Source organism: Rhizobium sp. P32RR-XVIII (assembly GCF_012641395.1).
GTDB lineage: Bacteria > Pseudomonadota > Alphaproteobacteria > Rhizobiales > Rhizobiaceae > Rhizobium.
In genome coordinates, this window is the sequence record NZ_JABAIH010000001.1 from 503,061 (window position 1) to 556,496 (window position 53,436).

Sequence of the window (53,436 nt, forward strand, 5' to 3'; positions counted from 1 at the left end):
GATCTTCAGCGGCTCGCTTCCGGCGACGCGCGTTGCGGTCGCGAATTTCGATCCGCTGTTCCTCACCGTCGCCCGCGCCGCCATTGCCGGCATGCTTGCCTTCTGTCTGCTGTTGGCCTTCCGCGAAAAACGTCCCGCGCGTGCCGATCTTCTCTCGCTAGCGGTGGTAGCGCTCGGCGTCGTCATCGGCTTTCCGCTGCTCACCGCATTTGCGCTGAAGCATGTTACCTCAGCTCATTCGACGGTTTTCATCGGTCTGCTGCCGCTGGCGACGGCCATCTTCGGCGTCCTTCGCGGCGGGGAGCGCCCCAAACCGGTCTTCTGGCTGTTCTCCGGTCTCGGCAGCGCCCTGGTCGCGGGCTTCGCGTTGATGCATGCGGAAGCCGCATCCTCAGTCGGCGATCTGCTGATGCTGGCGGCAATCATCGCCTGCGGGCTGGGATATGCCGAAGGCGGCAGGCTGTCGCGCAAGCTGGGCGGCTGGCAGGTGATTTCCTGGGCGCTGGTTCTTTCGCTGCCGATCATGCTCGTGCTGTCGTTCGTTGCCATGCCGCCCACCTTCCCGGATGCCGGAAGCACATCCTGGATCGGCCTCGCTTATGTCTCGCTCTTCAGCATGCTGATCGGCTTCATATTCTGGTATCGCGGCCTGGCGCTCGGCGGCATTGCAGCCGTCGGGCAGCTCCAGCTGCTGCAGCCATTCTTCAGCCTCGCGCTGGCGGCTGTGGTCCTCCATGAGAAGGTCAGCGTGGGCATGTTCGGGGTCACGCTGGCCGTCGTTGCCTGCGTCGCCGGCGCAAAGAAGTTTGCGCGCTAGCGAGGCTCTGACTCTAGGCCGCAACACCCATGAAATTGCCCAGTCCCGCAAACAGCTCGACGGATTTCAGCCGCGCCTCGATGTCGTGGATCGGCATGGAGATGATTAGCTCGTCCGCTCCGGTCTCCTTTAGGAACCCGGTGAGCTTGGCGTCTGCAGTCTCCGGCGAACCGACAACCGCATAACGCAACGTATGCTCGACGTTGAGCTTCTCCATCGGCGACCAGAAGCTTTCCATGTCCTCGACCGGCCGCGGGAATGGACCGCGGACATTGCGGCGCAGGTTGACGAATTGCTGTTGCGCGGACGTGAAGTGGTATTGCGCCTCCTCGTCCGTCGGAGCGACGGAACCCATGACGCCGACCATCACATAAGGCTGGTCGAGCGATGCGGAGGGCTGGAACTTGCTGCGGTAGATATCGATGGCATCGAACAGCATGTCTGGAGCGAAATGCGAGGCGAAGGCATAGGGCAGACCGAGCATCGCCGCGAGCTGCGCGCTATAGAGACTGGAGCCGAGAAGCCAGATCGGCACATGCGAATTGTTGCCGGGAACGGCAAGGATCGCCTGGTTCTCCGCGGGCGGCCCTAGCAACTGCTGCAGTTCGACGACATCGTTCGGAAAGCTGTGAGCGCCGGCTTCCAGATTGCGGCGGAGCGCTTGCGCGGTTCGCATATCCGTGCCCGGCGCGCGTCCGAGGCCGAGATCGACGCGGCCCGGGAAAAGCGCCGCCAACGTGCCGAACTGTTCGGCGATCACCAGCGGCGAGTGGTTCGGCAGCATGATGCCCCCCGAACCGATGCGGATGCGCTTGGTCGCCGCACCGACATGGCCGATGACGACCGCGGTCGCGGCACTCGCTATGCCCGGCATGCCATGATGCTCCGCCAGCCAGAAACGCTTGTAGCCGTACTCCTCCGCCTTTTGCGCCATGCGCGCCGAGCCCGCAAAGGATTGGCTGATGGTCGTGCCGTCGGCTACGGGCGAAAGGTCGAGGATGGAAAAGGGGATCATGTGGAAAACCTGCCGGTCAGGGGATGGAGACAGGTCTATGTAGGTTCTGGTATCGCGCATTCCAAATCATGCGCTCAAGAAAAGGGCCGGTTTCCCGGCCCTTTTCTGCTAGTTTTCAAGCCGTCTGTCGCCGGTGCCGGAGGACGTGGATTTCAGCGCCGTGCTGACGATGATCATCGGGCAGCGTAAAGTTGCCGAGCTGGCGGTCCATCTCCACTGCCTCTGCGGCAAGGCGGTGGATCGCTGCCGTCGTTTCCTCGACCATGGCGGCGTTCTGCTGCGTCATTGAGTCGAGCTCGGAAACCGCCGTGTTGATCTGGCGAAGCGTATCCGCCTCTTCGCGGGTCGATTCCATGATCTCATGGATCTGGCCGTTGATCGCTTCCACATGGCTGCCGATGCCCGTTAGAGCCACACCAGCCCGCTCGACGAGCGACACGCCGGATTCGACTTCGTGAGTCGATTTCTGCAGCAGGCTCGCGATCTCTTTGGCGGCGCTCGATGAGCGTTGTGCCAGCTCGCGGACCTCCATCGCAACAACTGCAAAGCCCTTGCCGGATTCACCGGCGCGCGCCGCTTCGACACCGGCGTTAAGCGCCAGAAGGTTGGTCTGGAAGGCGATGTCGTCGATGACGCTGATGATCGTGTTGATCTGCCGCGAGGAGGACTGGATTGCCTCCATGGCAGCGATCGTCTCACGCATGATCTGGCTCGAACCGGTCGTCTCCTGCTTGGCGGCGCGGGCGATGCGCTCGGCCTGTTCGGCGCGCTCGATCTGAATGCGGACAGACTGGGTGATCGCATCGATCGCGTTCGCCGTTTTGGTGATTGATGCCGCCTGGCGCTCGGTGCGCCCGGCAAGGTCGTCGGCGCCGGTACGCATCTCTTCCGAGCCGGAGCGGACTGCCATGGAGTTGCCGCCGATCGCCGTCATCGTCTGGCTGAGGGTGGCGAGCGCCTCGTTGAAGTTGGCCCGCAAGCCCTCAAGCTCGTTCGGGAAGCGCGTTTCGATCTGATAGGCGAGATCGCCGTTCGCCAGATGATGCAGCCCTTCGTCCAGCGCCCGCACGACATCCTGCAAAGTTTTCGCTTCCGCCTCGCGCAGCGCCAGATTCTCCTGACGCTCGCGTTCCGCATGGGCGCGAGTCTCGGTGCTTGCCGCTTCCAACGCCCGGCTTTCGATCAGCGATTGCTTGAAGCGGGCGAGCGCCTTGGCCATCGTGCCGATTTCGTCGTGACGGTTCTGGCTTCCGATCTCGACATCCAGCTTGCCGTCGGCGACATCCCGGGTATTTCCGGCAAGCCGTTCAAGTGGCGAGAAGAGCAGCCTGGTCACCAGTCCGGTCGCAAGGGCCATGACGATCAGAGCGCCGAGGCCGATCATGGTCAGCAGCGTTGCAATCTCGATCGAGCCGGCATTCAGCTCGCTGAGCAGGACGCTTTCGACGACAAGGAAGCGCTGCCCCTGATAGGTGACTGAGCGGACATAGCCTCGCGCGGTGCCGTCGGCACGGGTGAAGTCGTCGACCGTCATGCCATTGCTGCTGGCAAGCGCATCCTGCACGAAGGTAAACGGCGCCGTATCGAGCGTAGCGAGATGGCTTTCGGCGTTGAGGCCGACGGCGGAACCGTCACTGGAAATGATGGCCGCCTGAGCCGTACTGCCGGAAACGATGCCCTTGGCCAGGATGCTGGTGATGATATCGTCGCGCACCTTGAAGAGAATGATGCCCTTCGGCTGGCCGAGCTTGATGATCGGCACGGCATAGAAGATCGCCGACTTGCCGCTGGCAACATCGACGCGCAGGCCGGAAAACGCGGTCGGCGCGGAATCGTCCTTTGCCTTCGTTGTGTTTTCGACTGCCCTGGCGAAAGCGATACCCGCGCCCGTGACCTTCCAGGCATCGGTTTTCAGGTTCTCGGCGAAGTTGTCATCCTTCTTGTAGGAATAGAGAACCGAGCCGTCGAGATCGGCAATCAGCAGGTCGCTGAAGGCGGTGTTTTCGAGATCGCGGGCAACTTCGCCCTGTGTCTTTTCGTGGTTGGAGTAATAGAAGCCGCTCGGGCCTTCCGGCTTCATCAGCTTTTCACGCTGATCGGCGGGGTTCGGATTATTGGTGATGAACACCTTCTTGAGCTCGCCGCGCACGTCACCTGAGGATTTTTCGATCGTCTTCCAACCGCTCTTCAGGCTGGTGATCGACATTTGCAGCGCCTCGATGCGCGCGATGGAGCTCGCCTGATTTTCAAGCTGCGCCAGTTGATCCTGCAGCATGTCGCCGCGGAAGATGAGCAAACTTTCCTTCGCCTTCAGTGCCTGCGCATCCGAGATGCGGCTGCTGGCGAAATAGCCGAGAACACTGATCGCACTTACCGCAAGTGCGGTGAGCAAAATGAAAGTCGCAATAACCTTGAAGGATAGCGACTGAAATCTCTGAGCCATGGCTACGAACCCCTCGAAGCGCCTTCGCCGGCGGAACGCGCCGGCTGACCAAAAAGCAGAACACGGGGAGCTTTAACCTTTGCGAAAAGGGGCTCCTCTCATATTTGATCGGTTAGATTGCAGGCAATGAATTTAATTCGTGGTAAACAGCGCCCGCAACAGGCGAATGTTTTTGTTTTGTTCACATCTTTCTGGCACTTATTCTGGCATCGCAATAAGGTAAGCCATGCAAAATACGATTCGCATCATCGGCATCGACCCTGGTCTTCGACGCACCGGCTGGGGAATTATCGATACGCTCGGCAATTCATTGCGATTCGTGGCCTCCGGAACGGTGACCTCCGACGGCGACATGGACCTTGCTTCCCGCCTCTGCCAGTTGCACGATGGCCTTGCCGAGATCGTGCACACCTACAAGCCCGACGAAGCAGCCGTCGAACAGACCTTCGTCAATAAGGATGCGGTCGCAACACTGAAGCTCGGTCAGGCCCGTGGCATTGCGATGCTCGTGCCGGCGCGTGCCGGATTGCAGGTATCCGAATATGCCCCCAATGCCGTCAAGAAAGCCGTTATCGGCGTCGGTCACGGCGAGAAGCAGCAGATCCACATGATGCTCAAGATTCTGATGCCGAAGGTGGAGTTCAAAGGCAATGACGCCGCCGATGCACTCGCCATCGCCATCTGCCACGCCCATAACCGCGGCAGCAGCCGAATGCGCCTCGCAGCATTGGCAGGTTAGGATATGTTCTTGACTTGTTCTGGTGGCGCCGATAAGTAATACTCAAGAGGTATTACCATGCGCGTTACCGAAAAGGGCCAGGTCACCATCCCGAAAAACGTTCGGTCCAACTTGGGGATCGAGGCGGGGAGCGAAGTCGAGTTCGTTTTGCGCGAAGGCGAAGCCGTGCTTCGCCTCATCAAGCCCTCTCGGGATCAGGTTGATCGTGACGTTCGCGAACTCATCGACCATCTTCGGAGGCATCAGGGTTCCATGTCTCTCGGCGAGATGAGCGGCGAGGAGTTCTATCGCCTTCTGAGGGATTGATTGGTGGCGACGCTGGTGGACACGAACATCCTGATCGACGTATTCCATACGCGCGGTGCCTTCACCGACTGGTCGACAGAGCAGCTCGCGGTTGCTCGCGCAGAAGGGCCATTGCTCATCAATCCCTTGATCTATGCGGAGATGGCTGCTGGCTACGCCACGAGCGAAGAGCTGGAATCGGCGCTTGCGCTCAGTCTTTTCCGCCGGGAAGAGCTGCCGTGGGAGGCTGCCTTTGCAGCCGGCCATGCCTTTCTGCAATACCGCCGGTCCGGCGGCGACAAACGGTCGCCGCTTCCGGATTTCTACATCGGAGCCCATGCGATGGTCAAAGGCTACAGGTTGCTCAGCCGCGATGTTGCGAAATACCGAACCTATTTTCCGCTGATTTCCACTATCTCCCCCGAAACCCATCCCTGACGGACCTTTTCATGATCGGCAAGCTCAAAGGCACTATCGAGGAAATCGGCGACGACTACGTGCTCGTTGATGTGCACGGAGTCTGCTACGTCGCCTATTGCTCGGGCCGCACCCTGTCGAAGATCGGCTCCGTAGGCGAAGCCTGCGTCCTCTTCATCGAGACCTATGTCCGCGAAGATCAGTTGAAGCTCTTCGGCTTCATGAGCGTGCTCGAGCGCGAATGGTTCAACCTGCTGCAGAGCGTGCAGGGCGTCGGCGCCAAGGTGGCGCTCGCCGTGCTTTCGACGCTTACTCCGAGCGAACTCGCCAACGCTATCGCGCTGCAGGACAAGACATCCGTTTCCCGCGCCCAGGGCGTCGGCCCGAAGGTCGCGGTTCGCATCGTCACCGAACTGAAGAACAAGGCACCCGCTTATGCAGGCGAGGCGATCAATATCGGCCTCAAGCAGGAAATCGGCGAAGGCGTCGCCTCGGCTCCGGTCGCCGATGCCGTCTCGGCGCTGACCAACCTCGGCTATTCTCGCGACCAGGCAGCAAATGCAGTTGCAGCAGCGATGAAGACTGCAGGCGACGGCGCAGACAGCGCTAAGCTGATCCGGCTGGGATTGAAGGAACTGGCGCGGTGATATCCCGCAAGGGTGCCAAGGCCTGCGGCTTGGTGTATGGACTTGAACCAGCTTTAAACGGAAATGCCTTATGAATGATGCCCGCCTGATATCGCCGGAAAAGCGGGGCGAAGACCTCGATGTGACGCTGCGCCCGCAGTCGCTGGACGAATTCACCGGCCAGGCGGAGGCACGTGCCAACCTCAAGGTCTTCATCGAGGCTGCCAAGAACCGCGGCGAAGCGCTGGACCATGTCCTGTTCGTTGGACCGCCGGGCCTCGGCAAGACCACACTGGCGCAGATCATGGCCAAGGAGCTCGGCGTCAATTTCCGCTCCACCTCCGGTCCGGTCATCGCCAAGGCGGGCGATCTTGCCGCCCTGCTGACCAATCTCGAAGAGCGCGATGTGCTCTTCATCGACGAAATTCACCGCTTGAATCCGGCCGTCGAAGAAATCCTCTATCCGGCGATGGAAGATTTCCAGCTCGACCTTATCATCGGCGAAGGTCCGGCCGCCCGCTCGGTGAAGATCGATCTCTCGAAATTCACGCTCGTTGCCGCGACAACGCGCCTCGGCCTGTTGACGACGCCGCTCCGTGATCGCTTCGGTATTCCGGTGCGGCTCAGCTTCTACACCGTCGAGGAACTGGAACTGATCGTGCGGCGCGGCGCCCGGCTGATGAACCTGCCGATGACCGATGACGGCGCCCGCGAAATCGCACGCCGGGCGCGCGGCACGCCGCGCATCGCCGGCCGTCTGCTCCGCCGCGTGCGCGACTTCGCTGAAGTCGCCAGGGCCGAAGCCGTCAGCCGCGAGATCGCCGACGAGGCACTCACCCGCCTGCTCGTCGACAGCGTCGGCCTCGACCAGCTGGACAAGCGCTACCTCAACATGATCGCCGTCAATTTCGGTGGCGGTCCCGTTGGTATCGAGACGATTGCCGCTGGTCTGTCCGAACCGCGCGATGCGATCGAGGACATCATCGAACCCTACATGATCCAGCAGGGTTTCATCCAGCGCACGCCGCGCGGCCGCGTGTTGACGGCCACCGCCTGGAAGCACCTCGGCTTGCAGCCGCCGAAAGACCTCGAGGCTGCGCAGTTTCGGTTATTTCAGGAAGACAACTGATTTAAAGGATGCCCGCGGAGCGGCTTGCCGGTTCATAGCGAGGCCATCTGGTTGCCGGCCGTCCGCAAACATTGACGCTGCACCGACCACGCCTAGCTACGCTAATTCGCAGACGAGGAGGATGCGTCATGCCACGTTTCGATCCGTGCCGGGTTTTCCGCAAGCTTTCCTATAACAACGCGCTCGCGAATTATCGCCTTCTTGCTGCCTGCTTGTCTCTCCGGTCCGGGGAATTCGAGGCCGAACGCGTGAGCTTCTTCCCCTCGATCAAGGCGACGCTCAATCACATCATCACCGTCGACTGGTTCTATGTCGATGCGCTCGAGGGCGGCACGCTCGGCTCGAAAGCCTGGGAGGTCGAAGAGCCGTTCGATGAGGTCGCTGCGCTTGCTACCGAACAGCGCAAGGTCGATCAACGCTTGGTGACGCTCTGCGAAGCCCTCACCCCGGAAAAGCTGATGTCCGTCATTGATCTTCAGCGCACCGGCCGCATCCAGAGGGAGCGCATGGAGGATGTCTTGAGCCATCTTTTCCAGCATCAGACGCATCACCGTGGCCAGGTTCATGCGATGCTCGCCGGAACAAGTGTCGAGCCGCCGCAGCTCGACGAGTTCATCGTCGATGACGACGCAAAGTTCCGCGGCGGCGAAGTTGCGGCCCTTGGATGGAGCGAAGAGAAGCTGATGCTCTAGACGTGCAGCTATTGCCTAGCCGCGAAATGCGGCTTCGAGCTTGGCGATATCGAGCTTTACCATGCCGAGCATGGTTTCGGTGACGCGCTTGGCGCGCTCGCGATCGGGATCGGCAACCATCTCGATCAGCGCCCGCGGAACGATCTGCCAGGAGAGCCCCCAGCGATCCTTCAGCCAGCCGCAGTGCTCCTCCACGCCGCCGTTCGTCAGGAAGGCGTTCCATATCCTGTCGATCTCCTCCTGCGTCTCGCATTGCACCGAGATCGAAAAAGCGTGGTTGAACGCTTCGAACGGACCCGCTTCCATAGCCGTGAAATGCTGATCTGCCAGCTTGAAATCGATGATCTTGACGCTGCCCGGAGGACCGCTTGGCGTTTCAGCCGGAAGGACGGTCATGCGCCCCATGGACGAATTCGGAATCGTCGCCACATAGAATTCGACGGCCTGCTGGACGTCCTTCTCGAACCAGAGACTCGAACTGACCTTGAGCATGGGTTTTCCTCCTCGTTACTGTGTCGACGAAATGTTCGACAGCCCTAGGACGTCTCGATGCTGCCGCCTCCGACACGCCCAACAAATCTTTTCACAAATTCACGCGAATGCGGAATTTGACGTTTACGCAAACGTCAATATTTTGTAAGACACTATGAAATGCCGGGCTCGATCCGGTGGGCGAATTGGAGGAATTCGAACGATGCCAGTCTACAAGGCCCCGGTGAACGACACGCTCTTCGTGCTGAACGATGTGCTGGGTCTGGAGCGCTACAACAACCTCCCGGGTTTTGCCGACGCGACGCCGGATATGCTCGAGGCCATTCTGGGCGAGGCCGCGAAGTTCGCCGAGGAAGTGCTTCTTCCACTCAATGCCTCCGGCGATCGGGAAGGCTGCAAACGCGGGGATGACGGCTCGGTCACCACGCCGAAGGGCTTCAAGGAAGCGTACAGGGCCTATCGCGAAGGCGGCTGGGTGGGCTTGGCGGTCCCCGAGGAATTCGGCGGGCAGGGACTGCCTTACACGCTGCATTGTGCCGTCGGCGAATATACATCTGCCGCCAATATGTCGCTGATGATGTACCCGGGTCTGACGCAAGGTGCGATTGCCGCAATCTTTGTCCACGGCACGCCCGAGCAGAAGCAGACCTACCTGCCGAAGATGGTCTCCGGCGAATGGTCCGGCACCATGAACCTGACCGAGCCGCATTGCGGCACCGATCTCGGCCTTTTGCGGACCAAGGCCGTTCCGCAGGCGGACGGCAGCTACAAGATTTCCGGCCAGAAGATCTTCATCTCCGCCGGCGAGCACGACATGACGGACAATATCGTCCATCTGGTACTGGCGCGGATTGAAGGCGCGCCGGAGGGCACCAAGGGCATCTCGCTCTTCATCGTGCCGAAGGTTCTCGTCAATGAAGACGGCACGCCGGGCGCACGCAACACTGTCTCCTGCGGCGCGATCGAGCACAAGATGGGCATCCACGGCAACGCCACCTGCGTCATGAACTATGACGAGGCGACAGGCTTCCTGATCGGGTCGGAGAATCGCGGATTGAACGCCATGTTCGTGATGATGAACGAGGCGCGCCTCGGCGTCGGGCTTCAGGGCCTGTCGGTCGCCGAGATTGCCTATCAGAATGCCGTCGATTATGCCCGCGAGCGCATCCAGGGCCGTTCGCTCTCCGGCCCGAAGGCGCCTGACAAGAAAGCGGATCCGATCATCGTTCATCCGGATATCCGGCGTACGCTGATGACGATCCGCGCCTTCAACGAGGCGGGCCGCGCCTTCCTGCTCTGGACCGCGCTGAAATCGGATATCGCCCACCGCTCCGCCGACGAGCAGGAGCGCCAGACGGCCGACGATATTCTCGGTCTCGTCACGCCGATCCTAAAGGGCGTGATGACCGACAAGGGCTTCGAGCATGCGGTGATGGCCCAGCAGGTCTTCGGCGGCCACGGCTATATCGAAGAGCACGGCATGAGCCAGTACGTGCGCGACGCCCGTATCGCCATGATCTACGAGGGTGCCAACGGTATCCAGGCGCTCGACCTCGTCGGTCGAAAGCTGGGCCTGAACGGCGGCCGCGCCGTCATGGCGCTCTTCAAGGAGATCGGCGATTTCTGCGAGGAACACCGCAGCGACGAGAAGATGACCTTCTTCACCAAGAACCTGAAGAAGGGCTTGAACGACGTGCAGGCGGCGACCATGTGGTTCATGCAGCACGCGATGGCGAAACCCGACAACGCCGGCGCCGGATCGACCGATTATATGCATCTCTTCGGCATCGTCATCCTGGGCTACATGTGGGCAAGAATGGCGAAAGCTGCCGAGGATGGCCTTGCTTCGGGCGATACGCCGCGCGAAAGCTACCTGCGCAACAAACTCGTGACCGCCCGCTTCTTCATGGAGCGCATCATGCCGGAAACGGCGCTGCGCAAAGCCCGCATCGAGACCGGTGCAGAGACGATGATGACCTTGGCCGCCGAGGCGTTCTGATTGAAATCTCTTCTCCCCGGCGGGGAGAAGATGTCCGAAGGACAGATGAGGGGTGAGCGCTGCAAGCGCGAACGGCCGGGAGGCCGAAGCTTTGGCCCCTCATCCGACCCCTTCGGGGCCACCTTCTCCCCGAGGGGAGAAGGGAACTATATTGACCGGCCGCCATGGCCGCCAGGGAGACGAGACAATGACCGAGGTTTTCATTTACGATCACGTCCGCACGCCACGCGGGCGGGGCAAGAAGGACGGCTCTCTGCACGAAGTTCCCTCCGTCCGCCTCGCCGCCAAGACGCTGGAAGCGATCCGCGACCGCAACGGGCTTGATACGACGACCGTCGATGACATCATCATGGGCTGCGTCGATCCTGTCATGGATGCCGGTGCCGTGATCCCGAAGGCCGCCGCCTTCGAGGCCGGCTATTCCACCCGCGCACCCGGCATGCAGATCTCCCGCTTCTGCGCCTCGGGCCTCGACGCCGTGAATTTCGGCGCGGCCAAGATCGCCCAAGGGGCCGACGATATCGTGATTGCCGGCGGCGTGGAGTCGATGTCGCGCGTTGGCCTCGGCATGGCAGGCGGCGCATGGTTCATGGACCCCTCGGTCAACTTCCCGGCCTATTTCATGCCGCAGGGCGTCTCGGCCGATCTGATCGCAACGAAATACGGCTTTTCCCGCGACGATGTGGACGCCTATGCCGTCGAGAGCCAAAAGCGCGCGGCAAACGCCTGGGAGAAAGGCTACTTCAAGAACTCCGTCATCCCGGTCAAGGACCAGAACGGGCTCACCATCCTCGCCCATGACGAGCACATGCGCCCAGGCACGGACATGCAGGCGCTGGCGGCGCTCAACCCTTCCTTCCAACTGCCCGGCGAGATGGGCGGCTTCGAAGCGGTCGCCATCCAGGCTCATCCGGAGGTCGAACGCATCAACTACGTCCACCACGCCGGCAATTCGTCGGGCATCGTCGATGGCGCTGCTGCCGTGCTGCTCGGCTCCAAGGCCGGTGGCGAAAGCATGGGTCTGAAGCCCCGCGGGCGCATCAAGGCCTTCGCCAATATCGGCTCCGACCCCGCGCTGATGCTGACAGGCCCGGTCGACGTCACCGAAAAGCTTCTGAAGCGAACGGGCATGACGCTTGGCGACATCGATCTCTTCGAGCTCAACGAAGCCTTCGCCGCCGTCGTGCTGCGCTACATGCAGGTCTTCGAGATCCCGCACGACCAGATCAACGTCAACGGCGGCGCAATCGCCATGGGTCACCCGCTCGGTGCCACCGGCGCGATGATCCTCGGCACCGTGCTGGACGAACTGGAACGCCGGGACCTGAATACGGCGCTCGTCACGCTTTGCATCGGCGCCGGCATGGGCACGGCAACGGTGATCGAGAGGGTTTGAGGGGATAGCCCCTCATCCGCCTGCCGGCACCTTCTCCCCGCCGGGGAGAAGAAGTGATGCCGCACCGTCACCGAATCGTCCTCTCCCCTCGGGGAGAGGGTGGCTGAGCGGAGCGGAGGCCGGGTGAGGGGGCGGTTTGGAACGCCACTAAATTCAAGGGAGAGGAAATCCCGATATGAGCACCTACAAGAATTTCACCGTCGCAACCGATGCCGACGGCATCGCGCTTGTCACCTGGGACATGCCCGGCAAGTCCATGAACGTCTTCACCGAGGAGGTGATGGAGGAACTGAACGCCATCGTTGATGCTACGGTCGCCGATAGCGCCGTGAAGGGCGTGGTGATCACGTCGGGCAAGTCGAGCTTCTCCGGCGGCGCTGACTTGTCGATGATCAAGTCGATGTTCTCCCTCTACCAGCATGAGAAGGCAGCCAATCCCGACACCGCCGCGCAAAAACTCTTCGATCTCGTCGGCCGCATGACCGGCCTGTTCCGCAAGATCGAAACATCAGGCAAGCCGTGGGTGTCCGCCATCAACGGCACCTGCATGGGTGGTGCCTTCGAAATGTCGCTCGCCTGCCACGGCCGCGTCGCCTCGAATGCCAAGTCAGTGAAGATCGCGCTGCCCGAGGTCAAGGTCGGCATCTTCCCGGGTGCGGGCGGCACGCAGCGCGTCTCGCGCCTCACCGATGCCCAGTCCGCCCTGCAGATGATGACGACCGGCCAGTCGCTATCGGCCTCCCGCGCCAAGGCGATGAACCTTGTGCATCAGGTGGTGGAACCCGACCAACTCATCCCGGCCGCCAAGCAGATGATCAAGGATGGGCTGAAGCCCGTCGCCCCTTGGGACGAGAAGGGCTTCAAGGCGCCCGGCGGCGGCATCTGGACGCCGGCTTCCGCCCAGCTCTGGCCTGCCGCACCGGCGATTCTCCGCCGCGAGACATCAGGCAACTATCCCGGTGCGCTCGCCATCCTTAAATGCGTCTATGAGGGTCTGCAGGTTCCCTTCGATACGGCGCTGAAGATCGAGCAGCGCTATTTCACACAGGTGCTGCAGACCACCGAAGCATTCTCGATGATCCGCTCGCTCTTCATCTCCATGCAGGAGCTCGGCAAAGGGGCCCGCCGCCCGGCGGGCATGCCAAAAACTGAGCTCAAGAAGGTCGGTATCGTCGGCGCCGGCTTCATGGGCGCCTCGATCGCCTATGTCACCGCCGCCGCCGGCATTCCCGTCACCCTCATAGACCGCGACATGGAAGCGGCTGCCAAGGGTAAAGGTGTCGGCGAAGGCCTGGTGAAGGATTCCGTTGGCAAGGGACGCCTGACGCAAGAAGAGGGTGCCGCCCTTCTCGCGCGTATCACGCCGTCCGCCGACTACGCCGATCTGAAGGATGCCGGTTTCGTCATCGAAGCCGTCTTCGAGGACCGCGAGGTCAAGAAGGCGGTGATCGAAGCCGTCGAAGCGGTACTGCCTGATGGCGCGATCTTCGCCTCCAACACCTCGACCTTGCCGATCACGGGACTTGCCAAAAATTCCAAACGCCCCGCCGATTTCATTGGCGTGCACTTCTTCTCGCCGGTCGAGAAGATGATGCTGACGGAAGTGATCCTCGGCAAGGAGACCGGCGACAAGGCGCTCGCCGTGGCGCTCGATTATGTCGCCGCCATCAAGAAGACGCCCATTGTCGTCAACGACACGCGCGGCTTCTTCGTCAACCGCTGCGTCTTCCGTTACATCCACGAAGCCTATGACATGCTGATCGAGGGCGTGCCGCCCGCAATGATCGAGAATGCCGCCAAGATGGCGGGCATGCCGGTCGGACCGCTGTCCCTGAACGACGAAGTGGCGATCGATCTTTCGCAGAAGATCCTCAAGGCCACCGTCGCCGATCTCGGCGAAGCCGCCGTCGATCCGAAGCACATGGCGCTGATCAACAAGATGGTCGACGAGCTCGACCGCCGCGGCCGCAAGAACGGCAAGGGCTTCTACGACTATCCGGCGAAACCGGCCAAGAAGTCGCTTTGGCCGAAGCTGAAGACCTTCTACCCGCAGAAGAAGGCGGAAGAGGTCGATGTCGACGTGCTGAAGCAGCGCTTCCTCGTCACCATCGCCCTGGAGGCGGCGCGCACCATCGAGGAAGGCATCGTCACCGATCCGCGCGAAGCCGACGTCGGCTCCATCCTCGGCTTTGGCTTTGCACCCTATACCGGCGGCGTGCTCTCCTACATCGACGGCATGGGCGTGAAGGCCTTCGTGGAACTCTGCGAGAAACTTGCGGCAGCTTACGGCGCCCACTTCAAGCCGACGGCGCTGCTGAACGACATGGCGGCAAAAGGCGAGACCTTCTACGGCCGGTTCGATCCCTATCGGGGAGCGAAGGAGGCGGCGTAGGCCGCCTTCCCGCAGCTGCGCATTATGGCAGCTTTGGCAGACTGAAGGCTTTCAATTCCCGCTTATCGCCGAAGATCAGGCCGGAGAACTGCTGCCAATTCATCGAAGCAATCGGAATTTGCCGCAAGGAATGTTGCGGCAGGATCCATCATGGCTACGGCATAATTGATTCGACTTGCGTGCCTCTGCCGTGATTTGCTTGCCATAGAGATATGTCACCTCTCTCTAAGCGTCCAGACCTAAGGAGTTCGACATGAGCAATACTCAGGTGCAAGGCGAAACCGCAAGCAAGACCTCGGGAGGGCGAACGGCCGACATGAAACTCGAGATCGTCGTCATCCCTGTTTCGGATGTCGATCGAGCCAAACGATTTTACGGCGACTTGGGTTGGAGGCTCGACGCCGACTTCGCCGGCGATAACGACTACCGCGTGATTCAGTTCACGCCCCCAGGCTCGGGCGCCTCGGTCATCTTCGGCAGACAAGTGACGGCGGCAGCCCCCGGCTCGGCACAGGGGCTGTACCTGATCGTCTCGGACATCGAAGCTGCGCGTAGCGATCTGATTGCCCGCGGTGTCACGGTCAGCGAGGCGTTCCACCCCGGCGACACGAATGCCGGCCCGGATGAACCCTATTTGTTTGGCACGCTCCGGGCTCGCGGCCCGCATCCCGAGCGCGGCAGCTACCGCTCCTATGCCTCGTTCAGCGACCCGGACGGCAACGGCTGGCTGTTCCAGGAAATCACCACGCGACTCCCCGGCCGGGTGGAGGCTGACACGACATTCACTTCCACGGCTGAGCTCGCGAGCGCACTCCGCCGTGCCGCGGCCGCCCACGGCGAGCATGAGAAGCGGACCGGCGGCGAGCGCGACGAGAATTGGCCGGACTGGTACGCCGAGTACATGATAAACGAGCAGGCCGGCAAGCCGCTGCCGTCATGACGTAGAGTCTCGCCCGTGCAGAGAACGATTGACGGAGGCTGGAAAGCCAAATTGCCGCCCCCGGTGTCGGATTGCCGTCTGGCGGTTCGTCCTATGTCCGAAACAACGGACAAGGAGGACCGTCATGACAGATGAAAAGTTCCGCGTCGAAGAGGAAGCCATCATCGCCATGCTGATGATGCGCGGCAAGGCCATCGAGGAAAAGAATGTCGAGGGCGTCATGTCCTGCACGGCGGATGACGTTGTCGAGTTTTCGCTGGCTCCGCCGCTCGCCATGACCGGCAAGGATCCCGCTGGCCTCGGCGGCTGGTTCGATACCTGGGAAGGGCCTCTCGGTGGCGATGTCCGAAATGCGAAGCTCACGATTGGCGGCGATGTCGCCTTCTGGAGCGGCCTGGTGAATATGACCGGCACCAAGACGGATGGCGAAAAGGTCGACCTGTGGTTCCGCCAGACGCTCGGCCTCGTCAAAAAGGGCGGCCGCTGGCTGGTCGCCCACGAGCATGCCTCCGTGCCCTTCGCAATGGATGGCAGCGGCCGCGCGCTGCTTGACCTCAAGCCGTAACATCACTCCGCCGCGGCGCGCTTCAGTCCGGAAATCTGCGTGATGAAGGCGCGGAGTGCGGCCGGACGCACAGGCTTGTGCTGGATGGTGATGCCGTGGCGCTCCGCCTCCGCGCGTACCTCCGGCGTCCGGTCGGCGGTCACCAGCAGCGCCGGAATCTCGACCCGGAAGCGCTCCCTGAGATCAAGGATCGCCGAAATGCCATTTCCATCGCCGAGGTGGTAGTCGGCGATGATGAGATCGGGTGGCGGCCGATCCGTGCCGAGAGCCGCAACGGCGGCAAGGGAATCCACCGCTTCTACCTCGCAGCCCCAACCTGAAATCAGAAGGCGCATGCCTTCAAGGATCTTCACTTCGTTGTCGACGCAAAGGATGTGCAATCCCCTCAGCGTTTGCGTCGAACGATCGGCCGGTGGTGCTGTAGCGGGTGCATCGCCGGCTTTCGAAACCTCGATCGGCATGACGATCCGGAAATCCGTCCCCCTGCCATGCGTCGAGTGAAGCTCGACCGTATGGTTGAGAACGCGGGCGATGCGGTCGACGATCGACAGGCCAAGCCCGAGGCCGGCGGCCGTCTTTGCCCCTTCCTCAAGCCGCGCGAATTCCTTGAAGACTGTGCGGAATTTCGAAGGCGGGATGCCGATGCCGGAATCGACCACCTGGATCACCACCTGCTTGCCGCGTCGCCGGACCCCAACCAGCACCTTGCCGCTCAGCGTATATTTGATGGCGTTGGAGACGAGGTTCTGCACAAGGCGCCGCAGCAGGTTCGGATCGGAGCGGACCCGCAACGATGTCGGCATGACAACGAGCTTCAGGTTTTTCGCCCGGGCAATCGGCGCGAAATCTGTTTCGATGCGCTCCAGCAAACCGGCAAGCGGAACGGAGGTCAGCCTCGGGCGCATGGCGCCGGTGTCCAGCCGCGAGATGTCAAGAACGGCGCCCAGGATGGTCTCGACGGATTCGAGTGCGGAATCGATGTTCCGCACGATCGGCCCGTTGTCGGAAAGCGCCATACGCTCGACGAGCGCGGAGGAATACAGCCGCGCCGCATTCAGCGGCTGGAGGATGTCGTGGCCGGCAGCAGCAAGGAAGCGGGTCTTGCCGATATTCGCCTCGTCCGCGGCCGCTCTCGCCTCGCCGAGTTCGCGGTTCACCCGTGTCAGCTCCGCGGTACGCTCGGCCACGCGCTGCTCCAGCGTTTCGTTCGCCTGTTTCAAAGCCCGGTCGGCTGCAACTTGCTGGGTAATGTCGGTGAAGGTTGCGACGATCCCCTTGTCCGGCATGGCGTTGGAGCGGACCTCGATAATCCTCTCGCCGCCGCCAAGAACGAGCGAGAAAGGTTTGTCGAGTGTCAGGAAATGCCGCACCGTCTGGCTGAGATCGACCGCCGAAACGTCGCCGCGCCTGCCGAGGATTGCCACGATCTCCGACAGCGGAAAGCCGACGCGGCCGGCATCTTCCGGGAGATCCAGAAGCTGGCGGAAGCGCCGGTTCCAGATCGTCAGCTGGTTGGAGCTGTCAAAGACGGCGATGCCTTGATCCATCTGCGAGAGCGCCGTCTGCAACATGTCCTGGTTATATTGCAGCGCCTCGCTGGCCTGGTCGAGCAGCCATGCGGTGTCGGCCGAAGCATCCTCGGTCTTCTGCAGGATAAGCGAAAGCACCAGCCGCGCCGAAGAGGAGCCGATGGCGCTTCCCAGCAACTGCTCGGTAAAGTGAATGAGCGCCATGTCCGCCGGCTGATCGTCCTCCAGCTTGCGGCCCGACCCCTGCTCGTATGTCGCAAACGAGCGTTGCATCCGCTCCTCGCCGAGATAGCGCGCTATCGCCGTTTTCAGATCGCCGACGCTGATACGCGTCTTCCAGCCGCGGGTTGCAAATTGTGAGCGTGATTGCCCCTTGACGAAGATCCCCGCCTGGATGCGTTCCAGCGGCCGCGCATTGCGCGTCATTGAGCCGACAATGAAGAACGCAGTGTTGACGAGCAGGCTCATCGCCGTGGCGCTGACCAGGGGATCGGCGTTCACGGGTGCAAAAAGTGTCGTCCCGGGAAAGATGAAGTTGAGGAACGCGGTGGCGACATAGGAGTAATCCGGTCCGCCGAGCGAGGGCAGGAAAAGCAGGTAGAACCAGATAACAAAGCCGGAAGTCAGGCCGAGAACGGCGCCGCGTGCGTTGGCTCGTCGCCAGACCAGGCCACCGAAAAGGGCAGGAGCGATCTGCGCGATTGCGGCGAAGGACAGAAGGCCGATCGATGCCAGGCCGGCGGTGCTATCGGTCGATCGGTAGTAGGCATAGCCGAGCAGAAGGACGGCAAAGATTGCGCTGCGTCTGATGTTGAGCAGGTTCTTGGCAAAGTCGTCGCGCTGGGTAACCCGCCCGGCAAGCTTCCGGCGCAGAAAGATCGGCATGATGAGGTCGTTCGACACCATGATCGAAAGCGCGACGGAATCGACGATGACCATCGCGGTCGCTGCTGAAAAGCCGCCGATAAAGGTGATCAGCGAGACCACCGGCATCTGTCCGGCAAGCGGCAGCGACAGCACGTAAAGATCGGCATTGCCTGCCCCGCCGAAGGTCAGCAATCCGGCGATCGCCACCGGCAGCACGAAGAGATTGATGACGATGAGATAGAGCGGGAAGAGATAGCCCGCGAGCCGCAATTGCTTGGCCGAGCGGTTTTCGACGACCGTGACGTGAAACTGGCGCGGCAGCATGATGATGGCGAATGCCGAAAGCAGCGTCAGCGTGATCCAGCGGCTGAGCGGCGTCTCGTAGGTCAATGCGGAGTTTACCAGCGCATTTCCGACGCTCTTCTGCCAAAGGTCGACCGGCCCGTCGAACAGGAACCAGATGACGCAGACGCCGGCGGTGAGAAAGGCGACGAGCTTGACCAGCGACTCCATGGAAACCGCGAGGATCAATCCGTCCTGATGCTCGGTGGCGTCAGTATGCCGTGTGCCGAACATGATGGCGAAACAGGCAAGCACGAGGGTCGCGACCAGCGGGAGATCGAGAAAGTAGAGATTGCCGCTGCCGATCCCGTAGTCGGATGGATTGACCATCGCCGTTACCGCGCTTGAGATCGCCTTCAATTGCAGTGCGATGTATGGAATCGTGCCGACCAGAGAGATCAGCGCTACGATGGTGGCGACCGTGGAATTCTTTCCGTAGCGAGCAGCGAGGAAGTCCGCTACCGACGTAAGCTTTTCCGTCTTTGCCAGCTCGATGATCCGCCGCAGAACCGGCATGCCGAGCGTGAAGACAAGGATCGGGCCGATATAGATGCCGGCAAACTCCAGGCCGCGCTGGGAGGCGAGCCCGACGCCGCCGAAATAGGTCCAGGAGGTGCAGTAGATACCAAGGCTGAGCGCGTAGACAACCGGCCAGCCGCCTTGCGGTATGCCGAGCCTCTGGCTTCTGCGGTCGCCGTAGCTTGCGACGGCAAACAGAAGCAGCAGATAGCCCAAGGCAAATGCAATTATAACCCAGCCTGCAAGCATTGACCCTCCGCCCGATCCTCCATGCGCCGGTTCCCCGGAAGGGTTGAAGATTAAGGGAAATCCTCCCTTTTGGAAATTGCGGTGATCTAGGCATTAAGTCCAAGACGAAAGGAAAAGCCGATTGTTTCAATTCGACAATTGATTAATCAATCAAGAGCTGTAGCTAATGGAAACAACGCACTGTCGAGAGAGCGCATCAGAGGGAGACAGATCGGATGCTTAACGAGTTCAAGGCCTTCATCGCCCGAGGCAACGTCATGGATCTCGCCGTCGGTGTCATCATCGGTGGCGCCTTCGGCGGTATCGTGAAATCACTGGTCGACGACATCATCATGCCGATCGTCGGGGCCATTTTCGGCGGTTTCGATTTTTCCAACTATTTCATCGGCCTTTCGTCTTCGGTCAACGCGCCGACCCTTGCGGCCGCCCGGGCCCAGGGCGCCGTCTTCGCCTATGGCAGTTTCATCACCGTCGTCATCAATTTCCTGATCCTCGCCTGGATCATCTTCCTGCTGATCAAGGGCGTGAACACGCTCCGCAAGCAGGTCGAGCGCAACGAGGAAAAGGCCGCCGAAGAAGCGCCGCCGCCGGCGGATGTCGCGCTGCTGACGGAAATCCGCGATCTATTGGCCAAGCGCCCGGCGGTCTGATCGGCGCCGGGAGCCCGCACATTCCGCGGCGCTCATTCATCACGAAAATCGATATGGCATCACGCATTCTCATGGGATTTGCGTGCGGTTTTGTTTTATGAAGGCCAAAACCGGAGATCTGCATGTCGATTATGAACAGCCTGAGCCCGCGCGCCGTTTCGGCGCCAGAAAGCGGGATTGTAGAAGTCGTCAATTATGCCCGTGGCCGCGATGGCCTGCTGCCGCTGTGGGTCGGAGAAGGCGATCTTCCGACGCCGGACTTCATCAGCAAGGCGGCGATGGATGCGCTCGCCGCAGGGGAAACCTTCTATACATGGCAGCGCGGTATTCCCGAACTGCGTCAGGCTCTATCGGACTACTACGCCCGGCATTTCGGCATCACCCTGCCGGTGGAGCATTTCTACGTGACCGGCTCGGGCATGCAGGCGATCCAGATTGCCGTGCAGGCGCTAACCTCCCCGGGCGACGAATTGGTCTATCTGACACCCGCCTGGCCGAATATCGCTGCAGCGCTTGAAATCGCTGGCGCCCGTTCAATCCCCGTCGAGCTGCAATTCGAAGGCGGCAGATGGGCAGTTGATCTCAACCGCATCGAAGCCGCGATCACGCCGAAGACCAAGGCGTTTTTCATCAACACGCCGTCGAACCCGACAGGGTGGACGGCGACGAAGAAAGACCTCGCCGACATCCTGGAACTTGCCCGCAAGCACGATCTCTGGATCATGGCGGACGAAATTTACGCGCGCTATTTCTACGCTGGCGGCCGTGCGCCTTCTTTCCTGGATGTCATGACACCGGGCGACAGGATCATGTTCGTCAACTCATTCTCGAAGAACTGGTCGATGACCGGCTGGCGCGTCGGCTGGATCGTGGCGCCGCCGGAAACGGGGCAGGTGCTCGAAAACCTGATCCAATATTCGACCTCCGGCGTTGCTCAGTTCATGCAGAAGGGAGCGCTGGCGGCTCTCAACCAGGGCGACGAATTCGTCGCCGCCAACATCCGGAAGGCGGCACTTTCCCGCGACATCTTTTGTGACGCGCTGGTTGCCACAAATCGCGTCGAGACCTTGAAGCCGGACGGGGCGCTCTACGCCTTCCTGAAGATCGACGGCGTCACGGATAGCCGCAAGGCGGCGCTCGATATCGTCGACAAGACCGGTGTCGGCCTGGCGCCCGGCACGGCCTTCGGCCCAGGCGGCGAACTCTTCCTGCGGGCTTGTTTCCTGCGCGATCCGGAACAGGTCAAGGACGCCGCCGGCAGGCTCAGCGAGTACATTCTGAAGCTATGACGATCAAAGCCCGGCTCTCAAAGCCGGGCTTTTTTGTACCGGAACGTCAGTTCGATAAAATTGTAGAATAACCGGCAATCGGGTCCTAACCACCGCATCAAACTTACCGGTTCAAAGCCCCGCAAACGGCTGCCAAATAAGAAAATCGGAAAGGAAAGACGGCGTGAAATGCCCCTGTTCGAATAAGACAGGGAATGCGGGACATGGCAATTTTGGTGACGGGCGGCGCCGGTTATATCGGCAGCCATATGGTCTGGGCGCTGCTCGACGCGGGCGAGGACGTCGTTGTGCTCGATCGCCTTTCTACCGGCTTTCGTTGGGCGGTGGCGCCTGCCGCACGATTCTACCTGGGGGATATCGCCGATGCCGAGGTCCTGAAGAGGATCTTCATCGAGAACGACATAGAAGCGATTGTCCATTTTGCGGGATCCGCGGTCGTCCCGGCTTCGGTTGCCGATCCGCTTTCCTATTACGACAATAACTCGGGCAAGACGCGTGCGCTTTTGAGCGCGGCAATCAAGGCCGGCGTGCGCCATTTCGTCTTTTCCTCGACCGCCGCCGTCTACGGCCCGCAGAAGACCTCTGAGGCGGTCAAGGAAACCGCGCCGCTCAACCCGGAAAATCCCTATGGCCAGTCGAAGCTGATGACCGAGTTCATGTTGCGCGATGCGGCTGCGGCCTACGACTTTGACTATGTGGCGCTCCGCTATTTCAACGTCGCGGGCGCCGATCCGCACGGCCGTGCGGGACAATCCACCAGCAGCGCGACGCATCTCATCAAGGTCGCCTGCGAGGCCGCACTCGGCAAGCGTGACAGCGTGCATGTCTACGGCATCGACTACCCGACGCATGACGGCACCGGCGTGCGCGATTATATCCATGTGACCGACCTGGCAGAGGCCCATCTGAAGGCCTTGCAGCATCTTCGCAAGGGCAACGGGTCGCTGGTGGCGAATTGCGGCTACGGTGCCGGCTATTCGGTGCTCGACGTGCTGAACATGGTGGTGCGGCTGCGCGGCCATTCGTTCAAGGTCCACATGGCGCCGCGTCGCCCGGGCGATGCCGCAAGCGTCGTTGCTGACGCCACCTTGGCGCGGCGCGTGCTGGGCTGGACGCCGAAACATGACTCTCTGGAAACGATCGTTCGCAGTGCCCTGGATTGGGAACTAGCCCTCATGGATCGCCGGGTCCACGATCTGCACGGAATGCATAGTGCGCTTGCGGCGGCTTCGTTCTAAACACCAGCATGTCGGCTTGCACTGTGCTTTGAATCTCACACGGCCCGCGCCTGATGATATAAAGTCCATTGGAGCGATGCCTCCTTCTGTTTATTGATGGGGGATCAGTCGAGGGTGGACAGTGGACATGAAGAACGGACACGAGCGCGAAGTTATTATCGAACGGCGCGGTACGGCGGGCATCATCCGGCTCAATCGGCCGCGGGCGTTGAACAGCCTGACGCTCGACATGGTGCGCATGATCGATACGGCGCTCGACGAATTTGCGGATGACGATGGGATTGCAAGCGTGGTCGTGGCCGGCGAGGGCGAGCGCGGCTTCTGCGCCGGCGGCGATATTCGTGTCCTTCACGAAAGCGGGCGTTCCAATTCCGGTTTGGCAGAGACGTTCTGGCGCGAAGAATTTACACTCAACCATCGCATCGCCAACTACGCAAAGCCCTATATCGCGCTGATGGACGGCATCACCATGGGCGGCGGCGTCGGACTTTCTGCCCATGGGCGGCACCGTATTGCGACCGAGCGGACGAGGCTTGCGATGCCGGAAACCGGGATCGGATATTTCCCGGATGTCGGAGCGACCTGGCTACTGCCGCGTATGCCCGGCGAAACGGGAACATGGGCCGGACTGACGGGCCTGGAGCTGAACGCTGCAGACGCCATCTACGCCGGCCTCGCGGATTTTCAGATCCCGTCTTCGCGGCTGCCGCACGTCATCGATGCATTGGCGCGCATGCCGGCCGGTTCGTCATCAGTGGCCTGCGATGCCTTGCTGAAGCATCTGTCTGAAGAGCCGGGTGAAAGCCGTTTGCGAAGTGCTCAAGAGCTGATCGACCGCGTCTTCCACTTCGACAGCGTGGAAGACATTGCCGAGGCGCTTGGCGCGGAGCAGGACGCGTTTGCTGTCGAGTCGCTTCGCGTCTTGAGGACGCGTTCGCCGACCAGCCTGAAACTGACTCTCCGTCTTGTGAGGGAGGGCCGCAACAGCGCCCGTCTCGCGGAGTGCCTGAACCGCGAACTGGCCGCCGGCATTCATATGCTGAAGTCCGCGGATTTCTACGAAGGCGTGCGGGCGGCGGTGATCGACAAGGACCGAAATCCAAAATGGTCGCCGTCGACCCTTGAGGCAGTGGATGCGGATATGATCGCACCGTTCCTCAAACCTCTGGACCGTCCTCTCGCCATTTAGCGCCACATGCCGCGCATGCGGGCGCCGACATCGATACGAACCTGGCGCGCCGGCTGTGCGCCAGCGCTGCCGCTCTTGACCTGCGGCCAGCCGCAGACTTCGAAGAATTGCAGCAGCGTGGCCGGGATAAAGCGCGTGCGCGATGCATAGACGTGCCGGTCGCCCTGCGCATTCTGCCCGTGCGTGAAGAAGCGCTGCGGCACGACGAGATCGAGATTGTCCTTGGCGCGGGTCATCGCGACATAAAGGAGGCGCCGCTCCTCTTCTATCTCAGCGCTGGTGCCGACGCCTAGGTCGGAGGGTATGCAGCCGTCGACGACGTTCAACATGAAGACTTTGGTCCACTCCTGTCCCTTGGCCGAGTGGATGGTCGAGAGAATCAAATAGTCCTCGTCGAGCAGCGGCACGCCGGCCTGGTCGCTTGTCGCATCCGGCGGATCGAGTGTCAGTTCTGTAAGAAAGCGTTCCCGCGAGGGATAGCCACCCGCGATCTGCTCGAGCTGCAGAAGATCGGCCTGACGCGTCGAGGCATCCTCATGCAGCCGCTCGAGATGCGGCTGGTACCACTCCCGGACAAGGCCGATTTCGGCAGGCCAGCCGGCCTTGCCGGTTTTCAATTCCTGCATGACTGAAACGAAGGATGTCCAATCCTCACCGGCGCGGGGCGGGGCGGGCATGGCCGCAAGCGCCTGCAGCGGGCTTGGGTCTCCCGCCATCTGATCGAGTGCGCGCTGGGCGGTCGAGGGACCGACGCCCGGCAGGATCTGCATCAGCCGGAAGCCGGCAACCCGGTCGCGCGGGTTGAGCGCAAAGCGGAGAGCGGCCAGCATATCCTTGACGTGCGCGCTGTCGAGAAACTTCAAGCCGCCGAATTTTACGAATGGAATGTTGCGGCGGGTGAGCTCGACTTCCAGCGGGCCGCTGTGATGCGAGGCTCGAAAGAGCACCGCCTGGCTTTTCAGCCGCGTGCCTTCCTCGCGGTTCTCCAGCACCTTGTCGGCGACATAGCGCGCCTGGTCGGCCTCGTCGCGCACCGTGACGAGGCGAGGGCGCTCGGCCGATTGCCGCTCCGTCCAGAGGTTCTTGGTAAAGCGCTCCGAGGCAAGATCAATCACGGCATTGGCCGCAGCAAGGATCGGCTGCGTCGAGCGGTAGTTGCGGTCGAGCGTGACGATATTGGCTGCCGGGCTGAACGACGCGGGGAAATCGAGGATGTTGCGGACGGTGGCTGCCCGGAAGGAATAGATCGATTGTGCATCGTCGCCGACGACAGTCAGCCCCTGGCCTTCGGGCTTCAACGCCAGCAGGATAGAAGACTGCAAGCGGTTCGTGTCCTGATACTCGTCAACGAGCACATGGTCGAAGCGGCTGCCGATATCCTCGGCGATCATTGGTTCGGCAACCATCTGTGCCCAGTAAAGCAGCAAGTCGTCGTAATCGAGGACGTTCTGGCTCTGCTTGGCCTCGACGTAGGCGGCGAAGAGTTCGCGAAGTTGCTTTTCCCACGCAGCGCACCAAGGGAACGCGTCCCGCAAAACCAGAGACAGCTCCGTCTCCGAATTCACGGCTCGGGAGTAGATCGCAAGGCAGGTCCCCTTGGTAGGAAAGCGGCTTTCCATCTTCGAAAAGCCGAGCTCGTGACGAACAAGGTTCATCAGATCGGCGCTGTCTTCCCGGTCGTGGATGGTGAAGGCGGGGTCGACCCCGATCTGCTCGGCATAATCGCGAAGCAGCCGCGCGCCAATCCCATGAAAGGTACCGCTCCAGGCAAGCGCATCGGCCATGATGCCGGAATTGGCGCCGAGAACCTGGGTACAGATTCGCTCGACGCGGCGCGCCATCTCTGAAGCCGCCCGGCGGGAAAAGGTCATGAGCAGGATGCGGCGCGGGTCGGCACCTTTGACGATCAGATGCGCAACCCGGTGCGCCAGCGTGTTCGTCTTGCCGGACCCGGCACCGGCGATGACCAGCAGCGGGCCAGCAATATGGCTGCCCTCGGCAAGCGTGCCGTGTTCGACCGCCATGCGCTGCTGTGGATTGAGTTTTTCGAGATACATCCAGCCGTCCGGTTGGCGCCGTGCGGAATCGCGCACGGACAGGTTAGGTGTTCCTTGAATGTTCTTGATTGTGATTCCTGTCAAGCACGTGCTTTAGTCGTCAAAGTCGGACATGACTTGCCGGCGCACGAGCTTGAGGCTGCGATCCGGCTGGAGGATGTATGTTTCCTCTATCCGGTTGCCGCTTGAATCGTGAAAAGTGTTATAGACGGCGCTGCCAACCGGCGACTTCGTCAGTTTCGTTCGCGGCTGGCCGCCATACGTGATGCTGCCGGGGATCGGCTCAAGCTCATTCGCCGTATCCGACGACGTGCAGCTGCAGAGCAGAAACCCTACGAGGATAGCCGAAACGACCACTTTCATTGAATTGCCTCCACCGCTGTTTCACTAGATATCGCAAAGGTCGGCCAGAGCAAAGTACAGCCTCAAATCTCCATTGCTCACGGTTGCTTCCCCGTGGGCATGCAACGAAAAGCCATGCCGGGCGTTAGGGATTATTAGCGGTGGAGATCCCCTATGGTACTTCCGTTTGAACCCTGGAACGCCCAGGAAGGCTGCGCCGAAGGACATGGCAACTCAGCAACGAAAGCCTCGGTGGAAAGCGCCCTCCACGCCGCCCGCGACCTGAATGTCGACCAGGTCACTGTGATGATTGTCGGCTCTTATGTTGTTTTGGAGGGCATCGTGCAACGGGAAGGCGACGATGATCGCGCTGTCGTGATCGCAGAGGAGGTCGTCGGCAAGGGTCACGTCAAGAGCCGCCTGCTGCGGCAGTAACTGGTGAACGGAACCAAAACCACGTCTGGCGTGTTGACTGCCTGATTTCAACGCTGGAGACTGTCATGAGGACGATTTTCCGTTTGGCCATTCCCGCCTTCCTTGCTGCATTGGCGGTATTTAGCTCTCCCGCCTATGCTTCCCTTGAGGGCGACGTGGGGTACTACTCCGCGCTGCCGCAGGATCAGATTGCACTGAACGAATTTATCGACTCTCCTGGCTGTGCTCCGGTCGAAGCGCATTATCTTCCATCCTTCATCCGCGCGCCGGACGGAACAATTATCGGCGTCGGCTATATCGAGATGGAAGGCGGTAACGACTGCTGAAGGAGCTGTCGTTCGCGATAATGGATTGCCACGTCGTTTTGACGGATAGCAGCGGTGGCAAGCGCGTCGTGCGCTCGTCAGTGAAGCTTGAGCTTGGCTTCTTCCGCAGCCGCCAGAAACTCGGCGCGCGCTTCCTCGCAAGTTTTGCGCCCGTCAAGGGCCGCACGGCAGGTGCTGCGGGCTTTGAGATAGTGCAGGCCGCGGGTGACGGGCCAAAGGTCGGTGAGGCATTTCAATGCATCGAACGGGCCGTTCACGGTTGTCGCATCGGCGTTTTCGAAGCCGACCTTGATCGGATTGCCCCATCTTTCTGTTGCCATAAGCCATTCCTCCTGTGTCTACGCCAAAACGCACACCCGGGGTCTTCCGTTCCTCTCGCAAGCCCCCCACATAGCCATTGTAGCGGGTTATTTGTTGGCGGCAATCGGGTTTTGATCACCGCGGGCGGCGAACGAGAAATGCAATTCAGTTCTTGGCGAAAACTGGTGTCGCGACATCTCATCCATTTGGCATATGCCGACAGTAGTACCTTCATCCAAAAGGCGGAGCGGCCCTCATCTTTGATTACCACCGCAGCGACTATGGCTAGGTCGAGCATGAAAATGTGCAAATTTCCTAAAATGGAAAGCTGATGCAGAATGACATGCAGTATTTCATCTCCGCGGCAAGTCGAAGAGGAGAGAGCCATGTCTTCAAGCGAAGAACGGTACTCGCAGCTCAATCATGCGCGGCGTCATTTCCTCGGCCTGGCGGCTGCTACGGGCGCCAGAATTGCGGCGATGGGTATCGCCGCGTCGACGATATTGCCTTCGTTCAGCGCACAAGCACAGAACGAAGGTAACGGAAACGGTAACGGTAACGGTAACGGAAACGGTAACGGTAACGGCAACGGCAACGGAAACGGCAACGGCAACGGAAACGGAAACGGTAACGGTAACGGTAACGGTAACGGAAATGGCAACGGCCACCGTCCCCCGTGCTTTCTCCGCGGCACCTCTATCTTGACACCGACAGGGGAGATCTGCGTGGAGGATCTTCAGATCGGCGATCTTGTCGGAACCGCACATGGGCGGGCCATGCCAGTTAAATGGATTGGTCGTACGCTCTATAATCGAAGTGGTCGGTCCTGGAATTCCAACGTCGTCCCGATCCGCATTTCACGGCATGCGCTGGATGACCGGACCCCTCATAGGGATCTATATCTCTCCCCCGGCCATGCCCTGTTTATCGATGGTGACCTCATCCTCGCGAAATTCCTCGTCAATGGGATCTCCATTGTGCCGGCCCCGCCTGCGGACGGGGAGGCGATCGAATACTTCCACGTGATGCTCGAAAGCCATGAAGTGATCCTCGCCGAAGGAGCGCCCGCCGAGAGTTACCTTCCCGGCGGCGGCAATCACGAACACTTCACGAACTTCGCTGAATTCGCCCGCCTCTATCCCGACAGTCTTGCGATGAAGCCGTTTGCACCGGTCGTGGGTTTCGAGTCCGGCCGCGATCACCTGAAGGCTCTTCTACGCCTCGGGATGCATCCCTTCGAGCCAGTATCGGACCCGTACGAGCCAGTACATCGCGCCTACGAGAGACTTGCAGCACGCGCCAAAGAGTTCGCCAGCCTTTGATCATCGATCTTGGTTTAAGATTCAATTGAAAGGAGCGCATGCCCATCTTCAGAAAAAATCAATTGCTGAAATTCATGCGGAGCTTGAGCGAGAGCTGATCAAGAATGGCGGAGCGCTCGACTATGATGATCTGACAAATCACCTTAGCGACAACGCCTACCTCTATTACATGCATCACCGCCGAGGATGGGCTAATAAATATCTCCGCGAAATTCGAAACACGGGATACGTTTTGATCATGCTGGTAGGCGCTCTGTCTTTGCGAGCATACGGCATTTTGTGATTTGCCGCGAAGCGTCCGGGACGTGACTCGCCGGAGTACACCGTCATCCCTTTGATTTTTGTGAAAACTGGTGCTGCCGAGTGGGATTGAACCACCGACCTCACCCTTACCAAGGGTGTGCTCTACCACTGAGCTACGGCAGCAGGACCAGCACGCGTGAGCCGAACGGCTGCATTGCGTGAACGGGGGGCCTATTGCCACAGCTTCTCGATAAGCGCAAGTCGCAAATTCCAACTTCGCATGTATTAACGGCTAAGCTCTTTTTGCGCAGGGCGGAATCCGTTAAACATGGCGCATGGATGACAATACCGAAAAAGCCGCGAAAGGCCGCAAGGCCATGATCGAAGAACAGGCGAAGCTGCGCCGGGAGCGCGCCGCCGAAAAGCTTCGCGAAAACCTCGCCCGCCGCAAGCACCAGACGCGGGCCCGCCGCGCCGGACAGGAGGATGAGACAAGTGGGCTTCCTGCCGCAAAAATGGACGAATCGTAATGTTCGCTCCGCTGCGAATTGAAGCGTGTTCGAAATTCGTCTAGAGACCTCCATCCCTTTTGAGGCAGAACTTTCAGAAAGGCGGGCACAGCCCGTAAGCCCCCATGGATCGTATCAGAATTGTCGGCGGCAATGAGCTCAATGGCATCATTCCGATTTCCGGCGCCAAGAATGCCGCCTTGCCGCTGATGATCGCCTCGCTGTTGACCAGCGACACGCTGACGCTCGAAAACGTTCCGCATCTGGCCGATGTCGAACTGCTGATGCGCATCCTCGGCAATCACGGCGTCGACGTCGCCGTCAACGGCCGTCGCGAGCGCCAGGAGGACTCCTATGCGCGCACTATCCATTTCACCTGCCGCACCATCGTCGATACGACGGCTTCCTACGAGCTGGTTTCGAAGATGCGCGCTTCCTTCTGGGTGATCGGGCCTCTCCTGGCACGCGAGGGCCACTGCCGCGTTTCGCTGCCGGGCGGTTGCGCCATTGGCACGCGTCCGGTGGACCTTTTCCTCGAAGGACTGGCAGCGCTTGGCGCAAACCTTGAAATCGACGGCGGCTATGTCAATGCGACGGCCCCGTCCGGCGGGCTGATCGGCACGCGCTACACCTTTCCGAAGGTTTCCGTCGGCGCGACGCACGTGATGATGATGGCGGCAACCCTTGCACGCGGCACGACGGTCATCGGCAATGCCGCGCGTGAGCCTGAAGTCGTCGACCTCGCCAACTGCCTGAATGCCATGGGCGCGAAAATTTCCGGGCACGGCACCTCGACGATTACCATCGAGGGCGTGTCGTCGCTCTCGGGCGCACGCCACCGCGTTCTGCCGGATCGCATCGAGACCGGCACCTATGCAATGGCCGTTGCGATGGCCGGCGGCGACGTCGTTCTTGAGAATACCGACACGGCGCTGCTCGAAACAGCGCTGGAAACGATCCGCCGCGCAGGCGCCGAAATTTCGCCGACCAACAACGGCATCCGCGTCAGGCGCAATGGCGCTGCCATCAAGCCGGTGGACGTCGTGACCGATCCGTTCCCAGGCTTCCCGACCGACCTGCAAGCGCAGTTCATGGCGCTGATGACACGCTCTTCCGGCATTTCGCACGTGACGGAAACGATCTTCGAAAACCGCTTCATGCATGTGCAGGAGCTTGCCCGCCTCGGCGCGAAAATCTCGCTTTCCGGTCAGACGGCGAAGATCGAGGGCGTCCAGCGGCTGAAAGGCGCACCTGTGATGGCGACCGATCTTCGTGCTTCTGTTTCGCTGGTGATCGCCGGTCTTGCCGCCGAAGGAGAGACCGTGGTTTCACGCGTCTATCATCTCGATCGCGGCTTCGAGCGGCTGGAAGCAAAGCTCACCCGCTGCGGGGCGATCGTCGAGCGCGTCAGCGAATAAAGAAGAGGCGTTCATAGCCTCTTTATCCCGGTTGCGCATTCCGCCGAGGCATCCTATTTCCGTTGTCTGACGCATCACCATCCAGGTGGTGCCAGATAGAACCGGGGTTTTGCCTGCATGACGGATCTGAAGCTTCTTGCGCTCGACAATGAAGATCTTGCGGTGGTCTCCGCCCACATGCAGGATAGCGTTTTCAAGGTCGGCGACATGGCCTGGTCGCCGCGCGATGGGCAGTTTTCGATTGCTGCCAACCGCTTCGTCTGGGAAGAGGCTATCAGGAAGCGCAAAGGCTTCGAGCGCCGTCGGGCGGCTCTGGTGTTCAAGCGCGTCCTGGCTGTCCGTTCCACGGGTATTAATCGCAGGCGGCGCGACGAGGTGCTTTCTCTGCTGTCCGTTGCCTTCGAGCAGAAGGGCGAGGGGCCAGAAGGCACGATCGAGCTGACGCTTGCCGGCGAGGCTGAGATCGTTCTCGACGTCGAATGCATCGAGGCGGCGCTTGCGGATATCGGCGGAGCATGGGAAACCGCCTCCAAGCCGCGCCACCCGGGCGCATGAAGACTCTCCTTGTGTCTTATTGAGAAGGAATAGCTGCGTTGGCAATCTGGCTGGATCAGGCATCGGACGGTTTCGAACAGCGCTTTGCCGCGTTTCTGACGACCAAGCGCGAGGTTTCGGAAGACGTGAACACGGTCGTGCGCGCGATCATCGATGACGTGCGGACCCGCGGCGACGCGGCGCTTGCCGAATATTCGAAGAAATTCGACGGCGTTGATTTTGCCGCAGTGCCGATGCGCGTCACCGAGGCGGAAATCGATGCTGCTGTGGAGGCTGTTCCGGCCGAAGTGCTCGGCGCGCTGAAAGTCGCTGCCGTGCGGATTGAATCCCATCATCGCCGGCAGCTGCCGAAGGATGATATCTATGAGGATGCCATGGGCGTCGGGCTCGGCTCGCGCTGGACGGCGATCGAGGCGGTCGGCCTCTATGTACCTGGCGGTACGGCGAGCTACCCGAGTTCGGTGCTGATGAATGCGGTCCCGGCAAAGGTGGCAGGCGTCGAGCGCATCGTCATTGTGGTCCCGGCGACGGGTGGCAGCGTTAATCCGGCGGTGCTTGCGGCGGCAAAGCTCGCCGGCGTTTCGGAAATCTACCGCGTCGGCGGGGCGCAGGCGGTTGCAGCGCTGGCTTACGGCACGGAAACGATCGCCCCGGTCGCAAAGATCACCGGCCCGGGCAACGCCTATGTCGCGGCCGCCAAGCGCCAGGTTTTCGGCACCGTCGGCATCGACATGATTGCCGGTCCGTCCGAAGTGCTGGTGATCGCCGACAAGGACAACAACCCGGACTGGATCGCAGCCGATCTCCTGGCCCAGGCCGAACACGACGCAGGTGCGCAAGCGATCCTGGTCACCGACGACGCCGAATTCGGCAAGGCGGTCGAAGCGGCCGTGGAGAGGCAGTTGAAAACGCTGAATCGCTCGGAAACGGCGGCCGCCAGCTGGCGGGATTTCGGAGCCATCATCGTGGTAAAGAACCTGAAGGACGCCGTCCCGCTCGCCAACCGCATCGCCGCCGAGCATCTTGAGCTTGCTGTCGCCGATCCGGATGCATTGCTCGACGGCATCCGCAATGCCGGCGCGATCTTCATCGGCGCGCATACGCCGGAAGTCATCGGCGATTATGTCGGCGGCTCGAACCACGTTCTGCCGACGGCACGTTCTGCCCGCTTCTCCTCCGGTCTTTCGGTGCTCGATTTCGTCAAGCGGACGTCGATCCTCCGGCTTGGGCCGCAGCAGTTGCGCGAACTCGGGCCGGCGGCGATTGCGCTTGCGGTTTCCGAAGGACTTGATGCTCACGCGCGATCGGTCGCGATCCGCCTCAATCTCGAAAGGTGAGGCATGGCAAAGGGCGACTTCCGGCTTTCTGATGTCGTCCTCGACGACACGATCGGCCGTTCGACGCCCGATGTCGAGCATGAGCGCGCCGTCGCCATCTTCGATCTCATCGAGGAAAACCGGTTCGAGCCTGTTGGCCATAGCGGCGGACCCTACCGGCTGAATATTTCGCTGGCCGATTCCAAGCTCGTCTTCGGCATCACCACGGAAGAGGGGCGGGATGTCGCGACCCATATCCTGTCGCTGACGCCTTTCCGACGGATCGTGAAGGACTATTTCATGATCTGCGAAAGCTACTACGAGGCGATCCGGTCTGCTTCGCCGAGCCGTATCGAGGCCATCGACATGGGGCGGCGCGGGATCCACAACGAGGGCTCGCAGACGCTGAAGGACCGGCTTGCCGGCAAGATCGAGGTCGATTTCGACACTGCGCGCCGCATCTTCACGCTCGTCTGCGTGCTTCACTGGCGCGGATGATACCAGTGGCGCCGGGGGAACACACGGCAGAGGTAAAAGCGCACGGCGCGATCCTTTTCATGTGCGGGATGAACGCCATTCGCTCGCCGATTGCCGAAGCGATCGCCCGTAGCATGCTGCCTGCGACTACCTATATACGCTCGGCGGGCATTCGCGCCGGCGAACGCGATCCATTCGTCGATGTCGTGCTTGATGAAATCGGTCTCTCGCTTGGGCGCCGGCAGCCGCAGACTCTTGAGGAGCTCGAGGATGATTACTTCGATCTCATCATCACGCTGTCGCCTCAGGCGCATCACGCCGCACTGGAACTGACGCGCTCCAACGCGGTTGAAGTGGTCTACTGGCCGACGATGGATCCAACCGTGGCGACCGGTACCCGCGAGCAGATCCTGGATGCCTATCGCGAGATCCGCGATCACCTCACAGCCTTGATCGAAAGCCGGCTCATCAGGAGAAATGGCCTCGCCGCGCAATCGGCGTGAAACAAATGGCAGAAAGCCCGATCAACAAGGTTCACAAATGAACGTTGATTGTGTAGTTTCCGCGCAAATTTGAGGCGGTCCGATGCCGCCAGCTCAACCGACAGGAAGAAAACCCTTATATGCCTAAAGAAGAAGTCCTCGAATTCCCGGGTATCGTGACCGAACTTCTGCCGAACGCGACCTTTCGCGTGAAGCTCGAAAACGAGCACGAAATCATCGCCCATACGGCAGGGCGCATGCGCAAGAACCGCATTCGCGTTCTGGCGGGCGACAAGGTGCTTGTGGAAATGACGCCCTACGATCTCACGAAGGGCCGCATCACCTATCGCTTCAAGTAGGCTTGTGCCGGAAGTCGTCTCAAAGGTTCCGTTTCCGGTCGAGGGTCTATGGCGCTCACATATAAGCTCATTCTGGCTTCCGGCTCACCGCGCCGCATCGACCTGCTCAATCAGGTAGGCATCGAGCCCTCGCGCCTGATGCCGATGGACATCGACGAGACGCCGAAGAAGTCCGAGCATCCGCGTTCGCTCGCTAGGCGCCTGTCGACGGAAAAAGCCGAAGCGGCGCTTGCCGCGCTCAAGGGCGACCCGGCCTGGAAGGGCAGCTATATTCTTGCGGCCGACACGGTGGTTGCCGTCGGCCGCCGTATTCTCGGCAAGGCCGAATTCGCCGACGAGGCGTCCGCTTCGCTGCACCTGCTTTCCGGCCGCAGCCACTGGGTCTATACCGGTGTGTGCCTCGTGACGCCCGACCGCAAGATCCGCCAGAAGATCGTCGAGACGAAGGTGCGCTTCAAGCGCCTTTCCGGTTTCGAAATCGAGAACTATCTTGCGTCCGGCCAGTGGCGCGGCAAGGCGGGTGCTTACGGCATCCAGGGGCTCGCCGGCACCTTTGTGCAGAAAATGGTAGGCTCCTACACAAACGTGGTCGGCCTGCCGCTCTATGAGACCATCCTGTTGCTCACCGGCGAAGGCTTCGACGTGTATAGCCGGTGGCCCGAGGGCTGAGCCCGAAGGAGGATCAGTATGTCCGAAGAAACCAAAACGACTGCAAAGGTCGAGCCGCTACGCAAGATCCGGCCCTGCCCGGAATGCGGTAAACCCTCTCACCGCGAGCATTATCCCTTCTGTTCCAACCGCTGCCGGGAGGTCGATCTTTCCCGCTGGCTCGGCGGTGCCTACGCGATCCCGGTCACCGAGGATGAGAAGAAGGCGGAATACGACGACGAGCAATAGCCAGGGAAATCCACAGCGAACTCCTTCAATTTGCTCGCAAATCCGCAAAATATCCCGGGTCGCCAAAAAACTGTCATTTGATGCTTGCCATGGCCGGACAAGATGCTATAACCCCGCTCGCTTCCGGGGCGAACCAAGGCCCCCGCATTTCTTTCGAACGAGGAATGCCTCATGAAGCACGGATGCCCAGATAGCTCAGTTGGTAGAGCAGCGGATTGAAAATCCGCGTGTCGCTGGTTCGATTCCGGCTCTGGGCACCATAAAACTCCAATAAAATCAAATGTTTATGAAGACGTATCCGAAACGATCCTGTTTCATGTGGCATTTATGTGGCAATCGGGCGGGTCATGTGTCACCTAAGCGCCTGTGAGCACACACAAAAAAGCTCCTCCCACTTTCAAACAAACTTCTTCGCCAAACGTTCAGAGCGCTCGTGCCCGCGTTTGTCGGACTCAGCGTCTAGGAATAGATGGCCGTAGATATTGTACGGGATTTTCGCGGCGCGTCTCAGTGGCACGTTTGTCATTGAAGCGGCCCTGGCCCTGAGAGCGGGCGGCATTCCGTTCCTTGATCAAATCCCCGAGGGATTTGTTCTGGACGGGAGCGCCAAATGCCCCACCTCCAATGCGAGGAGCGGCAAACTGCTGAGAGCCGTCTGGATCATCAGGGCCACCGACATAGACACTGCGCCCGCGCTCAGCCGCCCGATGCTGCTCTTTGTATTTGATGTGATGTTTTGCGCGGGACGCAAGTTCGACGGCAGCGTCAGCAGGAGACATGGGCCATAGTTCTTCCTGGTGCTGCACCAACACCTGAAACACTTCGTCATGGTCTGCTTTCAGTTCGGGATATTGGCGATAGAAGTCGTGCCAGAACTTTTCCTTGCCCTGATGCTGCTGATACTCGCCTCGGATTTCCTGCTTCACCACCTCCTTGTGGAGGGCCAAGGCGCGGGCGGGATCGACATACATCAACTCGGCAATTTCACTCTCGATGGACTTTTCCGACACAGTGATTTCTCCTGTAAGCGACTGAAACTACATCGGAATATAGCAAATAACGGGTCGCCAAAAAAACGGAGGCCAAAATGGCTCAAAATGGCGGTTTTGGTCTCATCGATGCCGTCTGGCATGTTGCATCGATCAACTCGGCATTAGCAAAGTTGTGAGATCATCCGCGACCAATCGCCAGTTATAAGGAGCAAGGGCAGTGTTAGACTTTTGGCTCAGCCTTGAAAATTCGACCAGGGTTGCGCTGATCACAGCGTCTGCAACGTGCCTCTCGGCGCTCATCGGGTTCACGGCTGTTTTCATCCAGATCGGCCGACAAGGACGCAATGCAATCAAAGCAAACAGGCAAAACGAGGCGCTAAAGCGCAAGGTAGAAATATATGAACGCACACTCGAAACCTCACGCAAGGCGCAGGACGCATCTAGTGTACTTTCAAACTACCTTCACAACTTCGATATGAGCGTCCAATTCGCTAAAGCTGCACAAGACCAGAACTACAGCTGGCAGCCGCCTGCCGCACGATTTCAAGAGTATCAGCGGCTCAGCAACGAAGCCAGTCTAGCTTTTATAGGCGTAATGACGATGATCGAAGCATGGCATATTATAGAGCCAAAGCTAGACATCTTCCGTTACGCAATAGCGATGGGATTGGAGGAGCTCCGCGCGGTGACGGCCATGAGGCAGCCCGATGCGCTGATGTTTGCAATGCCCGTGCCGGGCCTTGAATCAAATTGGGTCTTGCCGAATGCAGAGAGTACAGCGGCGATCAAGACTCGAATTAAGCAGGAGAGTTATCAGGTCGAGCGGCTCTCTGCTTGGGTCGCGGATTTCCAAGTCGAGATGCAGATGCTGCTCCTGAGTGAGCTGTTCCCCAACGAGGTCGAACGACGAGACCCACCCGATCCCGATCAATTCTGTATTCGGCTAGACCGATACGAAGAGATCAACAAAAGGATCGATGCCTCCAATTGGGGGAAGCGTCGCGTCGAAATTGAGGCGGAGGCATGGGGACGTTTCTCGGACAAGAATAGCACCCCCTAACAAGCCCATGCGGAAGCGAAGTGCGCTTCCAACACGCACCGGCCTTCTCGCAAACTAAAAAAGCCCTCACCTTTGGCAAACACCAGGCGGGGGCTTTTCTATGTGGAGGAAGGTTAACTTGAGAGGCGAGTTAGCTCGTGTATTGACTATTAGCACTTGCTGAAGCGATGCCGACAACCCCCAAAGAGAAGCAGGACAGCAAGCACTTATAAAGGCCCCGTAGGACCGGCTTATCCCCAAGCCTTACCTAGGGGCCTTTCTTTATGTGGGACAGGCTTTCGTTAGTGACAGCATGTGGCAATCCATGTGTCATGGAGCCAACGGAAACAGTCGGGACACCCTTGTAATTGTTGGGATTATTTGCGACTGGTCGTAACAGGTTTTCATGTAAAATAATGCAGATTTTCCCGGCATTACGTAATTATATCAAATACCTATGCAAAGACTGCATACGCTTCTTGAAAATCCGCGTGTCGCTGGTTCGATTCCGGCTCTGGGCACCACCTCTAAAAATCACCTTTGATTTTGCTTCGCTTTTTACCTCTAAATGTCCAGAGAATTTAAACGACCCTAAAAAGCTGGACACTTTTGTTCCGGGTTTGGTCGATCCTACTCGTCGTCTTCGACCTTCCGAATAAGCCCGATTGCACTCTTTGCGAGCCGTCTCTGAGAGGCGGCTTTTGTGTATCTGGTGACCTCCTTCGAGGTCGTGTGGCCGGTCACCGACATGATCTGTTTTTCGGTTGCGCCGTTGTTCGCCATGCGTGTCGCGGCGACCTTCCGCAGACCGTGAGCCGTGCAGTGTTTCAGGCCCGCGTTGTCGCATTGCTTCCGGAACCAGTTGCCGAAGCCGGCCGATGTGAACGGCTTGTTGAATGCCGTGACGAGGAAGGTGAGATCTCCGCAAGGCGACCCGTCGATGATGGTCTGCAGCTCGGGATGGATCGGTAGTTCAAGAGTGACCGGCTTGCGGTTCCTGCCCTTGAACTGAGTGAACTTGAAGGATGCGCCCTGAATATGCTGCCGACCGAGAACGATGGCATCACTTCGGCGCTGGCTGGTGTAAAGCATCAGACCTAGCGCCAGTCGCCCCTTGGTGCCAATAGGATGAGACGCCTCGAATTGCTCGACCTCGGCTTCTGTCCACGTGTGGAAGCCCTCTGATCCTGTCTTGAAAAGGGGAACATCGCGAGCCGGATTGCTGAGAACATGTTCTGCGCCGGGTGATGTTGCCCAAGTAAATATCCCGCGCAGCGTCTTGACGCGACTATTGGCAGCCTCTGGCAAGTCCGCCTTGCGATCTCGCAAGGTGCGGACGGCGCGGGCATTAAAGGCGGAAAGGGGCATGTCCTCAAATTTGCGCTTCGAGTCCGGTTTGATCGGCTCGTCCCACATGTGCTCGACGATCTGCTTGCGGACGAGCCTCGTGCGGGCGTCGAGCTGCTTGTATTCAGCCGACTGAAAATACTCCTGGCAAAGCCAGCGGAAGGTTCCCTTCGTGGCAAGCTTCGGTCCTGCCGGCTCTTCTTTCACGTTGCCTTCGAGCGCGTCATAGTATGCCTGATTGAACTCGTCGCTGCCGGGTACGCCTGGCAGGCGGATTTTCTTCTGTCCCTTTTTGCGGAAATAGAAGCGCAGGACGCCATCCGTGGTGTCCTCGACGACATACTTGCGAGCAAACTTTTTAGGCATCAGACCTGAGTTTCCCAGTCATCATCGTCCTGGTCGGCCTCGTCACCGGGAAGCCGATCGAAGAACCGATCGAGTTTCAGCCGATCCCAGACCGTCCGTGCGTTCGGTCTTTTCGGCGACGGCATTCTGCCATCCTTGACCATTTCGTCAAACAGGCTCGTCGATACGCCAATATAGGCGGCAGCCTGCTCTCGGTTCAGGCCGCGAGGAGGGAGGGATACAGGAAGCACTTCCGCGCGCTGCTGCCTCATCGGATATCCATTTCCTTTAGCCTCTGTTTGGCGCACATCAGATCTCCTCGCAGACCATGGCAGCCTTCCGGGCTTCCCACTGGCGCAGGATGTTGCGCTTGCGGGTCACGAGCTCCAGGTGATCATCTTCCGGCCGGACGCAAAGCCGGTTGCGGCAGACGTGGTCGATTTCTTTCTTGCCGGGAATGTAGCCGTGCTCATTAGTCCACATGACGAGATGCACGGCGACGGTCTGGCCGCCGAGCGACATACGCGGATAGCCGGCGCCGCGACCGCTCTCACCGGAGGTTGGTCCTGTCCAGATCCAGCAGCCTGTTGCCTCGTCGACGTGGACGCGGGACATGATCTTTTCTCGGATCTTCGAGCGACGGCTCATCGCATCGTTCTCCAATACTCAGCCTCGACGCTCGGCACTTCGGTCCATGCCGGGATCGTCATAAGCGACCAACTGGGAAGAGGATCGAATCCTACCTCAATCATCAGCCGGAAACTGAATTCGCCCATCGGCGCCGCTGACCGCTTGAAGCAGCCGACGATGACGTGGAAGGGCCGGTTTCGATAGAAGTCACGGCCGGCGTAGATTTGGAGATGTCGAGTAATCCGGACGATCATTCGGCCTGATTCCTCTGCCGATCTGCTGTGTACGCCGCGATCAACGCCAGTCGAATGATTGACATTCGTATCCGCCGCTGCTCGTCGCTCGATACCTTGAAGTAATTTTCAGGTGGCTCGTATTGGTCGAGAACTTCGTGGGCCGCCAGGCCGGCGGCAGCTGTGATGCGAGGTTTGCTCACTTCCCTACCTCCCTTTCTGCGGGTGGTGGGGGATTGCTGCCGGACAAGTGATCGGCAAGGGCGCCGAAAAAGCCGCCGCTCTCGTTTCGAGACTTGCGACAACCGTCGCAGTGGCATCCGAGAAACCAGCTTCCCTTGCCGCGGTATTCGTGGAAGGGATCGCCATCGTTCCAGCCTGGGCAATCGCTGCGCAGGCAGATCTCGCATACAGGCTTTTTGGTCATGAGGGGCGTCCCAAAGCTTCGAGCAGCTCCTCGCCGCTGGTGACGATGTGGTTTGCCATCAGAGCCATCAGCTCGGGCTCCTCGCCGTCGTGGGTCCAGATGATCAGGCGCTTACCGCGCCCTGCAAACCAGCCGCCTTCGAGGTGAGCCGATCGGCCGCACGGCAGGAGAAGTACGCAAGTGTCCGCCCATTCCATGCCGCGAAAGTCGTTGAGATAGCCGCGCGAGGCGATCGGGTGCGTCGTCAGAAGATCGCGATACTGCTTTGCCTCCCACCCCATCCAGTCTGGATCGATTTCTGACCAGGCGAAGCCCTTAACGCCGTTCGGTGGGTTGCGGAAGTCGTAGACCTCGTGACCGGCCTCGCGGAGCATCGTGACGGCGTCGGGCTGATAGAGGTTGCGCCAAGAGGATGCGAGATAGATGCGGCTCACGATTTGCTCTCCTTTGCGGCGGCGTTCCAAGCGTCCTGGAAGGCCTGAACAGAAATGTGGATAGAGGTGATGCCATTGGCGCCTAGCTTCACAGCGGCGCCGATGGCGTTGAAAGTTCGCTGATAGGGAAACTCGACTGGCGGAGCTTCGGAGAGTGCGGCTTTCATGCCGGGCAGATCTTCGCCGAGCCCCTCGAAAGAGTAGCCAAGTTGTTTCGACCCGATGAAGGCGGCCAGATGTTCGATATGCCTGATCGCCACCTTGAGCGCTTCTGCGGTGGCAATCTGAGACCGCACCACATGAGGCGCGGGAGCTAATGCGGCGCGAACTGTTGCCTCATGATTGCGGACCAATGCCATGGCGCTAGACGCCGCTATCATCTTGAAGGTCTCGACGCGAATGAAGTCGTCGTCGCCAACGGCTTTATCCTGCTCACGGATGGCCTTCGCCAGCCGGTCGAACCATTCAGCCGCGCCCCAGTTGTCAACGCTTTGGGAAAAGAAAGACATCGGGTCAGCCATAGATGCGGCCCTCCTTGCGCTGACGCGATTTCCACTTCGCGTATTCGATGAAGGACATGCTGCTGTCGTAGCTTAGCCAGTCCTGGTAGGTTTGCTGCGATCGGGTGAGCTTCGGTGGCGCAGGGCTATTTGCGACTGCGGCGCGCTTGCCAGCTTCTGTAACCCAGAAACCATCATCGCCACCGGCCAATGGATGGTTCTTGCGCACGCCCATGTAACCGGCCTCGACAAGCGCCATGCAGTCGGCGTGGTCCATGCTGCCTTCGCCGGTGACGAAGTGATTCCGGTACATCGTGCCACGCCCGTACGGATCGAGGCCGAGCGAGTGCTGCAGGATGTGGAGCTGCTTAGCGTCCATCGGCCGAGCCCTCCGATACGGTGGCGAAAGCGACGCGATCAAGGCGCTCGATCTCAGCGATGATGAGGGCAGCAGCTCGCACGAGATCGCGGCGGCGATCCTTCGGCTTCCAGAAGCGCCGCTCCCAAGGCCAAATCTCAAGCCACGCCGACCAGCCGATGATTGGTCGACGGTCTACGGTTAGTGCAGCCGGAAGGTTGGTGGCAGCACGGGCTTCGTCGCTCACTGAGGCAAACATCGCATAGCACGCGCCAGCCAGGGCCATGCTACGATCTGCGTGGGCGTCGTCGTGTTCGGTCGTCCAGCCTTCTTTCTCCTGCTGGCGGAGCCGCTCGGCGATCACGTCGAACATTGCGGTGGCGGAGCCGTGAAGGCCGAAATCCGGCCCCGCCACATGCTTTGCGGCGGGCGTGGGTTCTGTTAAATCCCCGAATGGCGACCCATAGCTCAGGGGAAGAGCGCTAGTCGTTGTGCTAGAGGCCTCCGGTCGAGACGGAGTGGGTTCGCCACCCATCACTTGTGTCTGGGGCGGTGGCGTATCGCTCTCGATGACGGCGACATGGCCGGCGTAGAAAGCGCGTAGCATCTGGTTGGGGTGATAGAGCGGGCGTCCCGCATCGTCGCGCTTGTGGACTGGCTGGCGGGACAGATAGCGCTCTGCAGCCGCGATCATCACTTCGTCGCTCATGTGTGTGTTTTCCATGCTTCAAAGTCGCTTCGGAAATCGATCCAGCGGCGGCGCGCGGCCGGATCTGTGTTGAGTTCGCCGCGGGACTGGACCCGCAGGATGTTGCGGACAGAGACGGCGATGCGCTCAGCGTCGGCGACATCGGGCAGCTGGTAACGCTCGACGAGAAAACGGCGGAACAGCCGGTCATTGCATTTAATGCCGCAGTCTCTGGCCCAATCGGTGTGAAGTTCCATTTCCTGCCGTTGGCGTTTGGCATGTCGGCGCTCGATGACGCGCGGGTCTTCGGGCGGACTGAGGCTGCGTACTTTCTCGGATGCGCGCTTTAGCAAGCGCAGCAGGAAGGCAATGTCCTCATGTGCGTGCAGCAGGAAATCGCGATCGAGATAGCCACAGTCCGGCGCCAGCTCGGCAATCTGGACATGCGACGTGTTCGCGACAATGACTGCGTGCAGCTCCGTGCCGCCGCGCCCGAGCTGCCAGTCTCTACTGGCATCGGCATGACGCTGTCTGATGGAAGCGAGGCGCGCGGTGTCAGCTGCAGAGGCCATCAGAACCTCTTCGGCATAAGCAGATAGAGCTCGTTGCTCTCGATGGTTGGCTTGAAGATCGCAGGCGATCCGGCGTCCAGCATCCAGACTTCCACATCTTTCGACGGGATGCTTTGGAGCATATTCACCAGATACTTGCCGTTGAAGCCGATCTCGATCTTCTCATCGTCATATTCGGCGCCGATATCCTCAGCTGCCTCTTCGCCTTCTTGGGTCGTCAGCGTCATGTTCAGCGCGTTGCCGCTGAATCCAAGCCGAACAGTGTCCTTGCCGAGATCTTTGGAAACCAGGCAGACGCGCGAGATCGCGCTGCTGAAGCTGTCGACCGGCAAAATCGCGCGCCTGGCGTTGCTCTGCGGGATGATGCGCGCATAGTCCGGATATGTGCCGTCGACCAGTTTGGTGATGAAAACGACACCTTCTGTCTGCACGCGCAGCATCACATCGGACACGGTCAGTCGCGCTTTCACCTTCCTATCGCCAAATAGCTTCGCCATCGACTTCACAGCTTTTAGCGGAATGATGGGCGGCTTGAATTCCTGAACCTCTTCGGCCTCGACGCGCGCTATGGCAAGGTTGTGACCGTCGCACCCGACGACCGCGAGGCCGCGACCATCCTTGTGCGGATGAACAAAAACGCCCGCGAGGTAAGGGCGCGATTCATCCTGCTTCGCGGCATAGGTCACCTTGCCAATCGCACTCATCATCGGCGCCAGATCTATGTCGAAGGCGACACCTTTGATCTTGTCTGCCAGCGTCGGGAAGTCACCTTCCGGAAGGGACAACAGCAGGAAGCGAGAGCGGCCGGCCTGAATGCGGACCTGACCAGAAAAGCTGCCGGCGGCAAATTCGATCTCGGCGGTCTCCGGCAGCTTGCGCACGATGTCCCGCAGGTCGGGACCCGACAGTGTCAGTGCGTCTCCTGTACCGCCGGCCAGCAGTTCGCACGATGTCTGGATTTCGACCGCAAGATCCGTGGCACTAAGGTGCAGATCGTCACCTGAGGGCCGCAGGAGGACATTACCAAGAATCGGGATGGTCGCCTTGGTGTCGACGGCCTCGGAAACCGCATCGAGTGCCGGCAGGAGCTGAGAGCGATGTACGCGGAAATAGACATCAGCCATGGGCGCTGGCTCTCTCAGTGCCGCACATCTGGGCGATCCGAAGTTCGGTGGACGGGGGGGCAAGCTCGTACCTGCTGCCGAACATGTCGTAGATCATCTGCAGGATCTCGACCTTCGGCGCGCCATCAGCGACGGCACGATAAAGCCGCTGCACCTCGACGTCATCGACGATGATATCGGCGATCTCAGTCTCAATCTCATCACCGCATTCGCTACATACCGGCATGATGCCCTCCAGAAATATTCGGATACCGGCTGGCGATCGTCGCCAAATGCATGCTGTTGCGCGGAAGCGAGAGTGGGCGGAGCTCGAAGCCCTTGCCCATCATGAAAAACTCGCGGGTAAAGGTGACGCGGTCGGCCTTCAGGACAACGTCCTGCTTGGTCGGCTCGGGCGCGATCTCGCGCTCAAAGGCCTCGGTCCTGATGACAGTGCGCGTGCGGGCTTCAATGAGGCCGTGGCGTATCAGCTCGCGGCGGATCGCAGGCACGCCGACACCATAGGTCTCTGCGATGCCTTCGATGGCGACACCCGCGTTGATGTGCGCCGCAAGTTCCTCGCGGTCGTTCGGTATTTTTCGTTTCCACGGCATGGCTATTCTCCGTTGACTTGAAGCCACTGGCGAACGGCGCGCGACAGATCCGCGTCGCGGTTCGAACTGCAAAGGTTGATAAGATTGACGATGGCAGGCAGCGCCGCGCGTAGCGTCTCGCCGTCGATCAGGGCGTCGCCCTCATGCAGCGGGTCATGATGGCGGAGGCGACAGATGGCGCTCATCAGGTCACGGTTCACGAGCGCCAGTCGGTCGGCCGCCGACAGGACCTGGTTGAATTGAAATTCTTCCATCTCGCGGTCTGTCTCGACGATGCGCAGGCGCGGCGGATCACCAGGTGGAAACTGCACGATCTCCATCACATGTCCCTCCAGGGGCAGTGGTCCCACGTGTCGTCGATTTGCAAACGGCGCAGGCGGCGGAATTCCGCGGAGCGCAGAACGAACTTGATGCCCTTGCCGATCAAGATCGCCGTACCGTAGAGCGCGCCGGCGGCAGCTACAGCGCCAAGGCCGATGAAGAGTGGTGCAATGTCGCTTTCCATGATCAGGCCTGCAGGACGATGGCGACAAGAACGATCGCGACGATTAGAACGAGGGCCAGCTCGGCGCGCACCTGGCGGGCAACCGATGTCCTCGGCGGGATGAAGCTGCCGAACTCCGGCATGGCTGCTGCCTTCACTGCTATTTTCGGGATTGCCTGCATGTGAAACCCTCCATCCGTTTCGGAACCCGCCGCGCTTCTGGTCGCGGCGGTGACCGAAGCGGATGGTTAGGCCACGCGCCGGAGAGTGCTTCGCGCGAAAAGCACGGAAGCGTCATGGCTGTGACGGGTGATCTCCTCATCGGTATATCCGTGGTCGAGAAGATCCTGCTTGGTCAGACCCTCGCCGCGTTCGCGGGCAAGCTCTGCCATTTCGGCGGGGATGTTGCGCGCGACGATGGGGTTGTAGCTCTTGGCCTGCATGTGCTCTCCATTTTTCTAAAACCTCCCGGTGGTCGCCGCTGCTCGGGAGGAGGATGAGCAGCGGCGCGCCCCACGGCGGCCCGGATGGGAGGAGGAGACCGGACCCGAGTATGGAAAGCACAGCTTTAATCTGCGTGCAAGCAAAACTTTCAATCGGGTTTTAGGATTCCGGCTGGACTCAGCGAACAAAAGAATCAATTATGAGAACGCAAAGAGAACAAAATAGGGAGAAAGGAATGAGGAAAGAGGCCTGCTTGAAGGATGCAGCCTGCTTGGCGATCGAATGTCGCGACTGTGGTCACTCTCGCTGGCGGAAGCCTCAAGAGCTTTATAGGCTGGGGATTGGAGCAACAACTCGCGTGTCGGACCTAGGGCGTCGCATGTTCTGCTCCGAATGCAGAAGCTCGGGCCTGCCGGCGAAAAATATTGCGATCGAGGTTATGTTTGTGACGCAAGAAGCCCGGCGGGACGCCGAGCTGTTTGCGTTATCTAGAAGCCCAATAGCTCGCGCTGCGGGATGATGCGCCAGATATTCTTCAACGAGTAGGCGTTGAAGGTGACAGTTTCAGCGGGGTTGTATTGCTCGCAAATCAATTCGGCCTGCGTTCGGCGAATGAGCTTTTTCACGTAGGCTTTTCCGTTTGTCTCTCCCTGATCCGGGTACATTTCAATGAGGACATGATCGCCCGGAACCGGAGTTCGGCCGCCGCAATACAGGAGTTCGCCAGGGTCGTAGCGAGGGACCATGCTCGTGCTGAGAATATGGATCGCAAAGACATTGGTAAGATGGGCAATTCCTGGTGGCCGACGCGCTAAGCCAGTCACCTCCCCATTGAGCGAGAAATCTCCATCGTCTCCACCGACGGCAGATCCAAGGATCTTGACATCCATCGGGCCGAAGTTTGGCGCAGACGGTTCGGTAACGATCTCCGCATCATTGCGTGCGGTCGAATCGCGAAAGACAACTTCACCTCGACCTAAGGCGGCCGGATCGAGTCCAAGAAACTCTGCCGTTTTCAACAGGTTTTCAGTCGACGGCAAATTCTCTCCGCGCTCCCAATTTCCGACTGCCACGACGCTGGTCTTAAGAGCGTCAGCAATCGCTTGCATTGGCAAGCCTTTTTGCTTTCTGGCGCTGCGGATCGCGGCGCCCACTGCACTGGTTTTGTCGTTCTTCTTCATATCAGCATTTGTAAGCGATACTTGTAGAGCGTCCATGTAAGAGTACCTTGCATAAAAATATAAGTTATGCTTTCTATCGGGCATGGAAAAAGAACAAGCGTGTCTGGATGCCCTGATAGAAGCTCGCCTCGCCGCCGGCGGATCGAGCGCGATTGCGCGTTCCTTGGGTCATCTAACGCCTCAGGCTGTATTGCAGTGGCGAGCCGTGCCAGCAGATCGCGTTCTCGACGTGGAGAAGATCTCCGGGATTTCTCGTTATCGATTGCGTCCGGATGTTTTTGGCCTCGCTCCCCGATCGGAGGAGGCCGCATGACCTTTCTTTCCGGCGGAATAAACCATGGGCTGCAAGAGGCGCGCAACTCACCTTTTGGGAGTAGTGGCGCATTGATTTGCGGCAATGGACCGTCTCCGCTTCAGCACGGCCGTTCACCCCGCGCCAACTCGCGCCGGACTGGCGGACCTTCACTGTCCGGCGCGCTTTCTTTTCTGAGTGCTGTTCCGTCGTTCGTCCAGCCATGCGGTCCTCCGTGATTTGCTGACGAACGACCAGTAAGGCGCGCGAGCGCGCCGATCATGGAATCCTTTTGGTTTTTTCTTTCCTTGACTTGTTCGGAGGGTGTTTTCGTGCGCCGTTTTTCTGAGGCCGATTATTTTTCGCTGAAGCGTGTGCTCGACGTGGCCTATGAAATGGCCGGCGGAAACACGCTTTTCCAGCATGTCACGCGCGTCGTCGTCTCGCAGCTCTCGAAATATGCTTCGACCGACGAGGACTGCCACAAGACATTCATGCCGATCGATGTCGCGATCGACCTCGATCTGGCGGCCAAGAAGCCGATCGTCACGGCCAAGATGGCGGAGCTTCTGGGCTACCGGCTGGAGCGGCTTGAACACGCTATCGAAACCGCCGAACCGCTTTCCGAGAAGGACGCGCTCGCCATCATGGATGAGGCGACGGCGCTCTGGCAGATGGTGCGCGCCGCCTATGCCGACGGTCGTGTCGACGCCCTGGAGAAGAAGCAGCTTCGCCTGAAGCTGCATGAGCTGATCCGTGCGGCGCAGACGATCATCAGCAAGCTCGACGACTTGGATGTGGCGCGATGAACATCCTTGCCGTCAAGAGCTCCGCCGAAGCCATGAGAGCCTTCGACAGCTTGCCGAAACCGCTGCGGCAGGCGATTGCCGCCGCTGCCTTCGCCTACGATCCGCGTGAGATCGCCGCCCGCATCGCAAAGGGTCGCCGTCCGGAAACGATCTTGCGCGGCATCGTCCGCTATCAGCGGAGGGCGGCGCAGTGAACCAGCATATGACCAAGGGCGAGCGCTCGCGCGCCATTCTCGAGGCGGCGGTGCAGAACGGTTCGTTCCGCAGCTCCGGCAGCAACGAGCGGCAGGTTTGCGCGTCACTGAATGGCAAGCGGCTTCTATCTCGCGACAAGAAGGATGCGGATCTTTGGTATCCGACCGAGCAGGCGAAGAAGCAGGCTGCCAAGTTGCAGCCTGAGACGGGAAACCCCACAGCTGAGCAGCCTGACAGCCGAGTCGCCATCTGGCGTGACATTGATACGATCGAGATCGGCAGTCGCCTGCGCCTCGCCGACCAGGCGAAGGTCGACGCGCTGAAGCCCTCCTTCCAGCAGATCGGGCAGCAGACGCCGATCACCGTGCAAGGTGCAGAGGCTGACGCGATGGTCAGGCTCTCCGCCGGTCTGCACCGGCTGGAAACGGCGCGGCAGCTCGGCTGGAAGAAGGTGCTTTGCTTCCACCAGTCCTTCGATGACCTTGATCGCGAGCTCTGGGAGATAGACGAGAATCTTTGCCGCTCCGAACTGACGCCCGCTGATCGGGCGTTGTTCATCGCGCGGCGAAAGGAAATCTATCTCGAAAAGCATCCTGAGACGGCGCAGGGCGTAGCTGGCGGCAAGGCACGGCAGAATTCAGCAAGCGACAAGTTGTCGTTTGCTGCGCAGACCGCCGAGGCAACAGGCCGCGACCAGCGGACAGTCCAGCGCGATGCGTCGCGCGGCGAGAAGATCGCCGACATGGCGCTTCACCGGGTGCGTGGTACCCGCCTGGATAACGGTGCTTTCCTCGATCGCCTCAAGCAGATCCCTGAGGACAAGCAGATTCTTTACGTCGAGGCAGCGCTCGACGAGGAGAAGCGGAAGGCCGCCGACGTTAAGGAGAACCGCCGCAAGCTGGCAGAGGTCCGTCACAGCGTGCGGCTGACGCACATGGCGCACGTGCAGGCAAACGGCGCGGCGACGGCCGGACAAGTCACTAAGCGATTCCCGATCATCTACGCCGATCCGCCGTGGCAATTCGGCGTGCGCTCGGAAGTGACTGGCCGCGACAAGAGCGCCGAGAACCACTATCCGACCATGCCAACGGGTGCGATCTGCGATCTCTTCGCCGAGATCGGTTCGCCCGCAAAAGCAGACGCCGTACTTTTCCTCTGGGCCACGAACCCGATGTTACCTGACGCGCTGCGCGTCATGGAGGCGTGGGGATTCACCTATGTCCATCACTGGATATGGGACAAGGAAGTGGCTGGAACCGGCTACTGGGGCCGCGACCGCCACGAGCTTCTGCTGATAGGCAAGAGGGGAAATCCGGTCGCGCCGCTGCCTGGCACCCAGCCGCACACCGTGCACCGCGAGGCCAAGGGGCGACACAGCGCCAAGCCCCTTTATTTCGCAGAGCGGATCGAGGCGCTTTATCCCGGCATTCCCAAACTCGAGCTGTTCTGCAGGACACCTCGCGATGGCTGGGAAGCATGGGGCTTCGAGGCCGCCACTGAGAGCGAGGTGGTTTGATGGCCCGTGCGCTCTCAGATGCGGCTGTCGACGATGCGATCCGGGCGCATGCTCCCGTAGCGATTGGCGTTTCCGGCGGGAAGGACAGCCAAGCCGCTGCGCTAGCGCCATTCCGCTACCTCGACGCAATGGGGCATGCTGGCGAACGGCTCTTGGTCCATGCCGATCTCGGATCGGTTGAGTGGAAAGACAGCCTGCCGACATGCCAGCGCCTGGCGGATTATCTTGGCGTCCCACTGCTCGTCGTCAGCCGCAAGGCTGGTGGCCTCATGGAACGCTGGCGTTCCCGGTGGCAGTCCAGCGTCGAACGATACGAAGCGCTCAGCACTGTCGCTCTCGTACCGTGCTGGTCTACGCCCAAGATGCGCTTCTGCACGTCGGAACTAAAAACTCACGTCATCACTGCGGCGCTAAAGAAGCGCTTCGGAAAGCAGCTTGTCGTCAATGTCACCGGCATTCGCCGTGACGAGAGCAGTCGGCGAGCACGATCGACAATCTCGGATTTGAGTGACGATAGCCTGCTCCTCAGTTGGCGGCCAATTCTCGATTGGAGCGTGCAGGACGTATTTTCCTCCATCGACGCAAGCGGCATCGATCCGCACCCGGCATATCGGGTCTTTGGCATGAGCCGCGTCTCCTGCCGCTTCTGCATCATGTCGAACATCGACGACCTGACCGCAGCCACGGCACAAGAGGAGAGCCATGATCTTTATCGAGACATGGTTGACCTCGAATGCGATAGCTCATTTGCGTTCCAGGGCTCACGGTGGCTCGGCGATGTCGCGCCTCATCTCCTGACTGAGGCACTGCACGAGCGACTTCATATTGCGAAATCGACCGCCGTGTTTCGCCAGAAAATCGAGGCCGCGATCACCAAGGACATGCTCTACGTGAAGGGCTGGCCGGTTCGCATGCTCTATGATTACGAGGCTGATTTGCTCGCGTCGATCCGCTGCGAGGTGTCGGCGCTCTTCGGCTTCAATGCCTCCTGCCTTGATCGAGACAGTATCCACGCTCGCTACGCGCAGCTGATGGCGGATAGAGAGCATAAACAATCAGCGGAGCTCGCCTATGTCTAGCTCCTTCCTCCCGACCGTCGAACACCTTGCCTCGCTGCACTCTGCTCCTGCGCAAGCCGATTGGCTCTTCCGTTGCCCGGACGGTGTCTACGCGCGCAGCCATTCTGAAATCCGTGCCGTGCTCGCCGCTTCCAATTTCAAGGCGGCAATCACTTACGCCGACGTGCGGCTGGCGGCAGTCAACCAGGTGCGAACGTTCGAGGGGCGCCTTCCAGTTCAAATCGAGGCAGCGCTGGCGATTGCCGCGCTGGAAATGAGGGTCGCGGCGGCGGCCAGAGGGGATTGAGAATGAAACCGCTTCGCGTGCTTATCGGCTGCGAAACTTCGGGGCGCGTCCGCAGGGCATTCGATGCGCTCGGCCACGACGTATGGTCCTGCGATCTTCTGCCTTCGGTCGACGGCAGTAACCGGCACATCATCTGCGATGTTCGTCAGCTTTTGAATGACGGCTGGGATTTGATGGCAGTCATGCATCCACCCTGTACTCGGCTTTGCAATTCGGGCGTTCGATGGCTGACGAAGCCGCCGCAGGGCAAGACGCTTGAGCAGATGTGGGCAGACCTCGACGAGGGTGCGGGACTGTTCTCGGATTGCTGGAATGCGCCGATCGAGCGGATCGCGATTGAAAATCCGGTCATGCATCGGCATGCCAAGGAACGCATCCGCAACTATCAGTCCCCAGCCCAGACTGTGCAGCCGTGGTGGTTCGGCGAACAGGCACTGAAAGCGACCAGTTTCTATCTGAAGGGGTTACCGAAGCTTGTCGCCACCAACAAGCTAACGCCTCCGGCTGCGGGCACGGTCGAGCGGAACAGTTGGGCGCGCGTGCACAGAGCGCCGCCTTCGGCTGATCGTTGGCGGCTGCGATCCGAAACCTATCAGGGCATTGCCGACGCGATGGCTGAACAGTGGGGCGGATTCGCGCTGAAGCAGGTGGCTGCATGATCTGGCGGCAGGAAGCTTACCGTGCCGTTCTGCAAACCGGCGATGTCGATATCGGCGCGGTCTACCCGCCGGTCGGCAGCGGGCGCATGTGGCGCTGGCGAGCATGGGTGACGGCGAGCGGCCATGTCTCTGCCGGTCGGGAGCGAAGCGAACAGCTGGCGAAACAACAGGTGGAACGCAGGTTTCAGGCGTTCATGAACGCGGCGCGGCTTCAGCCGGCGGGCGGTGATGCATGAGCATGGAACCGGATCATGGGGCAATCTCGCGCGCCTGGTCGTGGCGCCACGCTATCGCCAAGTCTGGACTACCAGCCACCACGCGGCTGGTGCTGCACACGCTCGGGCTAAAAATGGATGCAACGGGCGGCTCCTGCTACCCGCCGATTTCGGAGATCGTCGAGCTCAGCGGCCTTGATAAGAAAACTGTCCTGAAGCACCTCGAAATTGCCGAGGAAAAAGGCTGGATCGAGGTGTCGCAGCACGGGTTCCGGGGCCAGAAATGGAAGCGCAACGAATATGTCGCGCGCTGGCCTGGCCGTGACCTGATCGGAGAGGCAGCCAACACCGCCGACGAGGAAGGTGGTGGAGCGGTTCCACCGCCTTCTGTCGCCGCAAAGGTGGTGGAACTGGTTCCCGAAGGTGGTGGATTTGGTTCCCAAAAGGTGGTGGAGCAGCTCCACCAAGATAAGAATCTTCCAGATAACTCTCCAGCTAATTCTCCATCCGCATCCGCGGGAGAGGGAGGTTTGAACAGGGTTGATCGAAAGAAGGTCGAGCACGCCTTCACGCTCTGGTACGCCACCTGGAACAAGGGCGATGTCGAGTTTGCCCGGAACGCATGGTTTGCCCTTTCACAAGAAGATCGCGCCGAATGCATTGAGCGGACGCCGAACTACCTGCGATGGGCCAAACCCTCTGAGCGGATGGCAGCGGCCGTCTACCTCAAGAATCGCCATTGGCGCGACATGCCGGAACTGCGGCCGGAGAGCGAGCGGACGGTGCTGCACAACGCCTACAGCAAGGCTTGGAGCGCGAGACGCTTCTTCGAGCTGGCGGCCGATCCGGCTGAGCCTCCCGTTCCTCCAACCCGATTCCAGATGATGGAGCTGCAGAAAGGGGGAGAAGCGGCGGAGAAAGTGAAGCGCGAGCGCCGTCTCGCCTACGGATGGCCGAAGGTGATCAACATGCATCGCCGTGCGGAGATGGCCGAAGGCGTGACGGTCACGCCTTGGCTGGTGAAGCTCTCGGAGGGCTTCGTTGGCGTCCATCGCGATAGTGAGCTGGCGGCAAGATGGCGCAGGCTGCATGAGCAGTATGGGTGGCCGCCACTGCCTGAAAGGGTGGAGTGGCTCTTCTTCCCGCCGGGAGAGCCGGAGCAGGCCGTAGCGGATTTCAGAGAGGCAACCACGAAGGAACGGGGCAATGATGATGCAGCATAACAAGTTTGAGGGTGTTCCCGTTGGTGAGGCTCGTGGCGAGCGTTTTGAAGAGCGCATGCGCCGAATCAGGACCGATATGCTGATTGCCGCGAAGCTGCGCGCGCGCGATGATTCGCCGTGGTTTGCTGCTCGTGTAATGTCTGGACGCGAAATTGCTGTGAAAGACTCACTTGAAGAAGCGGCAATTGAGGCCTGCGTTCCGATGAGGAAGGGGCCGGAATACCGTCGCAGAGGGCGCGTTATTCCCGCGAAAATGATACCGGTGATGACCGGATACGTGCTCGTCCGATTCATACCAAGCGACGAGGCATTCATCAGTTTGCGATCTTTTGATCACGTAATCGGGATGCTCGGAAGTAGCGATGGACCCCACCCAATCCTCAACAGTGAGGTCAACAGATTCAAGGCTCTAGCAGACGAAGGTCAGCTGGATTGGGAGCGTCCGACTGTTGTGTTTCGTAAGGGTGAAAAGGTCAGGATCAATGAAGGGCCATTTGCTTCCTTCTGCGGTGAAGTGGTTTCTTGCCGTGGTGACGGCAAGGGTGACGCGGTAGTCGAGATGAGCTTGTTCTCGGGAACAACGCCAGTGCTGATGCCTCTTGCAATCCTCGAAAAGGTGTGAATACAAATCGCTCCACGGATGATCCGATGATCCAGCAGTGAGCCCCTGAAAACGCCGTAGCAGGCGGGAACGAAAGTTCTGGGGTCGGTACACCGGTCGGACCCCGCCTTGACGGCTTCACCTTCGAAGCGCCGATTCAGGGTAAGTGCTACTGCTATGACCAGATGAAAGATGAGGCGGCCTAACGGTCGCCTTCGTTGCATCTAGAGATATGACCGCTGAACTAAAGTTCGACGCCTCCGAAATCCTCAACCTGTCGCGTGCGATCCGCGCGCTGCCGGAAGCCATCAAG

66 protein-coding genes, 2 tRNA genes and 1 pseudogene (2 of these 69 running past the window's edge) are annotated in these 53,436 nt (G+C 60.2%); 41 read left to right on the forward strand and 28 right to left on the reverse strand.

Translation table 11 applies throughout. From position 1 onward, the window contains the following. A protein-coding gene (locus HGP14_RS02520) for a DMT family transporter (protein ID WP_168828265.1) crosses the window boundary here: on the forward strand, window positions 1–817 show its 3' portion. It extends 47 nt beyond the left edge of the window; only the last 817 of its 864 coding nucleotides appear in the window; its start codon lies beyond the left edge, outside the window; it ends in the stop codon at window positions 815–817. A gap of 13 nt (window positions 818–830) precedes the next feature. On the opposite strand, the gene HGP14_RS02525 is transcribed toward HGP14_RS02520, so the two are convergent. Both HGP14_RS02525 and HGP14_RS02530 read right to left on the reverse strand, forming a co-directional pair. Further along, on the reverse strand, window positions 831–1,832 hold the full coding sequence (locus tag HGP14_RS02525) for an LLM class flavin-dependent oxidoreductase (RefSeq protein WP_168828748.1): 1,002 nt from the start codon (window positions 1,830–1,832) through the stop codon (window positions 831–833). A gap of 115 nt (window positions 1,833–1,947) precedes the next feature. Further along, window positions 1,948–4,275, reverse strand: a complete 2,328-nt coding sequence (locus HGP14_RS02530) for a methyl-accepting chemotaxis protein (protein WP_168828266.1) — start codon at window positions 4,273–4,275, stop codon at window positions 1,948–1,950. Window positions 4,276–4,501: 226 nt separating this feature from the next. Here HGP14_RS02530 and ruvC point away from each other — a divergent pair, with 226 nt between their 5' ends. The 6 genes from ruvC to HGP14_RS02560 all read left to right on the forward strand — a co-directional run bounded on the left by ruvC (window position 4,502) and on the right by HGP14_RS02560 (window position 8,163). Further along, window positions 4,502–5,014 (forward strand): crossover junction endodeoxyribonuclease RuvC, encoded by a 513-nt coding sequence (gene ruvC, locus HGP14_RS02535; protein WP_168828267.1) that lies wholly within the window; start codon window positions 4,502–4,504, stop codon window positions 5,012–5,014. 57 nt (window positions 5,015–5,071) lie between these two features. Continuing rightward, window positions 5,072–5,320, forward strand: a complete 249-nt coding sequence (locus HGP14_RS02540) for an AbrB/MazE/SpoVT family DNA-binding domain-containing protein (RefSeq protein ID WP_168828268.1) — start codon at window positions 5,072–5,074, stop codon at window positions 5,318–5,320. Between the two features lie 3 nt (window positions 5,321–5,323). Continuing rightward, entirely contained in the window at window positions 5,324–5,737 is a 414-nt protein-coding gene (locus tag HGP14_RS02545) for a type II toxin-antitoxin system VapC family toxin (RefSeq protein ID WP_168828269.1), read from the forward strand. Between the two features lie 11 nt (window positions 5,738–5,748). Next, window positions 5,749–6,363, forward strand: a complete 615-nt coding sequence (gene ruvA / locus HGP14_RS02550) for a Holliday junction branch migration protein RuvA (RefSeq protein ID WP_168828270.1) — start codon at window positions 5,749–5,751, stop codon at window positions 6,361–6,363. A gap of 70 nt (window positions 6,364–6,433) precedes the next feature. Then, the gene (ruvB, locus tag HGP14_RS02555) at window positions 6,434–7,471 is read left to right on the forward strand and encodes a Holliday junction branch migration DNA helicase RuvB (protein WP_168828271.1); all 1,038 of its coding nucleotides are present in this window, start codon (window positions 6,434–6,436) and stop codon (window positions 7,469–7,471) included. 128 nt (window positions 7,472–7,599) lie between these two features. Further along, entirely contained in the window at window positions 7,600–8,163 is a 564-nt protein-coding gene (locus HGP14_RS02560; protein WP_168828272.1) for a DinB family protein, read from the forward strand. A 15-nt stretch (window positions 8,164–8,178) separates the two neighbouring features. On the opposite strand, the gene HGP14_RS02565 is transcribed toward HGP14_RS02560, so the two are convergent. After that, window positions 8,179–8,655, reverse strand: coding sequence for a VOC family protein (locus HGP14_RS02565; RefSeq protein ID WP_168828273.1), 477 nt, complete (start codon window positions 8,653–8,655; stop codon window positions 8,179–8,181). A gap of 202 nt (window positions 8,656–8,857) precedes the next feature. Here HGP14_RS02565 and HGP14_RS02570 point away from each other — a divergent pair, with 202 nt between their 5' ends. The 5 genes from HGP14_RS02570 to HGP14_RS02590 all read left to right on the forward strand — a co-directional run bounded on the left by HGP14_RS02570 (window position 8,858) and on the right by HGP14_RS02590 (window position 15,947). Then, on the forward strand, window positions 8,858–10,654 hold the full coding sequence (locus HGP14_RS02570; protein WP_168828274.1) for an acyl-CoA dehydrogenase C-terminal domain-containing protein: 1,797 nt from the start codon (window positions 8,858–8,860) through the stop codon (window positions 10,652–10,654). Between the two features lie 187 nt (window positions 10,655–10,841). Continuing rightward, entirely contained in the window at window positions 10,842–12,050 is a 1,209-nt protein-coding gene (locus HGP14_RS02575; RefSeq protein WP_168828275.1) for an acetyl-CoA C-acetyltransferase, read from the forward strand. Window positions 12,051–12,225: 175 nt separating this feature from the next. Beyond that, window positions 12,226–14,442: a 3-hydroxyacyl-CoA dehydrogenase NAD-binding domain-containing protein gene (locus HGP14_RS02580; RefSeq protein ID WP_168828276.1), complete on the forward strand. Its 2,217-nt coding sequence runs from the start codon at window positions 12,226–12,228 to the stop codon at window positions 14,440–14,442. 253 nt (window positions 14,443–14,695) lie between these two features. Then, entirely contained in the window at window positions 14,696–15,382 is a 687-nt protein-coding gene (locus tag HGP14_RS02585) for a VOC family protein (RefSeq protein ID WP_168828277.1), read from the forward strand. 124 nt (window positions 15,383–15,506) lie between these two features. Next, window positions 15,507–15,947, forward strand: a complete 441-nt coding sequence (locus HGP14_RS02590) for a YybH family protein (protein WP_168828278.1) — start codon at window positions 15,507–15,509, stop codon at window positions 15,945–15,947. Between the two features lie 2 nt (window positions 15,948–15,949). Here HGP14_RS02590 and HGP14_RS02595 read toward each other — a convergent pair whose 3' ends face one another. Continuing rightward, a complete protein-coding gene (locus HGP14_RS02595) occupies window positions 15,950–19,453 on the reverse strand; it encodes a PAS domain-containing hybrid sensor histidine kinase/response regulator (RefSeq protein ID WP_168828279.1) in 3,504 nt (1,167 codons plus the stop codon). Window positions 19,454–19,668: 215 nt separating this feature from the next. Between HGP14_RS02595 and mscL the strand changes: the two genes are divergently transcribed. The 4 genes from mscL to HGP14_RS02615 all read left to right on the forward strand — a co-directional run bounded on the left by mscL (window position 19,669) and on the right by HGP14_RS02615 (window position 23,819). Beyond that, window positions 19,669–20,103 carry a large conductance mechanosensitive channel protein MscL gene (mscL, locus tag HGP14_RS02600; protein ID WP_168828280.1) on the forward strand — a complete coding sequence of 145 codons (435 nt, stop codon included), beginning with the start codon at window positions 19,669–19,671 and terminating at the stop codon, window positions 20,101–20,103. A 122-nt stretch (window positions 20,104–20,225) separates the two neighbouring features. Next, entirely contained in the window at window positions 20,226–21,392 is a 1,167-nt protein-coding gene (locus HGP14_RS02605; protein ID WP_168828281.1) for a pyridoxal phosphate-dependent aminotransferase, read from the forward strand. Window positions 21,393–21,595: 203 nt separating this feature from the next. Then, window positions 21,596–22,630: a UDP-glucose 4-epimerase GalE gene (galE, locus tag HGP14_RS02610; RefSeq protein ID WP_168828282.1), complete on the forward strand. Its 1,035-nt coding sequence runs from the start codon at window positions 21,596–21,598 to the stop codon at window positions 22,628–22,630. Between the two features lie 127 nt (window positions 22,631–22,757). Continuing rightward, complete coding sequence (locus HGP14_RS02615) at window positions 22,758–23,819, forward strand: enoyl-CoA hydratase/isomerase family protein (RefSeq protein ID WP_168828283.1); 1,062 nt, start codon at window positions 22,758–22,760, stop codon at window positions 23,817–23,819. On the opposite strand, the gene HGP14_RS02620 is transcribed toward HGP14_RS02615, so the two are convergent. Further along, window positions 23,816–25,876 carry an ATP-dependent helicase gene (locus HGP14_RS02620; protein ID WP_168828284.1) on the reverse strand — a complete coding sequence of 687 codons (2,061 nt, stop codon included), beginning with the start codon at window positions 25,874–25,876 and terminating at the stop codon, window positions 23,816–23,818. The genes HGP14_RS02615 and HGP14_RS02620 overlap by 4 nt on opposite strands. A 93-nt stretch (window positions 25,877–25,969) precedes the next feature. Continuing rightward, window positions 25,970–26,239 (reverse strand): hypothetical protein, encoded by a 270-nt coding sequence (locus tag HGP14_RS02625; RefSeq protein WP_168828285.1) that lies wholly within the window; start codon window positions 26,237–26,239, stop codon window positions 25,970–25,972. Between the two features lie 153 nt (window positions 26,240–26,392). On the opposite strand from HGP14_RS02625, the gene HGP14_RS02630 reads away from it, so the two are divergent. Both HGP14_RS02630 and HGP14_RS02635 read left to right on the forward strand, forming a co-directional pair. Further along, a complete protein-coding gene (locus HGP14_RS02630) occupies window positions 26,393–26,653 on the forward strand; it encodes a BON domain-containing protein (protein ID WP_168828286.1) in 261 nt (86 codons plus the stop codon). Between the two features lie 65 nt (window positions 26,654–26,718). Continuing rightward, a complete protein-coding gene (locus HGP14_RS02635; RefSeq protein ID WP_168828287.1) occupies window positions 26,719–26,979 on the forward strand; it encodes a hypothetical protein in 261 nt (86 codons plus the stop codon). A gap of 77 nt (window positions 26,980–27,056) precedes the next feature. Here the strand turns inward: HGP14_RS02635 and HGP14_RS02640 are convergent, their stop codons facing one another. Together HGP14_RS02640 and HGP14_RS36420 are read right to left on the reverse strand one after the other, a co-directional pair. Beyond that, window positions 27,057–27,299: a DUF982 domain-containing protein gene (locus HGP14_RS02640; protein ID WP_168828288.1), complete on the reverse strand. Its 243-nt coding sequence runs from the start codon at window positions 27,297–27,299 to the stop codon at window positions 27,057–27,059. A gap of 372 nt (window positions 27,300–27,671) precedes the next feature. After that, on the reverse strand, window positions 27,672–27,947 hold the full coding sequence (locus tag HGP14_RS36420; protein WP_312862093.1) for a hypothetical protein: 276 nt from the start codon (window positions 27,945–27,947) through the stop codon (window positions 27,672–27,674). A gap of 18 nt (window positions 27,948–27,965) precedes the next feature. On the opposite strand from HGP14_RS36420, the pseudogene HGP14_RS02645 reads away from it, so the two are divergent. Continuing rightward, a pseudogene (locus HGP14_RS02645) lies at window positions 27,966–28,601 on the forward strand (Hint domain-containing protein); the annotation flags it as partial. 351 nt (window positions 28,602–28,952) lie between these two features. Here the strand turns inward: HGP14_RS02645 and HGP14_RS02650 are convergent. Continuing rightward, window positions 28,953–29,027: transfer RNA gene (locus HGP14_RS02650), tRNA-Thr, on the reverse strand. A 152-nt stretch (window positions 29,028–29,179) separates the two neighbouring features. Between HGP14_RS02650 and HGP14_RS02655 the strand changes: the two genes are divergently transcribed. The 10 genes from HGP14_RS02655 (at window position 29,180) to HGP14_RS02700 (ending at window position 35,117) form a co-directional block, all read left to right on the forward strand. Beyond that, entirely contained in the window at window positions 29,180–29,374 is a 195-nt protein-coding gene (locus HGP14_RS02655; protein WP_168828290.1) for a hypothetical protein, read from the forward strand. Between the two features lie 104 nt (window positions 29,375–29,478). Beyond that, window positions 29,479–30,771, forward strand: a complete 1,293-nt coding sequence (murA, locus tag HGP14_RS02660; RefSeq protein WP_168828291.1) for a UDP-N-acetylglucosamine 1-carboxyvinyltransferase — start codon at window positions 29,479–29,481, stop codon at window positions 30,769–30,771. A 117-nt stretch (window positions 30,772–30,888) separates the two neighbouring features. Continuing rightward, window positions 30,889–31,326, forward strand: a complete 438-nt coding sequence (locus tag HGP14_RS02665) for a DUF2948 family protein (protein WP_168828292.1) — start codon at window positions 30,889–30,891, stop codon at window positions 31,324–31,326. A 38-nt stretch (window positions 31,327–31,364) separates the two neighbouring features. Then, the gene (gene hisD / locus HGP14_RS02670; RefSeq protein WP_168828293.1) at window positions 31,365–32,663 is read left to right on the forward strand and encodes a histidinol dehydrogenase; all 1,299 of its coding nucleotides are present in this window, start codon (window positions 31,365–31,367) and stop codon (window positions 32,661–32,663) included. A gap of 3 nt (window positions 32,664–32,666) precedes the next feature. Then, entirely contained in the window at window positions 32,667–33,140 is a 474-nt protein-coding gene (locus tag HGP14_RS02675; RefSeq protein WP_168828294.1) for a UPF0262 family protein, read from the forward strand. Then, window positions 33,137–33,622, forward strand: a complete 486-nt coding sequence (locus tag HGP14_RS02680) for a low molecular weight phosphatase family protein (RefSeq protein WP_168828295.1) — start codon at window positions 33,137–33,139, stop codon at window positions 33,620–33,622. The genes HGP14_RS02675 and HGP14_RS02680 overlap by 4 nt, the downstream gene beginning before the upstream one ends. 119 nt (window positions 33,623–33,741) lie before the next feature. Then, window positions 33,742–33,960 (forward strand): translation initiation factor IF-1, encoded by a 219-nt coding sequence (infA, locus tag HGP14_RS02685; protein ID WP_003545338.1) that lies wholly within the window; start codon window positions 33,742–33,744, stop codon window positions 33,958–33,960. Between the two features lie 48 nt (window positions 33,961–34,008). Continuing rightward, the gene (locus HGP14_RS02690) at window positions 34,009–34,629 is read left to right on the forward strand and encodes a Maf-like protein (RefSeq protein ID WP_168828296.1); all 621 of its coding nucleotides are present in this window, start codon (window positions 34,009–34,011) and stop codon (window positions 34,627–34,629) included. 18 nt (window positions 34,630–34,647) lie between these two features. Next, entirely contained in the window at window positions 34,648–34,857 is a 210-nt protein-coding gene (gene yacG / locus HGP14_RS02695) for a DNA gyrase inhibitor YacG (protein ID WP_168828297.1), read from the forward strand. Between the two features lie 184 nt (window positions 34,858–35,041). After that, a tRNA-Phe gene (locus HGP14_RS02700) sits at window positions 35,042–35,117 on the forward strand. A 192-nt stretch (window positions 35,118–35,309) separates the two neighbouring features. Here HGP14_RS02700 and HGP14_RS02705 read toward each other — a convergent pair. Next, window positions 35,310–35,867, reverse strand: coding sequence for a hypothetical protein (locus HGP14_RS02705; protein ID WP_168828298.1), 558 nt, complete (start codon window positions 35,865–35,867; stop codon window positions 35,310–35,312). A gap of 199 nt (window positions 35,868–36,066) precedes the next feature. On the opposite strand from HGP14_RS02705, the gene HGP14_RS02710 reads away from it, so the two are divergent. Next, window positions 36,067–36,909: a hypothetical protein gene (locus HGP14_RS02710; RefSeq protein WP_168828299.1), complete on the forward strand. Its 843-nt coding sequence runs from the start codon at window positions 36,067–36,069 to the stop codon at window positions 36,907–36,909. A 609-nt stretch (window positions 36,910–37,518) separates the two neighbouring features. Here HGP14_RS02710 and HGP14_RS02715 read toward each other — a convergent pair. From HGP14_RS02715 to HGP14_RS02800, 18 genes are all read right to left on the reverse strand, one after another. Further along, complete coding sequence (locus tag HGP14_RS02715) at window positions 37,519–38,601, reverse strand: tyrosine-type recombinase/integrase (RefSeq protein ID WP_168828300.1); 1,083 nt, start codon at window positions 38,599–38,601, stop codon at window positions 37,519–37,521. Further along, window positions 38,601–38,852, reverse strand: a complete 252-nt coding sequence (locus tag HGP14_RS02720) for an AlpA family transcriptional regulator (RefSeq protein ID WP_168828301.1) — start codon at window positions 38,850–38,852, stop codon at window positions 38,601–38,603. The genes HGP14_RS02715 and HGP14_RS02720 overlap by 1 nt, the downstream gene beginning before the upstream one ends. 37 nt (window positions 38,853–38,889) lie before the next feature. After that, window positions 38,890–39,228: an HNH endonuclease signature motif containing protein gene (locus tag HGP14_RS02725; RefSeq protein WP_168828302.1), complete on the reverse strand. Its 339-nt coding sequence runs from the start codon at window positions 39,226–39,228 to the stop codon at window positions 38,890–38,892. Next, window positions 39,225–39,464, reverse strand: a complete 240-nt coding sequence (locus HGP14_RS02730; RefSeq protein WP_168828303.1) for a hypothetical protein — start codon at window positions 39,462–39,464, stop codon at window positions 39,225–39,227. Before HGP14_RS02730 ends, HGP14_RS02725 begins: the two co-directional genes overlap by 4 nt. Continuing rightward, a complete protein-coding gene (locus tag HGP14_RS02735) occupies window positions 39,461–39,646 on the reverse strand; it encodes a hypothetical protein (RefSeq protein ID WP_168828304.1) in 186 nt (61 codons plus the stop codon). Before HGP14_RS02735 ends, HGP14_RS02730 begins: the two co-directional genes overlap by 4 nt. 220 nt (window positions 39,647–39,866) lie before the next feature. Continuing rightward, window positions 39,867–40,304: a hypothetical protein gene (locus HGP14_RS02740; protein WP_312862087.1), complete on the reverse strand. Its 438-nt coding sequence runs from the start codon at window positions 40,302–40,304 to the stop codon at window positions 39,867–39,869. After that, the gene (locus HGP14_RS02745; protein WP_168828305.1) at window positions 40,301–40,825 is read right to left on the reverse strand and encodes a hypothetical protein; all 525 of its coding nucleotides are present in this window, start codon (window positions 40,823–40,825) and stop codon (window positions 40,301–40,303) included. The genes HGP14_RS02740 and HGP14_RS02745 overlap by 4 nt, the downstream gene beginning before the upstream one ends. Next, window positions 40,818–41,183 (reverse strand): hypothetical protein, encoded by a 366-nt coding sequence (locus HGP14_RS02750; RefSeq protein WP_168828306.1) that lies wholly within the window; start codon window positions 41,181–41,183, stop codon window positions 40,818–40,820. Before HGP14_RS02750 ends, HGP14_RS02745 begins: the two co-directional genes overlap by 8 nt. Beyond that, window positions 41,173–41,871, reverse strand: coding sequence for a hypothetical protein (locus HGP14_RS35200; RefSeq protein WP_205926998.1), 699 nt, complete (start codon window positions 41,869–41,871; stop codon window positions 41,173–41,175). The genes HGP14_RS02750 and HGP14_RS35200 overlap by 11 nt, the downstream gene beginning before the upstream one ends. After that, on the reverse strand, window positions 41,868–42,422 hold the full coding sequence (locus HGP14_RS02760; protein ID WP_168828307.1) for a hypothetical protein: 555 nt from the start codon (window positions 42,420–42,422) through the stop codon (window positions 41,868–41,870). Before HGP14_RS02760 ends, HGP14_RS35200 begins: the two co-directional genes overlap by 4 nt. Further along, a complete protein-coding gene (gene dnaN / locus HGP14_RS02765) occupies window positions 42,422–43,546 on the reverse strand; it encodes a DNA polymerase III subunit beta (protein WP_168828308.1) in 1,125 nt (374 codons plus the stop codon). Before dnaN ends, HGP14_RS02760 begins: the two co-directional genes overlap by 1 nt. Then, window positions 43,539–43,772 carry a hypothetical protein gene (locus HGP14_RS02770; protein WP_168828309.1) on the reverse strand — a complete coding sequence of 78 codons (234 nt, stop codon included), beginning with the start codon at window positions 43,770–43,772 and terminating at the stop codon, window positions 43,539–43,541. Before HGP14_RS02770 ends, dnaN begins: the two co-directional genes overlap by 8 nt. Next, window positions 43,759–44,139, reverse strand: a complete 381-nt coding sequence (locus HGP14_RS02775; protein WP_168828310.1) for a hypothetical protein — start codon at window positions 44,137–44,139, stop codon at window positions 43,759–43,761. Before HGP14_RS02775 ends, HGP14_RS02770 begins: the two co-directional genes overlap by 14 nt. 2 nt (window positions 44,140–44,141) lie before the next feature. After that, window positions 44,142–44,459 (reverse strand): hypothetical protein, encoded by a 318-nt coding sequence (locus HGP14_RS02780; protein ID WP_168828311.1) that lies wholly within the window; start codon window positions 44,457–44,459, stop codon window positions 44,142–44,144. After that, on the reverse strand, window positions 44,459–44,644 hold the full coding sequence (locus tag HGP14_RS02785; RefSeq protein WP_168828312.1) for a hypothetical protein: 186 nt from the start codon (window positions 44,642–44,644) through the stop codon (window positions 44,459–44,461). Before HGP14_RS02785 ends, HGP14_RS02780 begins: the two co-directional genes overlap by 1 nt. Window positions 44,645–44,646: 2 nt before the next feature. Continuing rightward, a complete protein-coding gene (locus tag HGP14_RS02790; protein WP_168828313.1) occupies window positions 44,647–44,805 on the reverse strand; it encodes a hypothetical protein in 159 nt (52 codons plus the stop codon). Window positions 44,806–44,871: 66 nt separating this feature from the next. Next, on the reverse strand, window positions 44,872–45,066 hold the full coding sequence (locus HGP14_RS02795) for a hypothetical protein (RefSeq protein WP_168828314.1): 195 nt from the start codon (window positions 45,064–45,066) through the stop codon (window positions 44,872–44,874). Window positions 45,067–45,555: 489 nt separating this feature from the next. Further along, on the reverse strand, window positions 45,556–46,248 hold the full coding sequence (locus tag HGP14_RS02800; protein ID WP_246704342.1) for an XRE family transcriptional regulator: 693 nt from the start codon (window positions 46,246–46,248) through the stop codon (window positions 45,556–45,558). An 82-nt stretch (window positions 46,249–46,330) separates the two neighbouring features. Here HGP14_RS02800 and HGP14_RS02805 point away from each other — a divergent pair, with 82 nt between their 5' ends. The 11 genes from HGP14_RS02805 to HGP14_RS02855 form a co-directional block, all read left to right on the forward strand. Then, complete coding sequence (locus HGP14_RS02805) at window positions 46,331–46,561, forward strand: YdaS family helix-turn-helix protein (protein ID WP_168828316.1); 231 nt, start codon at window positions 46,331–46,333, stop codon at window positions 46,559–46,561. A gap of 311 nt (window positions 46,562–46,872) precedes the next feature. Further along, on the forward strand, window positions 46,873–47,349 hold the full coding sequence (locus HGP14_RS02810) for a hypothetical protein (protein ID WP_168828317.1): 477 nt from the start codon (window positions 46,873–46,875) through the stop codon (window positions 47,347–47,349). Next, the gene (locus tag HGP14_RS02815) at window positions 47,346–47,543 is read left to right on the forward strand and encodes a DUF6525 family protein (protein ID WP_168828318.1); all 198 of its coding nucleotides are present in this window, start codon (window positions 47,346–47,348) and stop codon (window positions 47,541–47,543) included. Before HGP14_RS02810 ends, HGP14_RS02815 begins: the two co-directional genes overlap by 4 nt. After that, a complete protein-coding gene (locus HGP14_RS02820) occupies window positions 47,540–49,060 on the forward strand; it encodes an MT-A70 family methyltransferase (RefSeq protein ID WP_168828319.1) in 1,521 nt (506 codons plus the stop codon). The genes HGP14_RS02815 and HGP14_RS02820 overlap by 4 nt, the downstream gene beginning before the upstream one ends. Next, window positions 49,060–50,139, forward strand: a complete 1,080-nt coding sequence (locus tag HGP14_RS02825; protein ID WP_168828320.1) for a phosphoadenosine phosphosulfate reductase family protein — start codon at window positions 49,060–49,062, stop codon at window positions 50,137–50,139. The genes HGP14_RS02820 and HGP14_RS02825 overlap by 1 nt, the downstream gene beginning before the upstream one ends. Next, window positions 50,132–50,425: a hypothetical protein gene (locus HGP14_RS02830; RefSeq protein ID WP_168828321.1), complete on the forward strand. Its 294-nt coding sequence runs from the start codon at window positions 50,132–50,134 to the stop codon at window positions 50,423–50,425. Before HGP14_RS02825 ends, HGP14_RS02830 begins: the two co-directional genes overlap by 8 nt. 2 nt (window positions 50,426–50,427) lie before the next feature. Next, complete coding sequence (locus HGP14_RS02835) at window positions 50,428–51,084, forward strand: hypothetical protein (RefSeq protein WP_168828322.1); 657 nt, start codon at window positions 50,428–50,430, stop codon at window positions 51,082–51,084. Next, window positions 51,081–51,320 carry a hypothetical protein gene (locus tag HGP14_RS02840; protein ID WP_168828323.1) on the forward strand — a complete coding sequence of 80 codons (240 nt, stop codon included), beginning with the start codon at window positions 51,081–51,083 and terminating at the stop codon, window positions 51,318–51,320. The genes HGP14_RS02835 and HGP14_RS02840 overlap by 4 nt, the downstream gene beginning before the upstream one ends. Before the next feature lie 2 nt (window positions 51,321–51,322). Then, complete coding sequence (locus tag HGP14_RS02845) at window positions 51,323–52,522, forward strand: helix-turn-helix domain-containing protein (protein ID WP_168828751.1); 1,200 nt, start codon at window positions 51,323–51,325, stop codon at window positions 52,520–52,522. Continuing rightward, window positions 52,506–53,144, forward strand: a complete 639-nt coding sequence (locus HGP14_RS02850; RefSeq protein WP_168828324.1) for a transcription termination/antitermination protein NusG — start codon at window positions 52,506–52,508, stop codon at window positions 53,142–53,144. The genes HGP14_RS02845 and HGP14_RS02850 overlap by 17 nt, the downstream gene beginning before the upstream one ends. A 211-nt stretch (window positions 53,145–53,355) precedes the next feature. Further along, a protein-coding gene (locus tag HGP14_RS02855; protein WP_168828325.1) for a phage tail protein crosses the window boundary here: on the forward strand, window positions 53,356–53,436 show its 5' portion. The gene runs 456 nt beyond the window's last position; only the first 81 of its 537 coding nucleotides appear in the window; its start codon is at window positions 53,356–53,358; the stop codon falls past the right edge of the window.

Bases quoted from the DNA above. Each gene is read 5' to 3' on its own strand.
- HGP14_RS02525 (WP_168828748.1), bottom strand. From the start codon at position 1,832: ATGATCCCCTTTTCCATCCTCGACCTTTCGCCCGTAGCCGACGGCACG.
- HGP14_RS02530 (WP_168828266.1), bottom strand. From the start codon at position 4,275: ATGGCTCAGAGATTTCAGTCGCTATCCTTCAAGGTTATTGCGACTTTC.
- ruvC (WP_168828267.1), top strand. From the start codon at position 4,502: ATGCAAAATACGATTCGCATCATCGGCATCGACCCTGGTCTTCGACGC.
- HGP14_RS02540 (WP_168828268.1), top strand. From the start codon at position 5,072: ATGCGCGTTACCGAAAAGGGCCAGGTCACCATCCCGAAAAACGTTCGG.
- ruvA (WP_168828270.1), top strand. From the start codon at position 5,749: ATGATCGGCAAGCTCAAAGGCACTATCGAGGAAATCGGCGACGACTAC.
- ruvB (WP_168828271.1), top strand. From the start codon at position 6,434: ATGAATGATGCCCGCCTGATATCGCCGGAAAAGCGGGGCGAAGACCTC.
- HGP14_RS02560 (WP_168828272.1), top strand. From the start codon at position 7,600: ATGCCACGTTTCGATCCGTGCCGGGTTTTCCGCAAGCTTTCCTATAAC.
- HGP14_RS02565 (WP_168828273.1), bottom strand. From the start codon at position 8,655: ATGCTCAAGGTCAGTTCGAGTCTCTGGTTCGAGAAGGACGTCCAGCAG.
- HGP14_RS02570 (WP_168828274.1), top strand. From the start codon at position 8,858: ATGCCAGTCTACAAGGCCCCGGTGAACGACACGCTCTTCGTGCTGAAC.
- HGP14_RS02575 (WP_168828275.1), top strand. From the start codon at position 10,842: ATGACCGAGGTTTTCATTTACGATCACGTCCGCACGCCACGCGGGCGG.
- HGP14_RS02580 (WP_168828276.1), top strand. From the start codon at position 12,226: ATGAGCACCTACAAGAATTTCACCGTCGCAACCGATGCCGACGGCATC.
- HGP14_RS02585 (WP_168828277.1), top strand. From the start codon at position 14,696: ATGAGCAATACTCAGGTGCAAGGCGAAACCGCAAGCAAGACCTCGGGA.
- HGP14_RS02590 (WP_168828278.1), top strand. From the start codon at position 15,507: ATGACAGATGAAAAGTTCCGCGTCGAAGAGGAAGCCATCATCGCCATG.
- HGP14_RS02595 (WP_168828279.1), bottom strand. From the start codon at position 19,453: ATGCTTGCAGGCTGGGTTATAATTGCATTTGCCTTGGGCTATCTGCTG.
- mscL (WP_168828280.1), top strand. From the start codon at position 19,669: ATGCTTAACGAGTTCAAGGCCTTCATCGCCCGAGGCAACGTCATGGAT.
- HGP14_RS02605 (WP_168828281.1), top strand. From the start codon at position 20,226: ATGTCGATTATGAACAGCCTGAGCCCGCGCGCCGTTTCGGCGCCAGAA.
- galE (WP_168828282.1), top strand. From the start codon at position 21,596: ATGGCAATTTTGGTGACGGGCGGCGCCGGTTATATCGGCAGCCATATG.
- HGP14_RS02615 (WP_168828283.1), top strand. From the start codon at position 22,758: ATGAAGAACGGACACGAGCGCGAAGTTATTATCGAACGGCGCGGTACG.
- HGP14_RS02620 (WP_168828284.1), bottom strand. From the start codon at position 25,876: ATGTATCTCGAAAAACTCAATCCACAGCAGCGCATGGCGGTCGAACAC.
- HGP14_RS02625 (WP_168828285.1), bottom strand. From the start codon at position 26,239: ATGAAAGTGGTCGTTTCGGCTATCCTCGTAGGGTTTCTGCTCTGCAGC.
- HGP14_RS02630 (WP_168828286.1), top strand. From the start codon at position 26,393: ATGGTACTTCCGTTTGAACCCTGGAACGCCCAGGAAGGCTGCGCCGAA.
- HGP14_RS02635 (WP_168828287.1), top strand. From the start codon at position 26,719: ATGAGGACGATTTTCCGTTTGGCCATTCCCGCCTTCCTTGCTGCATTG.
- HGP14_RS02640 (WP_168828288.1), bottom strand. From the start codon at position 27,299: ATGGCAACAGAAAGATGGGGCAATCCGATCAAGGTCGGCTTCGAAAAC.
- HGP14_RS02655 (WP_168828290.1), top strand. From the start codon at position 29,180: ATGGATGACAATACCGAAAAAGCCGCGAAAGGCCGCAAGGCCATGATC.
- murA (WP_168828291.1), top strand. From the start codon at position 29,479: ATGGATCGTATCAGAATTGTCGGCGGCAATGAGCTCAATGGCATCATT.
- HGP14_RS02665 (WP_168828292.1), top strand. From the start codon at position 30,889: ATGACGGATCTGAAGCTTCTTGCGCTCGACAATGAAGATCTTGCGGTG.
- HGP14_RS02675 (WP_168828294.1), top strand. From the start codon at position 32,667: ATGGCAAAGGGCGACTTCCGGCTTTCTGATGTCGTCCTCGACGACACG.
- HGP14_RS02680 (WP_168828295.1), top strand. From the start codon at position 33,137: ATGATACCAGTGGCGCCGGGGGAACACACGGCAGAGGTAAAAGCGCAC.
- infA (WP_003545338.1), top strand. From the start codon at position 33,742: ATGCCTAAAGAAGAAGTCCTCGAATTCCCGGGTATCGTGACCGAACTT.
- HGP14_RS02690 (WP_168828296.1), top strand. From the start codon at position 34,009: ATGGCGCTCACATATAAGCTCATTCTGGCTTCCGGCTCACCGCGCCGC.
- yacG (WP_168828297.1), top strand. From the start codon at position 34,648: ATGTCCGAAGAAACCAAAACGACTGCAAAGGTCGAGCCGCTACGCAAG.
- HGP14_RS02715 (WP_168828300.1), bottom strand. From the start codon at position 38,601: ATGCCTAAAAAGTTTGCTCGCAAGTATGTCGTCGAGGACACCACGGAT.
- HGP14_RS02720 (WP_168828301.1), bottom strand. From the start codon at position 38,852: ATGAGGCAGCAGCGCGCGGAAGTGCTTCCTGTATCCCTCCCTCCTCGC.
- HGP14_RS02725 (WP_168828302.1), bottom strand. From the start codon at position 39,228: ATGAGCCGTCGCTCGAAGATCCGAGAAAAGATCATGTCCCGCGTCCAC.
- HGP14_RS02730 (WP_168828303.1), bottom strand. From the start codon at position 39,464: ATGATCGTCCGGATTACTCGACATCTCCAAATCTACGCCGGCCGTGAC.
- HGP14_RS02745 (WP_168828305.1), bottom strand. From the start codon at position 40,825: ATGGCTGACCCGATGTCTTTCTTTTCCCAAAGCGTTGACAACTGGGGC.
- HGP14_RS02750 (WP_168828306.1), bottom strand. From the start codon at position 41,183: ATGGACGCTAAGCAGCTCCACATCCTGCAGCACTCGCTCGGCCTCGAT.
- HGP14_RS35200 (WP_205926998.1), bottom strand. From the start codon at position 41,871: ATGAGCGACGAAGTGATGATCGCGGCTGCAGAGCGCTATCTGTCCCGC.
- HGP14_RS02760 (WP_168828307.1), bottom strand. From the start codon at position 42,422: ATGGCCTCTGCAGCTGACACCGCGCGCCTCGCTTCCATCAGACAGCGT.
- dnaN (WP_168828308.1), bottom strand. From the start codon at position 43,546: ATGGCTGATGTCTATTTCCGCGTACATCGCTCTCAGCTCCTGCCGGCA.
- HGP14_RS02770 (WP_168828309.1), bottom strand. From the start codon at position 43,772: ATGCCGGTATGTAGCGAATGCGGTGATGAGATTGAGACTGAGATCGCC.
- HGP14_RS02775 (WP_168828310.1), bottom strand. From the start codon at position 44,139: ATGCCGTGGAAACGAAAAATACCGAACGACCGCGAGGAACTTGCGGCG.
- HGP14_RS02780 (WP_168828311.1), bottom strand. From the start codon at position 44,459: ATGGAGATCGTGCAGTTTCCACCTGGTGATCCGCCGCGCCTGCGCATC.
- HGP14_RS02785 (WP_168828312.1), bottom strand. From the start codon at position 44,644: ATGGAAAGCGACATTGCACCACTCTTCATCGGCCTTGGCGCTGTAGCT.
- HGP14_RS02790 (WP_168828313.1), bottom strand. From the start codon at position 44,805: ATGCAGGCAATCCCGAAAATAGCAGTGAAGGCAGCAGCCATGCCGGAG.
- HGP14_RS02795 (WP_168828314.1), bottom strand. From the start codon at position 45,066: ATGCAGGCCAAGAGCTACAACCCCATCGTCGCGCGCAACATCCCCGCC.
- HGP14_RS02800 (WP_246704342.1), bottom strand. From the start codon at position 46,248: ATGAAGAAGAACGACAAAACCAGTGCAGTGGGCGCCGCGATCCGCAGC.
- HGP14_RS02805 (WP_168828316.1), top strand. From the start codon at position 46,331: ATGGAAAAAGAACAAGCGTGTCTGGATGCCCTGATAGAAGCTCGCCTC.
- HGP14_RS02815 (WP_168828318.1), top strand. From the start codon at position 47,346: ATGAACATCCTTGCCGTCAAGAGCTCCGCCGAAGCCATGAGAGCCTTC.
- HGP14_RS02825 (WP_168828320.1), top strand. From the start codon at position 49,060: ATGGCCCGTGCGCTCTCAGATGCGGCTGTCGACGATGCGATCCGGGCG.
- HGP14_RS02830 (WP_168828321.1), top strand. From the start codon at position 50,132: ATGTCTAGCTCCTTCCTCCCGACCGTCGAACACCTTGCCTCGCTGCAC.
- HGP14_RS02835 (WP_168828322.1), top strand. From the start codon at position 50,428: ATGAAACCGCTTCGCGTGCTTATCGGCTGCGAAACTTCGGGGCGCGTC.
- HGP14_RS02840 (WP_168828323.1), top strand. From the start codon at position 51,081: ATGATCTGGCGGCAGGAAGCTTACCGTGCCGTTCTGCAAACCGGCGAT.
- HGP14_RS02845 (WP_168828751.1), top strand. From the start codon at position 51,323: ATGGAACCGGATCATGGGGCAATCTCGCGCGCCTGGTCGTGGCGCCAC.
- HGP14_RS02850 (WP_168828324.1), top strand. From the start codon at position 52,506: ATGATGATGCAGCATAACAAGTTTGAGGGTGTTCCCGTTGGTGAGGCT.